This is a genomic window from Marivirga sp. (assembly GCF_051117495.1).
Lineage (GTDB): Bacteria > Bacteroidota > Bacteroidia > Cytophagales > Cyclobacteriaceae > Marivirga.
In genome coordinates this window covers 57,672-115,342 of record NZ_JBNPEF010000005.1, presented here as the reverse complement: position 1 = coordinate 115,342, position 57,671 = coordinate 57,672, and the positions used below count along the sequence as shown (strand labels likewise).

At 34.7% G+C, this 57,671-nt stretch carries 51 protein-coding genes and 1 tRNA gene (1 of these 52 only partly in view); 26 read left to right on the top strand and 26 right to left on the bottom strand.

Going from position 1 to position 57,671, the window contains the following annotated elements; genetic code table 11:
• The 3 genes in view from ACFE0M_RS04120 to ACFE0M_RS04110 are tightly spaced (at most 11 nt apart) and all read left to right on the top strand, a layout consistent with a single transcriptional unit that may run on beyond the window.
• A protein-coding gene (locus ACFE0M_RS04120; protein WP_434544476.1) for a phosphosulfolactate synthase crosses the window boundary here: on the top strand, positions 1 to 40 show its final stretch. 734 nt of this gene lie to the left of the window's left edge; only the last 40 of its 774 coding nucleotides appear in the window; its start codon lies beyond the left edge, outside the window; the stop codon is at positions 38 to 40.
• 11 nt (positions 41 to 51) lie between these two features.
• On the top strand, positions 52 to 999 hold the full coding sequence (locus ACFE0M_RS04115; RefSeq protein WP_434544475.1) for a DUF368 domain-containing protein: 948 nt from the start codon (positions 52 to 54) through the stop codon (positions 997 to 999).
• Positions 996 to 1,730: a shikimate dehydrogenase family protein gene (locus ACFE0M_RS04110; RefSeq protein ID WP_434544474.1), complete on the top strand. Its 735-nt coding sequence runs from the start codon at positions 996 to 998 to the stop codon at positions 1,728 to 1,730. Before ACFE0M_RS04115 ends, ACFE0M_RS04110 begins: the two co-directional genes overlap by 4 nt.
• 205 nt (positions 1,731 to 1,935) lie before the next feature.
• On the opposite strand, the gene pyrF is transcribed toward ACFE0M_RS04110, so the two are convergent.
• The 6 genes from pyrF to ACFE0M_RS04080 form a co-directional block, all read right to left on the bottom strand.
• Positions 1,936 to 2,751 (bottom strand): orotidine-5'-phosphate decarboxylase, encoded by an 816-nt coding sequence (pyrF, locus tag ACFE0M_RS04105; RefSeq protein ID WP_434544473.1) that lies wholly within the window; start codon positions 2,749 to 2,751, stop codon positions 1,936 to 1,938.
• A gap of 162 nt (positions 2,752 to 2,913) precedes the next feature.
• Positions 2,914 to 3,528, bottom strand: coding sequence for a LolA family protein (locus ACFE0M_RS04100; RefSeq protein ID WP_434544472.1), 615 nt, complete (start codon positions 3,526 to 3,528; stop codon positions 2,914 to 2,916).
• 40 nt (positions 3,529 to 3,568) lie between these two features.
• Complete coding sequence (locus tag ACFE0M_RS04095; protein WP_434544471.1) at positions 3,569 to 6,034, bottom strand: DNA translocase FtsK 4TM domain-containing protein; 2,466 nt, start codon at positions 6,032 to 6,034, stop codon at positions 3,569 to 3,571.
• A gap of 395 nt (positions 6,035 to 6,429) precedes the next feature.
• Positions 6,430 to 6,505: transfer RNA gene (locus ACFE0M_RS04090), tRNA-His, on the bottom strand.
• A gap of 123 nt (positions 6,506 to 6,628) precedes the next feature.
• Positions 6,629 to 7,102: a regulatory protein RecX gene (locus ACFE0M_RS04085; RefSeq protein WP_434544470.1), complete on the bottom strand. Its 474-nt coding sequence runs from the start codon at positions 7,100 to 7,102 to the stop codon at positions 6,629 to 6,631.
• Positions 7,103 to 7,315: 213 nt separating this feature from the next.
• Positions 7,316 to 8,464, bottom strand: coding sequence for an aminotransferase class V-fold PLP-dependent enzyme (locus ACFE0M_RS04080; RefSeq protein ID WP_434544469.1), 1,149 nt, complete (start codon positions 8,462 to 8,464; stop codon positions 7,316 to 7,318).
• 110 nt (positions 8,465 to 8,574) lie between these two features.
• On the opposite strand from ACFE0M_RS04080, the gene ACFE0M_RS04075 reads away from it, so the two are divergent.
• Positions 8,575 to 8,946, top strand: a complete 372-nt coding sequence (locus tag ACFE0M_RS04075; RefSeq protein WP_434544467.1) for a nuclear transport factor 2 family protein — start codon at positions 8,575 to 8,577, stop codon at positions 8,944 to 8,946.
• 3 nt (positions 8,947 to 8,949) lie between these two features.
• Here the strand turns inward: ACFE0M_RS04075 and ACFE0M_RS04070 are convergent, their stop codons facing one another.
• Positions 8,950 to 10,578, bottom strand: coding sequence for a carbon starvation CstA family protein (locus ACFE0M_RS04070; protein WP_434544466.1), 1,629 nt, complete (start codon positions 10,576 to 10,578; stop codon positions 8,950 to 8,952).
• A gap of 111 nt (positions 10,579 to 10,689) precedes the next feature.
• Here ACFE0M_RS04070 and guaB point away from each other — a divergent pair, with 111 nt between their 5' ends.
• The 7 genes from guaB to ACFE0M_RS04035 all read left to right on the top strand — a co-directional run bounded on the left by guaB (position 10,690) and on the right by ACFE0M_RS04035 (position 20,098).
• The gene (gene guaB, locus ACFE0M_RS04065; protein WP_434544465.1) at positions 10,690 to 12,162 is read left to right on the top strand and encodes an IMP dehydrogenase; all 1,473 of its coding nucleotides are present in this window, start codon (positions 10,690 to 10,692) and stop codon (positions 12,160 to 12,162) included.
• A gap of 119 nt (positions 12,163 to 12,281) precedes the next feature.
• Complete coding sequence (locus ACFE0M_RS04060) at positions 12,282 to 13,073, top strand: hypothetical protein (protein WP_434544464.1); 792 nt, start codon at positions 12,282 to 12,284, stop codon at positions 13,071 to 13,073.
• 134 nt (positions 13,074 to 13,207) lie between these two features.
• Entirely contained in the window at positions 13,208 to 14,416 is a 1,209-nt protein-coding gene (locus ACFE0M_RS04055) for a hypothetical protein (protein ID WP_434544463.1), read from the top strand.
• A gap of 190 nt (positions 14,417 to 14,606) precedes the next feature.
• Entirely contained in the window at positions 14,607 to 15,539 is a 933-nt protein-coding gene (locus ACFE0M_RS04050) for a hypothetical protein (protein WP_434544462.1), read from the top strand.
• Between the two features lie 166 nt (positions 15,540 to 15,705).
• Positions 15,706 to 16,053, top strand: coding sequence for a nuclear transport factor 2 family protein (locus tag ACFE0M_RS04045; RefSeq protein ID WP_434544461.1), 348 nt, complete (start codon positions 15,706 to 15,708; stop codon positions 16,051 to 16,053).
• Between the two features lie 454 nt (positions 16,054 to 16,507).
• Complete coding sequence (locus ACFE0M_RS04040) at positions 16,508 to 18,550, top strand: M3 family metallopeptidase (protein ID WP_434544460.1); 2,043 nt, start codon at positions 16,508 to 16,510, stop codon at positions 18,548 to 18,550.
• 315 nt (positions 18,551 to 18,865) lie between these two features.
• Positions 18,866 to 20,098, top strand: a complete 1,233-nt coding sequence (locus ACFE0M_RS04035; RefSeq protein ID WP_434544459.1) for a phospholipase D-like domain-containing protein — start codon at positions 18,866 to 18,868, stop codon at positions 20,096 to 20,098.
• Here the strand turns inward: ACFE0M_RS04035 and ACFE0M_RS04030 are convergent.
• From ACFE0M_RS04030 to ACFE0M_RS04015, 4 genes are all read right to left on the bottom strand, one after another.
• The gene (locus ACFE0M_RS04030) at positions 20,042 to 22,501 is read right to left on the bottom strand and encodes an Eco57I restriction-modification methylase domain-containing protein (protein ID WP_434544458.1); all 2,460 of its coding nucleotides are present in this window, start codon (positions 22,499 to 22,501) and stop codon (positions 20,042 to 20,044) included. The two genes, ACFE0M_RS04035 and ACFE0M_RS04030, sit on opposite strands and share 57 nt — an antisense overlap.
• Entirely contained in the window at positions 22,494 to 25,124 is a 2,631-nt protein-coding gene (locus ACFE0M_RS04025) for an Eco57I restriction-modification methylase domain-containing protein (protein WP_434544457.1), read from the bottom strand. The genes ACFE0M_RS04030 and ACFE0M_RS04025 overlap by 8 nt, the downstream gene beginning before the upstream one ends.
• A gap of 8 nt (positions 25,125 to 25,132) precedes the next feature.
• Complete coding sequence (locus ACFE0M_RS04020; protein ID WP_434544456.1) at positions 25,133 to 25,444, bottom strand: helix-turn-helix domain-containing protein; 312 nt, start codon at positions 25,442 to 25,444, stop codon at positions 25,133 to 25,135.
• 350 nt (positions 25,445 to 25,794) lie between these two features.
• Positions 25,795 to 27,564 (bottom strand): adenylyl cyclase, encoded by a 1,770-nt coding sequence (locus ACFE0M_RS04015; protein WP_434544455.1) that lies wholly within the window; start codon positions 27,562 to 27,564, stop codon positions 25,795 to 25,797.
• A 230-nt stretch (positions 27,565 to 27,794) separates the two neighbouring features.
• Between ACFE0M_RS04015 and ACFE0M_RS04010 the strand changes: the two genes are divergently transcribed.
• The 8 genes from ACFE0M_RS04010 to ACFE0M_RS03975 all read left to right on the top strand — a co-directional run bounded on the left by ACFE0M_RS04010 (position 27,795) and on the right by ACFE0M_RS03975 (position 32,556).
• The gene (locus tag ACFE0M_RS04010) at positions 27,795 to 28,055 is read left to right on the top strand and encodes a UPF0175 family protein (protein ID WP_434544454.1); all 261 of its coding nucleotides are present in this window, start codon (positions 27,795 to 27,797) and stop codon (positions 28,053 to 28,055) included.
• 221 nt (positions 28,056 to 28,276) lie between these two features.
• Entirely contained in the window at positions 28,277 to 28,555 is a 279-nt protein-coding gene (locus tag ACFE0M_RS04005) for a DUF3368 domain-containing protein (RefSeq protein ID WP_434544453.1), read from the top strand.
• 71 nt (positions 28,556 to 28,626) lie between these two features.
• Positions 28,627 to 29,058: a DoxX-like family protein gene (locus ACFE0M_RS04000; RefSeq protein ID WP_434544567.1), complete on the top strand. Its 432-nt coding sequence runs from the start codon at positions 28,627 to 28,629 to the stop codon at positions 29,056 to 29,058.
• Entirely contained in the window at positions 29,055 to 29,789 is a 735-nt protein-coding gene (locus ACFE0M_RS03995; protein WP_434544452.1) for a DUF2071 domain-containing protein, read from the top strand. Before ACFE0M_RS04000 ends, ACFE0M_RS03995 begins: the two co-directional genes overlap by 4 nt.
• Positions 29,780 to 30,532 (top strand): class I SAM-dependent methyltransferase, encoded by a 753-nt coding sequence (locus ACFE0M_RS03990; protein WP_434544451.1) that lies wholly within the window; start codon positions 29,780 to 29,782, stop codon positions 30,530 to 30,532. The genes ACFE0M_RS03995 and ACFE0M_RS03990 overlap by 10 nt, the downstream gene beginning before the upstream one ends.
• A gap of 9 nt (positions 30,533 to 30,541) precedes the next feature.
• Positions 30,542 to 30,937 (top strand): hypothetical protein, encoded by a 396-nt coding sequence (locus tag ACFE0M_RS03985; protein ID WP_434544450.1) that lies wholly within the window; start codon positions 30,542 to 30,544, stop codon positions 30,935 to 30,937.
• A gap of 139 nt (positions 30,938 to 31,076) precedes the next feature.
• The gene (locus ACFE0M_RS03980) at positions 31,077 to 32,117 is read left to right on the top strand and encodes a hypothetical protein (RefSeq protein WP_434544449.1); all 1,041 of its coding nucleotides are present in this window, start codon (positions 31,077 to 31,079) and stop codon (positions 32,115 to 32,117) included.
• Positions 32,118 to 32,133: 16 nt separating this feature from the next.
• Entirely contained in the window at positions 32,134 to 32,556 is a 423-nt protein-coding gene (locus tag ACFE0M_RS03975; RefSeq protein ID WP_434544448.1) for a hypothetical protein, read from the top strand.
• 16 nt (positions 32,557 to 32,572) lie between these two features.
• Here ACFE0M_RS03975 and ACFE0M_RS03970 read toward each other — a convergent pair whose 3' ends face one another.
• Positions 32,573 to 33,706 (bottom strand): NAD(P)/FAD-dependent oxidoreductase, encoded by a 1,134-nt coding sequence (locus tag ACFE0M_RS03970; RefSeq protein ID WP_434544447.1) that lies wholly within the window; start codon positions 33,704 to 33,706, stop codon positions 32,573 to 32,575.
• A gap of 150 nt (positions 33,707 to 33,856) precedes the next feature.
• On the opposite strand from ACFE0M_RS03970, the gene ACFE0M_RS03965 reads away from it, so the two are divergent.
• Genes ACFE0M_RS03965 through ACFE0M_RS03955 form a run of 3 tightly spaced genes read left to right on the top strand, consistent with a single transcriptional unit; the run spans position 33,857 to position 40,259 of the window.
• Positions 33,857 to 36,295: an efflux RND transporter permease subunit gene (locus tag ACFE0M_RS03965; protein WP_434544446.1), complete on the top strand. Its 2,439-nt coding sequence runs from the start codon at positions 33,857 to 33,859 to the stop codon at positions 36,293 to 36,295.
• Positions 36,296 to 36,297: 2 nt separating this feature from the next.
• The gene (gene ileS, locus ACFE0M_RS03960; RefSeq protein WP_434544445.1) at positions 36,298 to 39,660 is read left to right on the top strand and encodes an isoleucine--tRNA ligase; all 3,363 of its coding nucleotides are present in this window, start codon (positions 36,298 to 36,300) and stop codon (positions 39,658 to 39,660) included.
• A 2-nt stretch (positions 39,661 to 39,662) separates the two neighbouring features.
• A complete protein-coding gene (locus tag ACFE0M_RS03955; protein ID WP_434544444.1) occupies positions 39,663 to 40,259 on the top strand; it encodes a lipoprotein signal peptidase in 597 nt (198 codons plus the stop codon).
• Between the two features lie 81 nt (positions 40,260 to 40,340).
• Here the strand turns inward: ACFE0M_RS03955 and ACFE0M_RS03950 are convergent, their stop codons facing one another.
• The 6 genes from ACFE0M_RS03950 to ACFE0M_RS03925 all read right to left on the bottom strand — a co-directional run bounded on the left by ACFE0M_RS03950 (position 40,341) and on the right by ACFE0M_RS03925 (position 46,897).
• Positions 40,341 to 41,021, bottom strand: a complete 681-nt coding sequence (locus ACFE0M_RS03950) for a tetratricopeptide repeat protein (RefSeq protein ID WP_434544443.1) — start codon at positions 41,019 to 41,021, stop codon at positions 40,341 to 40,343.
• Between the two features lie 216 nt (positions 41,022 to 41,237).
• Positions 41,238 to 42,467, bottom strand: a complete 1,230-nt coding sequence (locus ACFE0M_RS03945) for a PDZ domain-containing protein (RefSeq protein WP_434544442.1) — start codon at positions 42,465 to 42,467, stop codon at positions 41,238 to 41,240.
• 155 nt (positions 42,468 to 42,622) lie between these two features.
• Complete coding sequence (locus ACFE0M_RS03940; RefSeq protein WP_434544441.1) at positions 42,623 to 43,174, bottom strand: hypothetical protein; 552 nt, start codon at positions 43,172 to 43,174, stop codon at positions 42,623 to 42,625.
• 122 nt (positions 43,175 to 43,296) lie between these two features.
• Positions 43,297 to 44,049, bottom strand: coding sequence for a zinc-dependent peptidase (locus ACFE0M_RS03935; protein WP_434544440.1), 753 nt, complete (start codon positions 44,047 to 44,049; stop codon positions 43,297 to 43,299).
• Between the two features lie 63 nt (positions 44,050 to 44,112).
• Complete coding sequence (locus ACFE0M_RS03930) at positions 44,113 to 45,900, bottom strand: glycoside hydrolase family 15 protein (protein ID WP_434544439.1); 1,788 nt, start codon at positions 45,898 to 45,900, stop codon at positions 44,113 to 44,115.
• 70 nt (positions 45,901 to 45,970) lie between these two features.
• Positions 45,971 to 46,897 (bottom strand): M20/M25/M40 family metallo-hydrolase, encoded by a 927-nt coding sequence (locus tag ACFE0M_RS03925; protein ID WP_434544438.1) that lies wholly within the window; start codon positions 46,895 to 46,897, stop codon positions 45,971 to 45,973.
• Between the two features lie 120 nt (positions 46,898 to 47,017).
• Here ACFE0M_RS03925 and ACFE0M_RS03920 point away from each other — a divergent pair, with 120 nt between their 5' ends.
• From ACFE0M_RS03920 to ACFE0M_RS03910, 3 genes are all read left to right on the top strand, one after another.
• The gene (locus ACFE0M_RS03920) at positions 47,018 to 48,022 is read left to right on the top strand and encodes a hypothetical protein (protein WP_434544437.1); all 1,005 of its coding nucleotides are present in this window, start codon (positions 47,018 to 47,020) and stop codon (positions 48,020 to 48,022) included.
• A gap of 91 nt (positions 48,023 to 48,113) precedes the next feature.
• A complete protein-coding gene (locus tag ACFE0M_RS03915) occupies positions 48,114 to 48,836 on the top strand; it encodes an SIMPL domain-containing protein (RefSeq protein ID WP_434544436.1) in 723 nt (240 codons plus the stop codon).
• Positions 48,837 to 48,890: 54 nt separating this feature from the next.
• Positions 48,891 to 49,352, top strand: a complete 462-nt coding sequence (locus ACFE0M_RS03910) for a MaoC family dehydratase (protein ID WP_434544435.1) — start codon at positions 48,891 to 48,893, stop codon at positions 49,350 to 49,352.
• 5 nt (positions 49,353 to 49,357) lie between these two features.
• Here ACFE0M_RS03910 and ACFE0M_RS03905 read toward each other — a convergent pair whose 3' ends face one another.
• Positions 49,358 to 49,492 (bottom strand): hypothetical protein, encoded by a 135-nt coding sequence (locus tag ACFE0M_RS03905; RefSeq protein ID WP_434544434.1) that lies wholly within the window; start codon positions 49,490 to 49,492, stop codon positions 49,358 to 49,360.
• 364 nt (positions 49,493 to 49,856) lie between these two features.
• On the opposite strand from ACFE0M_RS03905, the gene ACFE0M_RS03900 reads away from it, so the two are divergent.
• Complete coding sequence (locus tag ACFE0M_RS03900) at positions 49,857 to 50,852, top strand: M28 family peptidase (RefSeq protein ID WP_434544433.1); 996 nt, start codon at positions 49,857 to 49,859, stop codon at positions 50,850 to 50,852.
• Between the two features lie 101 nt (positions 50,853 to 50,953).
• Here the strand turns inward: ACFE0M_RS03900 and ACFE0M_RS03895 are convergent, their stop codons facing one another.
• The 7 genes from ACFE0M_RS03895 to ACFE0M_RS03865 all read right to left on the bottom strand — a co-directional run bounded on the left by ACFE0M_RS03895 (position 50,954) and on the right by ACFE0M_RS03865 (position 57,625).
• On the bottom strand, positions 50,954 to 51,808 hold the full coding sequence (locus ACFE0M_RS03895) for a geranylgeranylglycerol-phosphate geranylgeranyltransferase (RefSeq protein WP_434544432.1): 855 nt from the start codon (positions 51,806 to 51,808) through the stop codon (positions 50,954 to 50,956).
• A 237-nt stretch (positions 51,809 to 52,045) separates the two neighbouring features.
• Positions 52,046 to 52,831, bottom strand: coding sequence for a Rossmann-like and DUF2520 domain-containing protein (locus tag ACFE0M_RS03890; RefSeq protein ID WP_434544431.1), 786 nt, complete (start codon positions 52,829 to 52,831; stop codon positions 52,046 to 52,048).
• Positions 52,828 to 55,359 (bottom strand): cytochrome c biogenesis protein CcsA, encoded by a 2,532-nt coding sequence (gene ccsA, locus ACFE0M_RS03885; protein ID WP_434544430.1) that lies wholly within the window; start codon positions 55,357 to 55,359, stop codon positions 52,828 to 52,830. Before ccsA (ACFE0M_RS03885) ends, ACFE0M_RS03890 begins: the two co-directional genes overlap by 4 nt.
• 16 nt (positions 55,360 to 55,375) lie before the next feature.
• Positions 55,376 to 55,777, bottom strand: a complete 402-nt coding sequence (locus tag ACFE0M_RS03880; protein WP_434544429.1) for a cytochrome c maturation protein CcmE domain-containing protein — start codon at positions 55,775 to 55,777, stop codon at positions 55,376 to 55,378.
• Positions 55,778 to 55,827: 50 nt separating this feature from the next.
• Complete coding sequence (locus ACFE0M_RS03875) at positions 55,828 to 56,082, bottom strand: CcmD family protein (protein WP_434544428.1); 255 nt, start codon at positions 56,080 to 56,082, stop codon at positions 55,828 to 55,830.
• Positions 56,069 to 56,734 carry a cytochrome c biogenesis protein CcsA gene (ccsA, locus tag ACFE0M_RS03870; protein WP_434544427.1) on the bottom strand — a complete coding sequence of 222 codons (666 nt, stop codon included), beginning with the start codon at positions 56,732 to 56,734 and terminating at the stop codon, positions 56,069 to 56,071. The genes ACFE0M_RS03875 and ccsA (ACFE0M_RS03870) overlap by 14 nt, the downstream gene beginning before the upstream one ends.
• 225 nt (positions 56,735 to 56,959) lie before the next feature.
• Complete coding sequence (locus tag ACFE0M_RS03865; RefSeq protein ID WP_434544426.1) at positions 56,960 to 57,625, bottom strand: heme exporter protein CcmB; 666 nt, start codon at positions 57,623 to 57,625, stop codon at positions 56,960 to 56,962.
• Positions 57,626 to 57,671: the final 46 nt, after the last annotated feature.

Below are 57,671 nucleotides of genomic sequence, written 5' to 3'. Positions count from 1 at the left end.
TACTTTCCATCATTTTTTAAATAATAAAGATTTACTTTAAAAACAGATTTAATGCGGTCGATTAAAGAATATTTTGTTTTGCTACTAAAAGGCATTGCAATGGGTAGTGCAGATGTAGTGCCCGGTGTTTCTGGAGGCACTATTGCCTTTATAACAGGGATTTATGACGAATTGCTAAATAGCATCAAATCAGTTGATGCCACAGCATTTAGATTATTATTTCAATTAAAATTCAAGGAATTTTGGAGCCATATAAATGGCTCTTTTCTTATTACACTAGTGATGGGAATAGCCATAAGTATCATCAGTTTAGCAAAGTTGATTAGCTTTCTGTTGAGTACTTATCCCGTTTTAGTCTGGTCATTTTTCTTTGGATTAATCATTATATCTGCCGTTTTAGTGGCCAGGGATATTGAAAAGAAGGATTGGAAAGCCATAATTGCCGGATTTGCTGGAATTGCAATTGCCTATTTTATTACTTCCGCATCACCGGCTCAAACTCCAGAGGCCTGGTGGTTTTTATTAATTTCAGGTGCAATAGCAATTTGCGCCATGATTTTACCGGGGATTTCGGGAGCTTTTATCCTTCTGATCTTGGGGAAATATAAATACATTATTGAAGCGGTTGAAACAGTAGATATTGGCACATTGGCAATTTTCGCTATTGGCTGTATCATCGGATTATTAAGTTTTGCCAGATTGATATCTTGGTTTTTGAGAAACTTTCAGTCCATAACAGTTGCTGTATTGGCTGGCTTTATGGTTGGCTCCTTAAATAAAGTTTGGCCATGGAAGGTGGTGGATACATTTCGCATAAATAGCAAAGGGGAACAAGTGCCTTTATTCGATCATAATGTTTTGCCCCAAGTATTTCTAAATGAAACTGGACAAGATCCGCAACTGATGGAAGCACTTTTGATGGCTAGTTTGGGGATTTTCATCGTAGTGGCTATAGAGAAAATTGCTTCCATGCTGAATGTGAAAAAAGCAAGTGAATGAAAACTTACGGATTAATCGGTTACCCGCTTGAACATTCCTTTTCTGGTAAGTATTTTGCTGAAAAATTCAAAAAGGAAAATATTCAGAATTGTGAGTATCGATTATTTCCAATTGAAAATATTCAGGACTTTGAAAATTTAAAACAGCAGAATATTGCTGGATTAAATGTTACAATTCCCTATAAAGAACAAATTATTCCATATTTAGATGAATTGGATGAACATGCTAAAGCCATTGGGGCTGTAAATGTGATTCAATTCAATAATGGCAAAAGCAAGGGCTTTAATTCTGATTACTATGGATTTAAAGATTCCCTTTTAAGTTTCTTACCCACAGAATTTAACTCAAAAGCATTGATTTTAGGTACAGGTGGCGCATCCAAAGCCATCAAAAAAGTACTGATCGATTTATCAATTCCATTTAAAGTAGCTTCCAGAAAAGAAGGTTTTGATTTCACTTATGATGAATTAAACTCAAAACCTGAAGTTCTTTCTGACTACCATTTAATCATTAATACCACCCCTTTGGGCACCTACCCAAAAGTGGAAGAAAAGCCTGATTTACCATATCAAGCTTTGACAGAAAATCATTTTTTATATGACTTAGTTTACAATCCTTCTGAAACCGCTTTTATGAAAGCAGGATCAGCAAAAGGGGCAAAGACTATCAATGGATTGGAAATGTTGGTAGGTCAGGCTGAGAAGTCTTGGGAGATATGGAATAGAAAATGACTTCTTAAGACTTCAGAAATGCAGTCCCTCTCTTGTCCAAGCGTCTCGCTTGGATCAATAATTAGCTAAGAGTACAAATAATTACAGTCATAAGAAAAATCTTAGCGAGACGCTAAGACTAGGGGAAGTTTTATATTGAATCATGTCAAGGAACTTGTAAAATCTGTGAAGTAATCCTATTTATATGATTTGGTAAACTAATATTTTAGCTAAATCTATTCAAATAGCTCTTCATCTCTTCTTGAATTTTTTTGGCTTTTTCACCGGCTACATGAGCAAAATCTTCACCCGAAGAAGCATAAATAATCCCTCTAGAAGAATTTACTAACAATCCTCCATTTTCATTCAATCCATATTTTGAAAGCTCTTCTAAATCACCACCTTGAGCTCCCACACCTGGCACAAGTAAAAAGTGGTTGGGAACTGATTTCCGAATCTCCTGAAATTCTTTGGAACGAGTGGCTCCTACTACATACATCAAGTTTTCTTCGGTCCCCCATTTTTGAGATACCTGCAATACTTTTTGATAGACTTTCTCACCTGATTTTAATTCTTCAAACTGAAAATCCCTTCCGCCTTCATTAGAAGTTAAAGCTAACAATATCACCCATTTATCTTCAAACTCTAAGAATGGCTCTACCGAATCGCTACCCATATAGGGTGCCACAGTAATGGAGTCAAAATTCATTTGCTCAAAAAATGCCTTTGCATACATTTTGGAAGTATTGCCAATATCACCTCTTTTAGCATCTGCTATGGTAAAAACATCTTTTGGTAGGTATTCTATGGTTTTCTGTAAGCTTTCCCAACCTTTTAGACCCATAGCCTCATAAAAAGCAATATTGGGTTTGTATGCCACAGCATAATCAATAGTAGCATCAATAATCTGCTTATTGAATTCAAAGATTGGGTCTTTTTCCTTCAATAAATGCTGTGGAATTTTATTGATATCCGTATCCAAACCCACACAAAGATAGCTTGATTTGGATTTGATTTGATGGGAAAGTTCTTGGTAGTTCATGGTTTAAAAAAGGATAGCAAATAAAATCGACCGATTTTTACGAGTTAAATCCCGGTCGGTGTGCCACCGACCATGGAGACAGTTTTCCCCGGTCGGTGGCACACCGACCATTCTGATCTCTGTATAAACCTGTCGGGTTTCAAATTAATTTTAACTACTTTATTATCTAAAATCCAAAACTTCAATATCAGGATAATCCGATGGATTGAATACAAAATCATCAGCAGTTAAAGTATCATCCACTTTAAAGTTGGTAACTTCATAATTAAAGATATTACCCGCCCTATCAAAAATCGTCCATTTATCAAGCAAGTTGGTTTTCTTATCTATTTTCAACCTGATTTTATAAAAAGACTCATCTTTATCTTCTGGAACTAAATCAATTACATGATATTGTGCATTGCCTTCTCCCGCCATGTATAAATATTTATAGCCTTCTTGATAAGCTTTATAAATTTTGCTTGGGTTCATCTCTCCAGCTTCCTGATCGTAATCATTAATGGTGACCTCATTGGCGTCTCTTAAGTAAGTCCAAACCGTTTCATTGTTATTTACTATTAATTGACCAGCCACATCTGCTTTAAATTTATCACCACTCACCACAATTTCGCCTTTGAAAGTGTCCGTTATATCTTCCATTTTATTTTCAAGCGTTTGTGTGAAAGTCGCTGTGAAACCTGGTATGTTGCTATACTTAGCACTCATTTTATCCAAAATTTCTTTGGCCTTTGGGTCATTTTGTGCAAATGCTGAGATGCTATAAATTAATAGCATCATGATTATTGTGATTTTTCTCATCTCTTATCTTTTCTTTTTCTTAATGATTGTTATCGATATTGTTCAATAATTGTTCCAAACTATATTCGTCAGGAATTAATACTTCTCTAGCCTTGCTTCCTTCGAAAGCACCGACCACACCCGCAGCTTCCAATTGGTCAATTAATCTGCCTGCTCTATTATAACCCAATTTTAATTTCCTTTGAATCAAGGAAGTACTCCCTTGTTGATGCAAAACAATCAATTTGGCCGCTTCATCAAATAAAGCATCCCTTTCTGATAAATCCACCTCTCCTACTTTGCTATCATCATCATCTCCTGCAAATTCCGGTAATTGATAGGCTTGCTCATATCCTCTTTGGTTACCAATAAACTCCACCACTTCATCAATCTCAGGTGTGTCAATAAACGGGCATTGTAAACGGATCAAATCAGATCCTTGTGAAAGCAACATATCTCCCATGCCAACTAATTGCTCAGACCCACCGGTATCCAAAATGGTTCGGGAATCTATTTTTGAGGTTACCCTGAAGGATAATCGAGCAGGGAAGTTGGCTTTTATAATACCTGTAATTACATTAACAGATGGACGCTGAGTAGCTATAATTAAATGAATTCCAATAGCCCTGGCCAATTGAGCAAGTCTTGCAATAGGGGTTTCCACCTCTTTACCCGCAGTCATCATCAAATCGGCCAGCTCATCTATCACCAATACTATATAAGGTAAGAATCTATGCCCTTTTTCAGGATTTAATTTTCTATTGACAAATTTGGTGTTGTATTCCTTTAAATTTCTACAACCTGCATCCTTTAATAAATCATAGCGATTATCCATTTCGATACAAAGTGAGTTTAAAGTGTTGACCACTTTTTTAGTATCGGTAATAATAGGCTCTTCAGTTCCAGGCAAGGTTGCTAAAAAGTGTCTTTCCAGCTTATTAAAAAGGGTTAATTCCACTTTTTTAGGATCTACCAAAACAAATTTCAATTGTGAAGGATGCTTTTTATAGATCAAAGAGGCCAGCATTACATTTAGGCCGACTGATTTACCTTGTCCGGTTGCACCTGCCATCAATAAGTGTGGCATTTTGGCTAAATCCGCTATAAAGACGTCATTACTTATGGTTTTCCCCATGATGATGGGTAATTCCTTATCGCTCTTGAGGAATTTATCCGTTGCCAATACCGATTTCATGCTGACCATCTCTCGGTTTTTGTTCGGCACTTCAATACCAATCGTTCCTTTACCAGGTATTGGGGCAATAATCCTAATTCCTAAAGCCGCTAAACTTAAAGCAATATCATCTTCCAAATTCTTGATTTTGGAAATTTTGACCCCAGCTTCGGGAACTATCTCGTAAAGTGTTACTGTAGGGCCAATAGTAGCTTTAATACTTTGGATTTTGATTTTGAAATTTGTCAAGGTTTCCAAAATCTTATCCTTATTGGCTTCAAGTTCTTCTTGAGTAACTTTTACTTTACCCGAATCATGATCGGCCAAAAGATCTAAAGTCGGGTATTTATAAGAGGACAAATCTAAAGTCGGGTCATAGTTTTCTACCTTTTTGCCGAGCTTTTCATCAAACGAGGATTCCTCCACCTCAATCTCTTGCTTTTCTTCTTCTATTGGAGGCTCTTCTTGAATCACTTTATTTTCGAGCGTATTCTCTACCTCCATGGTAAGCTCTTCCTGAGGTGGTGCTTTTTTAGGTTTTTGATCTGAAACCGTCCAAGTGCTGGAGTCATCAAAGGATTCTTCAGTTACTTCTTCCTCAATTTCTTCCTTTGCTGTCAAATCTTCCTCCATTTCATCATTTGATTTTTCTTCAGAAAAACTCACTTTCTCCTCTTTTAATTCATCTGTTTCATCCGCTTTGGATTGAAATGAAAGCAGGGAAGTCACATTGAAATAAAAAATCGTGAAAATTAATAAAGAAAGAATTAAAACCAGATAGGTTCCCCAACCAAAAAGACTATTAAAAAGGACGGCTAATTCATATCCAATTCCTCCACACAAAAAGGAGAAGGCTGTGATTTTCCCTGATTCAAATACCATAAAGCCTAAAAGTAAACTGAACCAGAATAAGAAAAACAGCATGAAAGTAAATGCACTCTTAATAGAGAAAATTACTTTATTGAAGGTGATGCGATAACCCGCTAAAAATAAAAAAGGAGGGATTAGAAAAGCAGCTAATCCAAACCATTTGAAAATAAAGTAATAGGCGGATTGTGCTCCAAGAAGCCCAAGCCAATTATCCATTTCAGCCCCGGAAGCCTTAACTCCCGTATCAGAAACAGATTGTAAAACGCTCATATCGGCTTTGCCTGTGAATAAATAGGAAACAAAGGCAGTAAATAAAAAAATAGAGGCTGTTAAAAGAAAAAAACCGAAAGCAAGATGCAGTCTTCTATCCTTCAAGAACCCAAATTCAAAATTGAGCTTTTTTGATTTCTTTTCTTCAGTTCCCTTTTTAAAAGTATTGGATTTATAAGTGTTCTTTGCCATAAATAATGCTTCCTAAGCATACGTAAAAATGCATAAATTCAATTTAACCGCAAAATACAAATCTTCATTTAGAATTATTGCTATTAGTGGGGAATAATCAAAGCCCCCTTTTTAATTTCCTCCTAATGGGGAAAATGCATGTATTATCCTTTGCATTTTAATTTGACTTAAGTGTTAATGGAAATGGTGATAAAACCTATTTTTTTCTAGTGATTTAAATCGCACTTTGGTTTAAACGTCTCGCTTAGACTTTCAATATAAGATCGGGATTAAATTTTGTCAACTGATTCGATCTCTATCGAATTTGTCAATTGTCTATTTAAAAGAAAGAATTGAGAAAATGAGATTTAAGAAAAAATAGCTCAAATCTATACAGACTTGAGCTATTTCATAAAGGGTGGAAGATGGGACTCGAACCCACGACCTCCTGAACCACAATCAGGCGTTCTAACCAACTGAACTACAACCACCATTTTGAGCTCACAAAGGTAAGAAGGAAATATGAATTCAGAAAAGCAAATGATGAAAATTATTTTGACTCAAATGATGAAAATATGCTAAGCAAAAAGCTAAAACTCGTTTTTACTCTCCTCTCTATTCAGTCAATTTATTAACCTCGGCCCATACTAAATCTGCCTCAAAGCCTTTCTGCAATAGATATCGCACCGCCTTTTGCTTTTTTACATATAAATTAGGGTCTTTAATGGTTCTCCATTTTTTTTCTAAAAGATTTACAATGGTGTTCTGATAATCTTCTTCATCTATTTCTTTCATTCCTTTTTTAATACAGTAATCAGAAATTTTCTTTTGCTCTAAACCTTGCTTAATCTTAATTCTCCCCCATTTCTTTAGATTAAAATGGCCCCGTACATAGCTTTGTGCAAAACGCTCTTCATTAATAAAATCTTCTGAAATCAACCAGGCAATTACTTCCTCAACTTCATCTCCATATAAACCCCATTCGTATAGTTTATCCCTTACTTGTTGTTGGCTTCTTTCTTGCAAAGAACAATACTTAGCCCCTCTGGCTTTTCCTTCCTTAACGGTATAGATGAGTTGTTTTGCCATAAATTTAACTTTCGCTTAATAATTGATAAGCTTTTACAAATTTTGAAATTATAGGATGAATTATTTTAAGACCTTAGATCAATTCCTTTAAAACTGAATTCGACTATAAATCCTCATATCTTCAAAGCGTCATTTCGAAAATTATCAGAAATCTAAATATGCATTTTGAAGAAGTTACTTCTATTAATAAAACTCAGTTTTTAAAATGTAAAACTAAAAATGCTCAGCCAGAATCTCCAATAAGGCATTGATGTTTTGAGAATCATTGTAAACATGAGGGGAGATTCTAATCACATTTCCTCTAGCAGATAAATGGATATCATGTGCCTTCAAGTCATCCATAAGATTAGATAAATTCACATTTTCCGGAACGAATAAACCGTATAAATGAGCACTTACGAATTCATCATCATCTTTTTCAATATTTTTTTCTTCCAAATAGCTTCTTAAAGGCCTAAGTAAATCAAAACAATATGTTTGAATATTATGGGGACCCCATTTAAGAATTTGTTCTAGTGCTGATTTAATCATAGGCAAAGCAATAAAATTACTAAATTCACCTACATTATAGCGCATTGCACCTCCAGCAAAATCTTCAGGATAGGCGGTGAGTTTGCTAAAATCATGTCCATCCTTTCTGGTCATCCAAGAATATTCAATGGGTTCACCCTCATTAAATTTCTCACTGTAATAAGCTAATCCCGTGGAATATGGACCTAAAAGCCATTTGTAAGAGGCACAAATCAGTGCATCAATCTTGAATTTTTCAACATCCATAGGCAAAGCTCCAACTGATTGCGTCCCATCTACTATAAAATAAGTGTTGGTAGCACGACATTTTTCACCTATTGCTTGTAAATCAAATTTCAATCCTTCCATCCAATGAATGGAGGACATCACTACAACTGCTGTTTCCTCATTAATGCTAGATATAATTTTCTCCGTCCAAGCCTGCGTTCTCCCTTTTATAATTCTGGGTGGCTTTATTACTTTCAAATCAGCATTATGCTCTTTACAAAATTTTCTTAGAGTTAAATGATCACTTGGAAATTCTTCATTTACGGTAATGGCATGCTGACCATTTTTTACGGCCACATTCCGAATAGCATTCATCAAACCGTAAGAGGCAGAAGGGATGAAGGCAATTTGTTGTGCTGAAGCATTAATTAATTCCCCAAACAGGTTTTTAACCTCCTCTGCAGGCTCAAAAAAATCATTTTCCTTGATAGAAGTAGGGTTGGTTTTTCGTTTTACCCCATCAATTCCAGCTTGTTCAACTGCTTTCAAATTAGGAGACATATAAGCCCCATTCAGATAATGAATCTCATCCGGAAGGTCAAAAAGTTGTTTTTGGTTTTGCATATTGAAAGTTACAAAAAAAGAAAAGAGTTAGCATTAGTACGTAGAATTTTGAGATGAATTTTTAATTTGGATAATTAATCAGTCTAACTTTATTAAATAATTACGCAATTATGTATTCTGAAAAACAAATAGCCCTATCATTTTTAAAAATGGTTGCATCTGGACAAGCTGAGGAAGCATTTAAAAATTATGTATCAGAAGATTTCAAACATCATAATCCCTACTTCAAAGGAGATGCGAAATCTTTGAAGAATGCCATGTTAGAAGATTCAGAAAACAATCCTAAAAAAGAACTTAAAATTTTACGCTCTTTAGCCGATGACGAATTTATAGCTGTGCATTCTCACGTAAAACAAAATCCCATAGATGCAGGCTTCGTTTTGGTTCACTTTTTCAAATTTAAAAATCAAGAAATTATTGAACTATGGGATTTAGGTCAGGAAATTCCAGATGAAATCATAAATGAAAACGGGATGCTATAATATCTAGACCTTTAATACCTCATCTTCTTTTTTCAAACACCTCTTAGCTAAGATTAATAATACAATAGCCAATACAAATAATAATCCGGCAATTATGGAAATACTGTAAATCCCCTTTTCGAAATTCTGAAAGGCCAATACAAATAATGAGCTAAGCGTCACTACAAACATGAAAAACATCGGGATTAATAAAAAGCCAGCTTTCTTGCCTGATTTTATCATCCAAACCGCGACAGCTAATAATGCTAAAGCTGCCAGCAATTGATTGGCAGATCCGAAAATTGGCCAAAGAGTTGTGAATTCTCCGGATAGTAAGAAAAGTGAAGATAAAATCACCACAACAGTGGTTGATAAAAATCTATTTTGAGTTATGCTCCGAACTTTTTGATTTTCAGTTTCCTCAAAAAATTCTTGAAAAGTAAATCTCGCTAAACGAGTGCAAGTATCCAAAGTAGTTAAGGCAAATGCAGAAATAGTAAGTGCCACAAAATTTATGGCCAGGCCTTCTTCTATTCCTAAAGAAGAAATTACAAAACCCATTCCATCGGCAAACATATTGACAGGACCATCCACGGATAAACTATTTGCGTAATCCGCCCTGCTAATGACCATAACAGCACAAACAGAAATAATGGCCAAAAATGATTCAATCAACATTCCGCCATAGCCCACTACTTTTGCATCGGTTTCTTTATTAATTTGCTTGGAAGTAGTGCCCGATGCCACTAAAGAATGAAAACCACTAATGGCTCCACAGGCTACCGTAATAAATAACACAGGAAATAAATAACCGATATCCTCACTCTTGAAAATAATATTGTTATCCATTTTCACCTCTGGGTTAGCCACAAAAACACCAACTAAAGCCAGAAGAATTAAGCCATAAAGCAAAAAACTACTTAAATAATCTCTGGGTTGAAGCAAAACAGACATGGGCGTAACCGAGGCCACAAAAGCATAAGCCAATAATAATCCTACCCAGAAAACATAATTTAATTCAAATGGGATACTATTTCCTAGAATCACAAAATAATACATCAAAAATACCCCTATAATGGAAATCCAAAGGAAAGCAGACTTTTTGTGGGCTAATTTTTTATTGAAAAAACCAAAAACAACTGCTAGCAAAATAAACAAAGCAGAGGTTGAAGCTACTCCAGGATTTTTCACAAAAGTTTTGGCAATGATATCTGCAAAAACAGCTATGATAAGGATTAAGGTTGAAAAACTAAAAATTAAAAAAAGTCTTTTGCCACTTCTACCAATATATTGATTAATGATAACGCCTATGGATTTACCTTTATGGCGCAAAGAAGCAACCATGCTACCCACATCATGCACAGCACCAATAAAAATTCCGCCCACTAAAATCCAAATCACCGCAGGAATCCATCCAAAGGTAACGGCTATAATGGGACCAACTATGGGCCCGGCACCAGCTATGGATGCAAAATGATGACCCAAAACTACTAGCTTATTCGATGGCACATAATCCACACCATCTGCATGAGCATGAGCAGGAGTGGGTTTATCATTTTTAATATCAAATTTTTTAGTGATAAACCGACCATAAGTGAAATATGCACTTATTAAAACAATAGCAGATAAAAGCAGTAGCAGTGGTAAACTCATATAGATATTATTTATTGACTCTTAACAAAATAATATTAGTAACAAATTTTAAATAATGAAAGTATGTTCGTACTTTTGCCCTGCAAATAATCACAGCTAATTATTTGCATTATGAGCTTAGACACATCCAAATTCGTTTACGAGGCTTTAACATACGATGACGTATTATTGCTTCCTGGATATTCAGAAGTATTACCGCGAGAAACTGACACTTCCACAAAATTAACTAGAAATATAACGCTTAACATTCCTTTGGTTTCCTCTGCTATGGATACCGTAACGGAACATCATTTAGCTATTGCCATTGCATTAGAAGGTGGTCTTGGATTTATTCATAAAAACATGACCATTGAGCAACAAGCCATGGAAGTTAGAAAAGTGAAGCGTTCCCAAAGTGGGATGATTTTAGATCCTATTACTTTACATATAGAAAGCACAGTAGGAGATGCCCTTAAAATCATGAGGGAAAATAAAATCGGTGGAATTCCGGTTGTAGATTCCAACAAGAAATTATTAGGTATAGTAACCAATCGTGATTTAAGATTCCAGAAAGACAGCAAAGTATCAGTAGAAAAAGTAATGACCAGCGGAAAGCTGATTACTGCTGAAGAAGGAATTAATTTAGAAGGCGCTGAAGAAGTATTGCAAGAACATAAAATCGAAAAACTGCCGATCATTAATAAGTCGGGGATTTTGATGGGATTGATTACTTATAAAGATATTCTAAAGAAAAGAGATAAACCCAATGCCTGCAAAGATGAATTCGGAAGACTAAGAGTAGGCGCTGCCGTTGGAGTGACAGGAGACATTGAAGAGAGAATAGATGCCTTAGTGAAGGCCGGAGTGGACGTGGTAACAATTGATACTGCCCACGGACATAGCAAAGGAGTGATTGATACCGCAGCCCGAATCAAAAAGGCTTATCCTGATTTGGAATTGATAGTAGGAAATATTGCCACGCCAGAAGCGGCCAAAGCTTTGGTGGAAGCAGGAGCTGATGCGGTAAAAGTGGGTGTTGGCCCAGGAAGTATTTGTACCACCAGAGTGGTAGCCGGAGTAGGTGCACCACAATTATCAGCCGTTTATGAAACTTATAAAGCCATAAAAGATACTGGAGTTCCGATTATTGCCGATGGCGGTATTCGTTTTTCAGGAGATATCGTGAAAGCTTTAGCTGGTGGAGCTGATAGCGTAATGATTGGTTCGCTTTTAGCAGGAACTGAAGAAGCACCAGGCGAAATGATTTTATTCGAAGGAAGAAAATTCAAATCTTACCGAGGCATGGGTTCTGTAGAAGCCATGAATATGGGAAGTAAAGACCGTTACTTCCAGGATGCCGAAGATGATATCAAAAAATTGGTTCCTGAAGGCATTACAGGTAGAGTTCCTTTTAAAGGATTGGTTTCGGAAGTATTGCACCAAATGATAGGCGGACTAAAAGCTGGTATGGGATATTGCGGAGCAGGAAACCTTGAGCAATTGAAAGAAGCGAAATTCGTAAAAATCACTGCTGCCGGTGTTGCTGAAAGTCATCCACATGATGTGCATGTAACGAGAGAAGCTCCGAATTATAGTAGAAAATAGAGATTAGATTTTAGAACTTAGAGTTTAGACTTAAGAATAGATAAAATAGCGTTGGGAAACTGACGCTATTTTTTTATGCTAATACCAACTATTTTATAAAGAAGTGTGTCACTTAATATATGAAAAGAGCACTGTTTTTCGTGTTATTAGCATCTTCTATAATTGCTTGCGAAAATGAAGATTTATTAGAATCAAACCCCATTGATTCCAACATACAAATTACACCAACTGAATTTTTTAACGAAAACTCGCTTCGATTAGGGCTTTCATGCAAAACAGAAAAAATTTATCCATGTATTAATTATCCAATTTTAACGGAAGTTACTGTAGTTGAGAATTTAGTAAGTGTAAATTTTATAAGAGTACCAGAAATAGATCTTTGTTTGACTGCTCTTGGTCCAGCAACCACAACAATTGATCTAAGCGATATTTCAAATGGAGACTATGAGCTGGAGCTAAATAATGGTAGGTTGAAAAATACAGGGAGTTTAAGAATCACAAATTCTGAAATAGCATTAGAGGTTGACTCGGAAAAAGGAATTGAAATAATAAGGGAAACTACTAAAAGATTACCAAATAATACTTATTGGGGAACAGTCGGTTATCATACTGAAAACACTATTGATCAAGTCAATGAATTCTTGAATATATTGAAAGCTAAAAATGGAGTTGCCAATTTTAATAATCAAATCCCAGGAGAATATTCATTTTTTGAGATAAATGAAGAAGGAGAAATCATTCCAACTGAAAACTCTGGCTATCACTTTGTTAAATATTTCATTTTTCAATATGATGGAGAGAATAAAGAAACTTTCAAAGATGAAATAGATTTATTATCAACATCTTACTCTGAAGATATGATAATTAAATTTGAAAATTATGAAGGGGATAGAATTTATAACTGGGATTAATTTATAGTCAATAGGATATAATGATAGCGTTGGGAAACTGACGCTACTTTTTTTGGATTATTTTATATAACTAATTTTTTGGTTAGATTGTGCATTATTTTTCTATAGAGTTGTAGCGAATTTTTGACAATATTATGAAACAAACAATCACTTTTTTAACAAGCATTATTTTACTTGTTTCTTGTTCAGAAAGAGAAATCCAACAAATTGATTTTTCCACAGATTATAAATTTACTTCTGAAATAGAGGAGCAAATATTAAATGATACCAGTCCATCGAGATATCAAAGATCAGCCTCAGACTTTGCTAAAAAAGGCGATTATAAAAATGCCTTAATTCATTGGGATATGGGGATGCCTACCCAAGACAGGAATTACACAAAAACAGAAATTGATTCTATCAATTCAAAATATTCTATTGTAAATGCAGCGGATTATATTATTCAAGAAGCACAAAAAAATCAGGTGGTAATGATAAATGAAGCGCATCATAATTCTATGCACAGAGCTTTTACAAAATCATTACTTCAAAGACTATTCGATAATGGATATAAAAATTTGGGTTTAGAAGCTTTAAACAATAGAGTGGATTTAGATTCAGTACTTACTAGTCGTGGATATCCTATTCAAAAAACAGGTTACTATATACAAGATCCGCAATTTGGAAACTTGGTAAGAGATGCATTAGAAATTGGATATAATTTGTTCGCTTATGAGAATATGGAAAAAGGAGGAGGAAAACCGAGAGAAATTGAGCAAGCCAAGTACATTCAGAAAGAAATAGAATCAAAACCAAACGAAAAATTTCTAATTCATTGTGGCTTTGCCCATCTGATGGAGGGGAATTATAGCGGATGGGAAAAAGCGATGGCAGGAAGATTGACTGAATATACCGGGATCAATCCATTAACCATCAATCAAGTTGAGTATAGTGAAAGAAGTAAAGCAAAATTTAACCACCCTCTTTTGAAGGCATTTAATATAAAAGAATCATCCGTTTTGATCGATGATGATAATCATCCATTAAAGTATGAACGCAGAGATGCGTGGGCTGACATTGCTGTTTTGCATCCGAATACTAAATATGTTAACAACAGACCTAATTGGTTATTTGAAAATGGAAATCAGAATGCTTCATTAGAATTGAGGGATATTCCGATTGAGTTTCCAGTTTTGGTTTTGGCTTACAAAAAAGGAGAAGATATAAATGAGGCCGTGCCCATCGATATTGTGGAAGTAGAAAATAATACAGACAAATGCCATCTTGCTTTAAAAAAAGGAGAATATGAAATTGTGGTGACTAGTAAAGTAAAGTCCTACATATTTGAGAAAACTGTTAAGTAATCAGTGTTGCTTTGAGATTCTGAATAAATATAATCTACCTTAGTCTCTTTTTCCTACCTTTATACCAGTCAAATGATTTTCAATTTTGTAAGGTATTAAGGTAAATGTGATGAATGGAATTTTAAATATTAACAGAAATCTAATTGTTTTTGGAAGCCTAATAATTCTTTTTGGAATTTTAATTTTTATAATGAATTCTCCCATTATTCAAGGTAATCAAGCCTTGAGTATGGGAATTTCTGTAGACTTAGTATTGACTGTTCCGCTTATTTATTTTCTACTTATCCGCAAAACAAAAATTCCTAATACCACAGTAATCCCAGTTATTGTTATTGGGCTTATATTGGGATTTTACTTCTTGCCAAAAGAAAGCCAAACATATCTAGTATTATTCAAAACTTGGGCTTTACCCGTAATCGAAGTTTCAGCACTGTTTTTTGTAATTATTAAAATTCTTAGTGCTGTTAAGACTTACAAAGAATTAAAAGGTGTTTCCCCCGATTTTTTTACTACTTTGAAAAACACCTGTTACCAAATTCTTCCTAAAAGACTTGCAATTCCCTTTACAACCGAGATAGCAGTAATCTATTATGGATTCATTAATTGGAGAAGCCGACCACTTCAGGAAAATGAATTTACTTACCATAAGAACAGTGGAACCCCGGCTTTATTTGGTGCAACTATTTTGATTATTGCAGTAGAAACATTTGCGATTCACTTTTTACTCGCTCAATGGAATAATGTTTTTGCTTGGGTTTTGACAGCATTAAGCATTTATATGGCTATTCAAGTTTTAGGGTTTGCCAAATCACTTTCTAAAAGACCAATTTCTATCAATCAAAATAGTCTAAGTTTAAAATATGGGATCTTGAACGAAGTTGAGATTTCATTTTCAGATATAGCAAAAATAGAGCGATCAAGTAAACCATTGGATAAGAATGAATTTACGAAAATGCTTTGTCCCTTAGGGGAACTTGAAAGTCATAATATGATAATTCATTTGAAAAATGAGAACGAATTGATTGGTCTTTATGGAATGAAAAAGAAATTTAAAGTGATTGGCTTATTCGTAGATCAACCTCAAGATTTTAAGGAAGCAATTGAAAAAGCATTAGAAAAATGAGCAGAATTTAAAAGGATAATCTTGGGAATTTAGAAAGGGTAAATAATAAAACCCTAAACTTATTAGCATCTATTTATGACCCATTAAAAAGGTTATTATGAAAACTACAATCCTGGAAAAATTTTAGCATTACTTTTCACCAATAGATTTCAATAACATTTCTATTTTGAATGAAATCTATTCAGATGATATAGTTTTCAAAGACCCTGTTCACGAAATATATGGAATTGAAAACCTCAAAAAATACTTTAATAAACTGAATGAGAATCTGATAGACGGCTCATTTAATTTTACTAATGAATCCATAGTGGATAACAGATTCTTTTTGTCTTGGGAAATGAATCTAAAATTAAAAAGACCGAAAAAGAATGTGAAAGCATCGGGCATATCGGTGCTGATAATAGAGGAAAAAATTGTTAGCCAAAGAGACTACTTTGATGCTGGGGAGCTCTTCTATGAAAACATTCCTGTTTTGGGAGGAATAATCCGAAGCATAAAAAAGAAATTAGCGTAGAGATAAATTTTAACCTTTATAAGGTAAGTCAGATGAGGTACTCCCCCCTTCGCCCCCCTCAAGGGGGGAGTCGCACGGAACTTCTTTCGTTTTTTAATTTGATAATAACTTTTAATCTTTGGTAACATTTGATTGCAATAACATGAGTGTTACTACAATATTAAAATAGAACTAACCCGACCAATTCCGAGGAACTCGGAAAAGCGGGTGGGAGGAAAGTTTAGCGGGCCAGCGAGGCCTTGAGGGTGGAAGCATTAAACTTTCTTGATTTTTTCTATCTTTTTTATCAAGAAAAAAGATTAAAAAGAAAACTCAAGGTATAAATGGTAATCATAAAGCACAAATGAATATAAGAGATTAATAAAAGGCTTTTTCATTTTATTAATCTTCTCACCCCCCAATTCCGTAATAAACAACTTAAGTTTGCAAACAATATTTAAAAATCAAATTTTCCATGGATAACCCATTACTAAAAGACTTTAACACCCCATTTCAAACACCGCCATTTGATAAAATAAAATCCGAGCATTTTATGCCGGCCATAGAAGCAGCCATTAAACAAGCCAAGCAAGAAATTGACGATATCACTTCTCAAAGTACAGCGCCTACTTTCGAAAACACCTTGGAAGCAATGGAATTTGCAGGAGAAAAATTAAGCTCGGTTTCTTCGATTTTATTCAACCTGAACAGTGCTGAAACCAATAAAAAAATTCAAGAAGTAGCCAGAGAGGCTTCTCCAATATTATCTGAATTTGGCAATGACATTTGGCAAAATGCAGATTTATTTGAGCGTGTAAAAGCAGTTTATAATCAAAAAGATCAGCTAGAACTTGACAATGAGCAAGAAATGCTGTTGACCAAAACCTACAAATCCTTTATTCGAAATGGAGCAGATTTGAATGAAAAAGACAAAGCCCGCTTTAAGGAAATTACCAAAAAGCTTTCCCAACTCAGCCTTACTTTTGGTGAAAATGTTTTGGCCGAGACCAATGATTACGAATTGGTAATTTCAGATGAAAAAGACTTGAGCGGATTGCCTGATTCTGCCATTCGACAAGCTGCGAATACAGCCAAGGCAAAAGGCAAAGAAGGAAAATGGGTTTTCATCTTGCAAGCACCAAGCTTTGTTCCATTTATGGAAAATGCAGATAATCGTTCATTGAGGGAAGAGCTTTATAGAGCCTTTATGTCCAAAGCCAATAAAAATGATGAGCGAGATAATAAAGCCATTATTCAGGAAATCGTCAATCTTCGAAGTGAGAAAGTCAGTCTTTTAGGCTATGATACTTATGCAGATTATGTGTTGGAAGAAAGAATGGCAGAAAGTAAGGATAAAGTGCAAGCTTTTTTGGATGATCTGTTACAACAAGCCTTACCAAAAGCAAAGGAAGAGGTAGCCGAAATAAAAGCATTTGTAAAAGAACTAGGCGATGATATTGACTTGCAGCGTTGGGATTGGGGCTATTACTCTGAAAAATTGAAAAAGAAAAAATATGCCATTGACTATGAATTGCTAAGACCTTATTTCAAATTGGAAAATGTGTTGGATGGGGTATTCCAATCGGCTGAAAAGTTATATGATATTCATTTTAAAGAAGTCAACAATATTCAAGTTTACCATGAAGATGTAACCACTTATGAAGTTAGCACCACTTCAGGTGAACATGTTGCCATTTTCTATGCCGATTTCCATCCGAGAGAAGGAAAAAGAGGAGGCGCCTGGATGACGACTTATCGGGATCAATATCGAAAAAATGGAGAAGAATTCAGACCCTTGGTTTCCAATGTCTGCAATTTCACCCCATCTTCACCGGGCAATCCGAGCCTGTTGACATTCAATGAAGTCACCACTTTGTTTCATGAATTTGGGCATGCGCTGCACGCCATGTTAGGAAACAGCCGCTACGGCAGCTTGTCTGGAGCCAATGTGTATTGGGATTTCGTGGAATTGCCTTCCCAGATATTTGAAAACTGGTGTTATGAAAAAGAATGCCTCGATTTATTTGCTAAGCATTATGATACAGGCGAAAAAATTCCGCAGGAATATGTGGAAAAAATAAAAGCCAGCAGTACTTATCATGAAGCCTATGCCACCGTAAGGCAAGTTAGTTTAGCACTTTTGGACATGGCATATTTCAGTTTAAACAGAGATGAAGCTGAAAATATTGAAGATGTAGCCGACTTTGAAGAAAAAGCCATGGCACCAACTAAATTATTCCCGAAAGTGGAAGGCACATTAATGAGCACTCAATTCGGTCATATATTTTCTGGTGGTTATGCCTCAGGTTATTACAGCTACAAATGGGCAGAAGTTTTGGATGCAGACGCCTTCTCCTTATTCAAAGAAAAAGGCATTTTCAATAAGGAAGTCGCACAATCTTTTAAAGACAACATCCTTTCCAAAGGAGGAAGCGAACACCCAATGGAACTATACAAAAGATTCAGAGGAAGAGAACCAAAAATTGAGGCTTTGCTGGAAAGGGCAGGGTTGAAATAAAATCTTTTGGTCAAGTTGATTTAACTTAAACGTTTCAGGAATTTTCTGGGGCGCTTTTTTTATGTGGAATTTTAAGGCTTATCGAAAAGGTTCGGGTTTACTAAGGTTTTAATTTTGAAGTTTTTATATTTGATAATAAAATGTATCAGTAATGTTGATGGCCAAAGGTCGTATGCTATGCTGAAAAGCCAACCGCACAATAGCACATTTGGTTTTTGCCGACACGCCAGCAGAACTAAAAAACCAAAAGAGCTATTTTTTTGCCAAGGTTAACTGACTATATTAGATTTAATGTGAATGATATAACAAAACTAAATGGAATTAAGATTTATCGGACAAGGTTTAGACCCTACAATTGACTCCACCGCAGGAAATTTAATTATTGATTCATTGATTGATGAACAATTTAATTCTTTCAATGCGTTTGTTGCATTCGTTAGCATTGGTGGCATTAACAATATTATTGATCAGCTAACCGCTTTCAAAGCAAGAGGTGGAGCAATTCGTTTATATTTAGGAGTTGACTTAAACGGAACTTCTAAAGAAGCTTTGGAGAAACTAATTGAACTTGAAGTTGAGACATACATTGTTTTCTCTCCGAACAATATTATTTATCATCCAAAAATATACGCTTTTGAAGGAGATACTTTTTCCAGAGCAGTTGTAGGTTCTTCCAATTTGACAGAAAGAGGACTTTTCCAAAGTATTGAATCTTCAGTTTACGTCAATTTTAATAATGAAGATGATGAAATGGGAATTGAATTTTTGGCTAATATTTATGAGCACTACAACAAGATAATAAATAACGATCACCCAAGTTGCCAAAGACTTACTTCTGAAGTTTTGGAAATTCTTGTCAACAGCAAAATCGTTTTGCCTGAAACAGTTAATAGAGCCAAGTTCAATAAAATTAATCGAGAGTTTGGCGAAAAAGATTCTGCTGCTTATGATGCGTTGTTAAAAAGTTTTAGAAAACTAAAACCAAAAAGACCACCAAGAGGATATAAAAAAGTTGCTTCCAAAGAGGAAATAATTGTTGAGGAAAACAAAGAACTAAATGTTGTAAACGAAACTACTGAATTACCCGAAGGCTCAATGTGGATTGAAACAGGGAAAATGACAGGTGGTTCAAAAAATCAACTCGATATGTCTAAGAAGGGAAAGCGTAAAGGAGGGCTTCTTCAAGGAAGTGTAGTCTATTTCGGCTTAGACCCTGACGATGTTAGTGCTTCAAAGAATATTGATATTCATTTAGGAGGTAAGGTCTATAAAGAAAATCCTGTTTTTTATACCCCAGGAAACAGCAATTGGAGAATACAATTGAAAGGAGTAACAGATGACGATGAAAAACTAACCACCATTTCAAGAATGCAATTAGGACAAGATGGAGGTTTTGTAAACAAAATACTTTTGTTTACTAGGATTGATGACACAAACTACAAAATTGAAATACTTGATGCAGACGACAGAGATATGCTAATTGAAAACTCTTCAATTTGGGGAAAGATGGGAAATGTGACTACTGGCAGGGCCTATGGGTTCATTTAGTTGTATCGCCTCTAATTCAATTTTAAACCAATTCAAATCTTCTTTTGAATATTGCTTACTGAATTCAGTAAGCACCAGTTCAACTTCTGAATCAGTTAATTTGTATAGAGCCATAAAAAGCAAATCAATTTTTCTAACAGTTTCAAATTTGCTTTCGGTTCTGATTTCAATTTGCAATTCCAAATTCTCAAAGAGAGTATTTAAACGAACATCATTTTTTAAAAGGGAAAACACAAGCAACGAAATATGATGTTTAATGGTGGCCTCGACACCTTTAAATTCTATTTTGCTTTCGGCTTGCTCTATGTTCGGAACAGGCATTTGGTTTATTACTGACTGAGTTAAATCAATCCCACTCAATTTTTTCTTCAAGATAAAATCAAACACCACCGAATTAAAAAGCCCTGACAAATACAGTAAGTCATTTTGGTTTGTAGTTAAAAACTGAACCGATTGTGATGCAGGGATAAAAGGTAAAACGGTAGCAATGCAAGTTCTTGTGTTAGTTGCAGAAGTTAAACTTCTCCAAACTAACATAAATTTCTCGTTGTGATTTTTGGAAAGCTGTTGCCACTTTTCAGCATTGATAAAAAATCTTGATTCAGGAAAATAATCTGTAATCATTTTTTTTGATTCATCAATATTCACCGAAGATGATTTATTACCGTATCTCAATTCATCCTCTACTCCGTTGAATCCTGAAAACTTCCCATCAAATTGGTTGAAGAATTTCCCCTCATAAATCGGGACATTATCTTTTGCCTTTTTCTTTGTGATAAACTCTGCATGACTTGTTAAGTGAACAATTCTTCCAAATCTCACATTCTCATAAACATTTTTGAAAAATGGAAAGTCATAAGAAACTCTTAAAAGAAAATCCGCTTCTCTTTTGTTTGAGAAGTTTGGAAGCATTCCAGTAAATGGATTTAGTACCTTCAATCTTTCGTATGACAATTCAATTTCTGGTTTGGCTTTTTCAATTTCTGAAACTTCTCTGAGGTTCATTGAAACATGAAATCTTTTACTGTTAGAATTGCCTAACAGTAAAAAGCAAAACCGTTCTCTGCTATCAATATTGAAAATCTTTTTACGATTAATAAAATCATAAATAGCAACAACATAATTTTCCTTTGTCAAATACTTAAAAAGATTTTGATTCACTTGACTTGATACGATGGCACTTTTTAAAACCAAACCGACAACACCTCTTTTCGTTTTCAACTTCACAGCAGCATTTGTAAACAAAGCATAAGTGTTCAATTCGCCATTGTTTGACAAAGTAAAAAAGGGGTTTTTCTTTAAATCCGATTTAGCTTTTTCGATTTCTAGTTTGAACTTTTTTGAATATTCAGCTAATTGAATATTGTTCAATTCTGTTTCTGCAATTTCATTTGTTCGGCTTGACTTGAAATGATTTTTAGCAACTGTATTTGAATAGAGAGCATAAAACTTTTTTTCTTCAAACCTTATTTTCTCCCAAGGTGGATTTCCTAGGATAACATCATAATTTTTCAGTTTGTTTTTGCTTAAACTGAGTTGCTCATGGTAAATAAATCCGCTTGAAAAAACTTCAACCTTTTTAGATTCATCTCTTGTAAAATCGGACTGCAATAAAAAGTTTGCATGAATGAATTTTTCATTCAATGATTTGTAGAGTGACGGATTCTTAATCTTCAAAAGTAAATTCAGCTTTGCGACTTCCAAAGCCAAGTAATCCACATCAAAGGCAGAAATATTTAAAGCAATTGCCTTCAGCAATTCCAATTTACTTTCTTCCTCAATTTTCCACCTCTCAAACAAGTTTTGAAAGTAGTCAATGACTGCAATAATGAAATTGCCACCACCACAAGAGAAGTCAGCAAAACTTATTGAAGTGATTTCATTCAGAAATTCTTTGTCAACATTTCCGAAATTCGATTCAAAAAAAGTATCAATAGTTTTTTCAGTAACTGACTTTGCAAAGTTTGCAGGTGTGTAATAACTGCCTAACTTGTTTCTATAATTTTTTGCAGTTGAAATTTCCGTTCCTTTATTTTCATTTCCAGTTTCAATTCCCAACAGCGTTTCATAAAGCGTAGACACATCAATTGATTCAACACCTATCAAATTGCAAAGGTTTTCATCAATCAATTTCGTTAATCTTTCATCTGCATTATCAATTATTGATGAAAGTAAATTTTCATCAGCAAATAAATTTTTAAGCCAGTGATTTGTTGAAGAAACAATTTTGCAATGTTCTCTATTGGAATTATTCTTCAAGAAAATTATTGAAGCGGTAAAAACCGCTTTTACTTTAAATCTTTCCCTATTGAGTTCAATAGGGTCTATGTTTTGCTGATTTGCAAAACACTTTGAAAGATGTTCTTTCAAAATATAGCCGTATATATCTAATGCCTTATCCATTATGAAATTGTCCGACAGTTAAAGATTCACTGGAATAAGTAACCAATGGTCTGTTAAAGAAGCTACTTTTATGATGTTTTTGAAGAATTGAAATAATTCGTTCAGTCAAATCAATTTGTCTATTCAGGAACATATATTTTTCCCTTATTGATTCAATCAATTTTAATAAATCAAAAACTTCAAATTTGTAAACTGAAATTTGCTTTATCCCCAACTCATTCAAAATAATCTTGTGAAGTAAGTCATTAAAATACTTTGCTTTTGTGCTTTTAAATTGCGAAACATTCTTTTTGATATAATCAAAAATCGGTTTAGGGTTCACATCAAGTTTGTAGGATAAATCTTCAAAAATACTTTCGCTACCAACCGAATAACCATTAATTGCTCTGCTTGTTGACGAGCAATTCAAATCAATACTTCCAGAGAGAAGCAAATCCAATTGCTCTGAATTTACGCTCAAAGATTTTTTCTTGTTAAAGAAAGGAGATTCACCAACAACACTTTTCACTTCCTGCAATTCTTTTGAATTGAAGTTGTAATGCTTTCTGATTTCAAGTTCAATTTTTGATTCCAAGAAAAGCCGTTGATAATCGCTTTCAATATCTTCAATGATTAACTTTTCAAGAAACGAATCAATATTTTTTATTTTAAAATAATTAAAGTGTTGAAACTCAAAGTTTGGTAATTTTTTTTGTAGATATTTTTCTTTTAAGTCCAAACATTTTTTGCTTTTCTCGGCAATAAATTTTGAATCTAAAATATTTGGTACGACAGGAATTTTGGAAATGTAACCCGCGCTGATTGTGAATTTTGGATTAATTAGTTTCAATAGGAAGGTTGCAATCTTTGAATTCAAGAATGCAAGGTGAGCATACTTATCCCCTTTTAAAACCTGAATACCTGGGCCTGATGCAATGAAAACTTGATTCTCTTTCAGCATTCTAACATTCAATCCCAAAGTTCCAGTATCACTGTAAACAAGTTGAGTTGAATGAATCTTATCAATGTTTCTTAATGCACTTCCCTTATTTGCTTTTATAATTTCCGCTTTTTCTCCCCAATGAACTTTGTAATAATTCAAGCCAGCCCATTTGCTGAAACCCCCGCCTTTACTAACCAATTTCCAGTTAGGACTTCCATTAACTTCCCAAGCAAATTTGACAAACTCCTTGTTGTTTCCAGTTGAAGTTCCCTGCATTGGATTTGCAAACTCTGAATAGAGTTGAAGCCCTTGAATGTTTTCAAACCGATGTTCTAATTGATAGTTGAATTCAAGATGACTGTTTTTTAAAAACTGATTTTGGTTTAGCTCAAAAGTCAGTTCAGCAGAAATATTTTTTTGTGTTACTAAACTTTTTTTCTCTGCAATATTTTTGAACTTCAAATTGTAAAACCTTGTAGATTTTATTTCAGAGTATCCGATAACACACAACGCAACATTTGTTTTCTCACCATTAATATCTTCAAAAGCATTGCTTCCTAAATCAATACACTCTTTCAAAGTTTGATTTGCTAAAAATATTTTTCTGAAATCTTTGAGTGAGGACAAATACATCCAGTTGTTTTGTGACACAACTCCGAAAACATCTTTGTCATTCATCAACTGAATGGTTCTTTGGATAAAAGACACACACAAATCTCCTTTGCTTTCAGGATAGTTTGCAAGCAAATAATTTTTAAGTGAAGTATCCATATCCCGTTTGCCCATGAATGGAGGGTTAGTAACGAAAACTTTAATCTTTTTCTCTTTATTGAGTTTCTTCAATTGAGTTTTGAAAGTTGTTCTGCCAATTACGTTTGAAGTAACCTGAGGATTCAAGAAACCTAATTTGTCATTTGCAACTCCTCCGAAAATTTTAATCTGAGTTGATTTTTTTGGAACTGCATAACCGCAAGCTTTTACAAACAAAGACAATGAAGCAATTTTAGATAGGTTTGAATCCAAATCATAACCGACAATTGAACTATTCAAAATCGTATCAATAATCTTTTGGTTTGACCAATTCGGTTTGGATATTTTGTAAAGTTCATAAAGGCGTTCAAAAGAATAATTCAAGAAATTACCGCCACCAGAAGCGGAATCAATCACAACTACTTTTTGAATATTGCTTTTATCAAAGCCTGACAATGATTCATTCACTAAATATTTCACCATGTATTTATCAGTAAAAAACTGGGTGGTAAAAAGTAAATCCGAATCTTCAATTTTGGAGTTATTTTTCCCAATTCTCTTTAAAGCAAGTTTTTCCAAATCCTTTTTCAAAAATTGATACGACCAAGAAATTATATCATCAACATCATCATCAGTTTTTTCAAAAACAATTTTCAGTTTTTCAAACACAGAAAAAAGCAACGCTTTATTAAGTTGAGATTCTGTTGAAAGAAATATTTTAATCAATTCAGGAAATCTTTGTTTGACAAGTTGAATCTCTGTTTCGAACTCAGAATGAAAATTTGTAAAAGAGATTTTAACTTTGTCAGTTTGACTTTGCTTCTTTCTCAATGTAAAAGTTGCAATCAGGACAGAAAAAAAGATGCTCAAGTTCTGCACAGGAATTTTCTTCTCCATAGGACTTAAACTTCCAATGAAATATGCAATTAAACTTTTGATTTTCTGCTTCACAATTATTTCTATTTATTATTTTTAGCGTAATTAGTTAATTGTTCATTAACAAGTTGTATCGCATCATAAGTAGTTTCGTTTGCACCATACTCTTTTAAAATTTTTTCAGCAGTATGTTTGACTCTTAACTCTTCCTCTGGCACACCGTAGTATACGGAAAGTTTTTTTAATTGCTCTGATGTGGGCAATCGCTCCCCTCGTTCTATTTTACTTAATAAAGGAGAGTCAATATCGGTTCCGACAGCAACTTGATGTAGAGTTTCTTTACGCTCATTTCTTAATTCTCTAAAAAACTTTCCAATTGAAATTTCTGCATTCATATTAGGTTATACAAAATAAGACTTGTCAAACTTTGTCAAAAGTACTAAATAATTTCTCGCATTTCCAAAAGATATTTTACATGCATCAGAATCATACTCATAGGCAAGTCGCTCTAACTAGCCATAGCAGCCAAATCTTGACATGGAATATAAGGAGTATGACTGTCAATGCACGGCCAAAAAAAAGCATGGTACATAAAATTTATGAGTAATAGGGTAAAGTGGTAATATCAAGGATTTTACCTTTACAAACACTAATACTGCTAATCCAAAAACTTACAAAAGACAACTAAAGTCAATCCTCGAAAATACATTTATCACTACAACACATTAATAAAGAAAACCCCATACTATTCCTTCCCTTCAAACCCATCATAAAGTTTTAGTTCACCCACTTCGGTGGATTCGCCCAATCCATTAATCGAATGATTGATGCCTCCATTGAGTCCTGCGAATATTGAGATATGTGTAATTACTATGCCTGAATTATCAGGGACTTCCATGGCATTTTCTAACCTGACATTATTGGAGACCGTTGGCTCGCCCCTAAAAAAACTATAAATACCCAAGCCATAGGCATTGTGATTTTCAACACTATCCGCAACTTTATAAGAAGCATAGCCGGCCTTTCCATTATCATTCCAAACCTCTAAGCTGGGTGGCGAATAGGGAATTTCAGATTGGTAAAAATAAGTGCGTCCGTATTCTCCTTTCCAGAGCGTTTGATAGCCTTGGAAGTGCTCATTAAACAATCCGTAGATTGTTACGTGATCCCCATTTACAACAAGCCCGTGCTTATTTTGTCCGTCCATCCATTCAGTTCCCGTACCGTGATCGGCTCTCCATAACCAAAAATGATCGCCAATTACATAATTGCTATTAATAGTTAAAGTAGTTTCGGCTTGACCCACTACCGCACCGCCAACTCGGCAATAGATATCGTGAAGAGAAATGGGATTATCAGAATAATCCTCATTAGAATCCTCTGTTCCAATTTGAATCAGGCTTGGAGATAGCTCGGGTCCTGCATCCACCATAAAACCAGCTAATTTTACTCCGGGAATATCATGAGTAGCCACCGCAATTTCTCCATTTTGAGGAATGAGTGTGGGTAATCCAAGCCCAAGGATTACAGTATTAGGCTTTGTGATGGTTAAGGTTTCATCTAGTTCGTAGATTCCTGGTGTAAACAGAATATGCTTGCCATCAGCTAAGGCTTGATTAATAGAAGTGGAATTGTCTTTATCGGGAAAAGCGATATGAAATTCAGCTATGGGTATTAACTCACCTTTCTCATCACGATTTAGCCAAGAAGGACCAGAAGTTTCTCGAAGGATTTCAGGAACAAATACAGCATAATCGCCCGATTCAGTATAAGTCAAAAACGGTTTTTCACGAATTACTGGTGTTTTGTCAATTACGGTTGTGGGCTGAGTAGGCCATGTATCATTCGGAGCGCCTTCCACCCCAACAAACACCCTGTTCCAGTTTCCACCTTCCCAAGAACCAATGCTTGAATTTCTTGTCATCCACTGCTGTCCGGTTGTTAAACCAGCCCTGCCTTCTACAACTGAATTAGCAAGGACACCACCACTTGCCCAACTTCCTTTGTCAAAATTAATATCACCCGCAACATGCATTCTTCGGTAAGGAGCGGCTTGTGAAACCGCCCAATAAATCATTTCGCCATCTTTCGGGACTACTTTGAAATTCTCTGCTCCACGCCAAAACATAGTGGTCACCTTATTGTCATTTATAGATGAGGTGGATTGTACCGCTCCATTTATGGTAACATCCTCAGGATATCTTCCTAAACCTAGCGCCTGAACATAATAATCGACTGTCACCTCTAAATCATAGGTTCCTGGTTTGAATAATAGGGCATATCGCTCAGAGCCAAACTCGTTATATTTCTGCTGTTCGTGTAATGCCTCAAGTGTTATCTTAATACTATCCAAATCCATAGAATCGTCAAAAAGGAGAACATTTTCACCAAATATGGAGGTATATGGAGAGGTATTTAAATCATTAGAATCTTGGGTTGAATCGAAACATCCAGTAGCTATACTTAATAACAGTATAGAGAAAAGGGTGTAGAGGAAATAGCGGATAGAAAGCATGCTTTAGTAATTTAAATTGGGTTAATTGCAGGTAAATATACAACTAAAGTACCATTAAATTGACTTGTTTGCAAAGTGCTAAACCTTGTTCTAAGACATGAAGAAATAGTTGCAAGTATTTTGGGTGACGAAAATTCCAGATTGTTTACCGTTTTAATTTTGAAGCAAAAATCCCCATAATTGAATTAAACTTTACAGGAAAACGTTAAATTTGAAAAAAGGCAGATAAAATGAGTACTCAAACAATTTCCATAGATTTCCCCAATGATATTTTTTTGGCTTTAAATGAGTCAGAAACTGATTTGAAAAATAGAATTAAATTAACCTTGGCTGTAGAATTATATAAATCACAAAAGTTGACTATTGGAAAAGCAGCTCAGCTTTCCGGAATGACACGCCTAAATTTTGAAATGGAGCTTTCTAAAAATAAAATATCAATTTCAAATTTGACTGAAGAAGATGTTTTAGGCGATATTGAAAAATTAAAATAATGAATAACGGACTTGTCATTGCCGATGCTGGACCTATTTTTTCATTAGCAATTGTTGATAAATTGGAACTTTTGAATTAACTCTTTAATGAAATAAAAATATCAAAAGCGGTCTGGGATGAAATAACTCTTGACAAAAGCACTGAGTTTTATAATAAAGTATCACTCTTTTTTAAAGATAAAGTCAGCCATATTAAAGGTTTTAATGAACTGACATTTGTTATGGATTATGGGGAATCCGAATCTGTAATTCTATATAAAGAACTTAATGCTGATTTCTTGCTAATAGATGATAAAAAGGCTAGAAATATTGCTGAAAACTTTGATATAAATTGTATTGGGACTTTAGGGGTTTTGTCAGTTGCAAAAGATAAAGGCTTAATAAAAGAATTAAGACCATTATTTTTAAGCTTTCTTGATAATAACAGATATTATTCAGTCAAACTATTGAATAAAATTCTACAAAGACATAATGAAGACAAAATAAAACTAAAAGCATAAATTCATATACTAGTGGTAACATCTTTACAGAACCGAAAGTATTTTTATACAGGTAAGTTTTAAAAGTAAAGATTTGTAATTTTCAACTTATACCAAATATACCTGCAATTAAACTTCAAAACCTCCATAAAACCCTAAGCTTCCTAATAGCTACAGTCTGGCTAATAAATGGACTTGTTTGCAAAGTACTTAACCTTGTTCCAAGGCATGAACAAATAGTTGCAAGAATTTTGGGAGATGAAAATTCAAGATTGTTTACCGTTTTAATAGGGTTTTCTGAAATAATAATGGCAATTTGGGTTTTAACAAAATTCAAATCGAAATTGAACGCCATTGCTCAAATGACCATCGTAGCAAGCATGAATATCTTGGAATTTATACTAGTTCCCGAGCTTCTACTTTGGGGTAGGTTTAATATAATTTTCGCTTTTCTATTTATTGGGCTTGTTTATTATAACGAATTCGTGCTGAATAAGAAACTAAATCCCCAGACGACATCATGAACTTTCTAAAAAACCATCCTTTTGCAGTTGAAACCTATTTCGAAAACTCTATTGTGTTGTCTTATGCTATTGCCAAAGAAGAATTGCAAGGCTTGATTCCTGAATGCTTAGAGCTGGATACTTTTGATGACAAATGGGCTTTTGTTGCGGTGGCAATGGTAAACACCAAGAGCTTAAGAACTAAAGGGCTTCCTAAATTTTTGGGCAATGATTTTTTTCTAATTGGCTTTCGAGTATTCGTGCGCTATACCGATAAAAGAGGAAAGCGATTAAGGGGATTATATATTTTGAAGTCTGAAACCAATAAAAGGAAGATGGCTTTCTTTGGTAATATTTTTACACATTACAATTATACCACTACCGATATCAGCTATAAAAAGGAAAAGAATCTTCTAACTATTCAATCTGAAAAATCCGCTTTAGATGTTGCGGTTAATTCCGCCAATGATGATATTAAATTACCTGCAAACTCACCTTTTAAAGATTGGAAAGAGGCTAGACGATTTGCGGGACCATTGCCCTTTACTTTTACTTATAATGCTGAGAAAAAAGAAGTATTAATTATTGAAGGTGTCAGACAAAATTGGAAACCCGAACCGCTTGAAATTCAAAAAGCAGAAGTAGGTTTTATTAAGGAAAAAAGCTTTAAAAATATACATCTTGCCAATGCTTTTGTAGTGAGCAATATTCCCTATTACTGGAAAAAAGGAAAAGTAGAGAAATGGAAATAAAAAGACGAAAATTTCAGGGTGTTCTCAATATTTTAAGCTTTAACAGACATTTTTATGTAATAGGATTAATGGTTTTAGTTTTTACTATTACGGCTCTGCTGCTTTTTAAAGTCCCGGATTTTTGGATTTGGATAGTGGTGGCTGCTTTTCTTTATGGACTTATTATGCCATTGGTTGTTTCTGCATATGTTTATGATTTTTCAGGTTATTACGATTTTAATTGGTTAAAGAAACTTCATTTACCTGACCAAAAACCAAAGCAAATAGTCAACATCAATGCAGGTTTTGATGAAACGAGCTTTATACTCAAAAACAATTTCCCAGGAGCCTCTTTAAAAGTTTTTGATTTCTATAATGCAAAACAACATACCGAACCAGCAATAGTAAGAGCCAGAAAAGTCAGCATGGTATATCCTGATACACTTCAAATAAAGTCAAACGAAATTCCTTTAGATGATCAATCTGCAGATCTGATTTTTTTACTGTCTGCGGCTCATGAAATTCGCACCCATCAAGTAAAAGTAATCTTTTTGAAGGAATGCCACAGAATATGCAAGCCAAACGGAAAAGTAATTACTGTGGAGCATTTAAGAGATTTCCCTAACTTTTTTGCCTTTACCATTGGATTCACCCATTTCTTTTCAAGGATAGCCTGGAAAAAAGCATTTCAAGAAGCAGGCTTTTCTTCCTTGGAAGAAAAGAAATTCACCCCATTCATGTCTATCTTTACTTGTCATCCTTAAAGCTATGCGATGGAAATTCATTTTCAGATAATCGGGATTTTATTAATAGGTTTGGCTTTTGTCCACCTAATCTTTCCAAAATACTTCAAATGGAAAGAAGATTTAAAACCATTGACTTTAATAAACAGACAAATGATGACGGTTCATACCTTTTTCATTGCACTTATTGTTTTCTTAATGGGCTTGCTTTGTCTGACTTCATCTTCAGATCTAGTAGAAACTAAACTAGGTAAAACTATTTCGCTAGGGCTTGCCATATTTTGGAGCTTAAGGCTCTTAACTCAGTTTTTCGGCTATTCTGCCAAATTATGGAAAGGAAAAACTTTTGAAACTGTAGTTCATATCTTCTTTAGCGGATTATGGATTTATATGAGTTTAATTTTCTGGATAAATTATTTGAATTAATTTTTATCTAACAAGTTTTTAGTAGTTTCAAAGAATAATAAGATTTTTAATATTAAGCATAGTTAATAAAGTGAAATTAGCATTAATACCCTTTTTATTTTTTTTAAATTTTTATTCCTTCTGCAAAAACAACGAACGATTGCGGGAACATGGCAAATTGACTTGGGAAGACTTTCAATCAGAATCTGTAGATTTCAATCAGAATGATTCGGAATTAAGTTATCATATCAGTTATTCCACCACTAGGGAAAAAACTGGAGACACTATTTTACTGAAATTCCAAACCAAAAACTTTATAATACCAAAGAATTCTTGGGTTAAAGAAAACAAAAAGAATGACCAATTATTGAAATATAATCAAGTCCTATTTGACATTATAGAAATCTATAGAAGAGAATTACAATATGATCTAAATAGAATAGGCAATATTTATCTAGCAGATAAAATCTTTAGCCAATTTAATGAAAAGTTGAATGCTGAAATAAGATTATTTCAAAGGCAAACAAAATTAGGAAGTGAGTATTCAAAATTAGATGAATGGAGTTTGAAAATTGATGAGGAATTAAAAGACTTAGAATTAGAAGCTATACCTGAGATTACGGATAAAAATTTCGGTATTGGTTTAAATATAGGATTTGGAACGGGATTATTTTCAGGAATTATTCGAAACCATATCACACCAAACTTTAACATTGGTTACGGATTTGATTTTGCCTATAAAAAATTCAGCCTTTTATTAAATGCTTCTTTAGCAAGCAATAAGATTAAAGATGAATTTAGTGAATATGATCTTATTTGGGAATCTAATTTGAAAACCAATACAGCCATTTTGGATGCTAGTTTAGGATATTCCTTTATTGATAATTCAAAACATAAAGTAACATCATTTGCCGGCATTGGAGTATTTGAAGTGGCCGTTTCCGAAAATGAAGGGGATAATTATTCAAATCATAGAATCGCTAGTACCAGTTTGGTTTATGGGATAAATTACGATTTTAAATTTCTTAAAGCAATTAGACTAACGCCTGCCCCGTTTTTCAATGGTTATAGAGAAAGGGCAGAGCATAGTTTAAGAGTAAGGCTCTATTTTGTACATCCAACTTTTGAAAATTTGAGAGGAACTTCCTTCAATTTGACAGTGGGCTACTCCCTTTTTTCAAGAATCATTAAATTAGATTGATTAGATAAACATGATTATGAAAAACTTTATTTTTTTAGGTCTTAGCATAATTCTATTTTCTTGTGCCACACAAAAAAAGATGGTGAAAACAGAGCTCAAGGATAACCAAACTTTCTTATTGAAAGAAATCTCCGAAGACCCATCCTATGGATATACAAAAAGAAACCCAATTGAAGTCGGTGGAGTAGATAAAAAAGAAGGCCCTGTGAATGAAAGAAGGTTTTTAAATGCTCTGGCGGAGCCAAATGGTGAAAAAATTACTTATTTTAGAGCGGGAAGTTGTTGTTCATTTAAAAGTAAAAACGGATTTATGGGTATGGGTCTGCTTGATAATTACAGAGTTAGTTGGATAGGTTCGAAAGATACGGTTTCAATTTACATAAATATGTATGATTATGGAGAATTAAAAGCGCCAAGTGGATTCACAATCATAGATTGATTTAATAAAACCTTCTTCAAAAAACCTCCCCATGCGTCTGTTTTATTAGATTTTTAGCCAAAGAAGGAAAAATTTTAACAAGACCTACTGACAAGCCAGACCGAAATTGATGGCCGAAAAGGTTTTGGGTTTTTCGACCGACCCATAATCTCTTTGAAAAATGTTTAAGCCAGATTTCCGAATATTGGACTTCCACTTCTGATCTGTTTTTTAATTTTCCTTTATAAAAATCAATAATGGCCTCACTTGCTAAAAAACCACTATGAATTGCCATGGCCATTCCATTGCCACAAAGCGGGGTAATCAATCCGGCCGTGTCACCCGCCATTAACATATGGTTTTCTACTGAGGCTTTTTGCTCAAATGAAATTTCATTGATGACCTCGGGTCTTTCAAAAAGCATGTCCGAATTTTCAAAAATATCTTTTAGAATAGGATTTTGAAATAATATCGCCTTTTCCATTTCAGCTATATAACCATACTGTTTTAAGTTTTCCCTTCTACTCAAATAGCATATGTTGACTGTATCATCCTCCACATGGCTCACTCCGCAATAGCCCCCTTGGAAGTTGTAAAGCCCAATAACATCTTTTGGGAAATCAACTTTTACATGATATTTCACTCCCAAGAATGGGGATTTCTTTTTGATAAAATCCCGGTCAAATGCTTTATCAAGTTTCGACCTTTTCCCATAGGCATTGATGACAAATTCAGAATTAAGCTGTTCACCATTTTTCAGGCTAACATTAAATTCATCTTCAAAAAATGAAATATCACTTACCTCAGATTTGGTTTTGACCTCCACCCCTGCTTCCAAAGCTTTTTGATACAAAAAGTCATCTAATTGAAAACGGCTAATCCCAAATCCGCCCAAAGGCAAATCAACTTCTGCGATATTCCCTTTGATGTCCGATAAAATAAATCTATTGAGTTCAGACGGCTTCAAATGTTGTGGAAATAGATTCATTTTTTCCAGAAAAGGCTTTACCTCATTGGAAATATATTCTCCACATACTCGATGAAAAGGGTATTCCTTTTTCTCAACCAACAAAGTATTGACTCCCGACCTTTGCAAACAAATAGAGGAGATCAAACCTGCCAAGCCTCCCCCCACCACTATTACCTGAAACTTATTTTTATCCAAAATCACAATTTTATATAACCCTTAAACACTCTCTTCGTCAAGGAGTTTTATAATCTAAATTAAAAATTCATAAAAATACTACATTTAAGCTGAAAAGCATGGTTTTTAAAGTGCCTCGACTGGAAAAATCATTACCTTTGTGGCTTGTTTAAAAATATGTGGACACAACTAGCGCATAACGTAATAAAATATCGACTGCCTTTGATTATCATTTTGGCATTGGTTACCATCTTCATGGGATACCGTGCCCGAAATGTTGAGCTGGATTATGACCTGGCAAAATTGGTTCCTGAAGCCGATGAAGACTATAAAGCATTAAAAGAATTTGAAAGAAAATTTGGGGTGGATGACAATATCCTTGCATTGGGAATAAAAGACAGTGCACTTTATACCCCAGAAAACTTTGCCCGGCTTCAGTATCTCTCAAAAGCTTTAAAAGATATTAAAGGTGTAAACAACATCCTATCCATTGCGAATTTTCAAAAACTCCAAAAAAATACGGAGGAGCGGAAATTTGAAATGCAACCGATGGTGAATAAGTTGCCGAAAGATCAGGCCACTTTAGATAGTCTTTTGCAGGAGATTAAAGACCAAAAATTCTTTTCATCGCAACTACTCAATACCGAAAATGGCGCTACAGCTATAATCCTCACGCTGGACGAGAAAATATTCAACTCTCCTGAACGGCAAACTTTGATGGGAGACATCATTCAATTGGGGGACGCATTTGAGGAAAAGACAGGCATTGAATTGCATTATGCAGGTTTGCCATTTGTGCGCTCCACCATGATGAGCAAAGTCCGCCAAGAAATAATTCAATTATTGGTATTGTCAGTAATTGTGACAGCCTTGATTCTGTTAGCTTTTTTCCGCTCTTGGGATGCAGTGCTTTTTCCTTTATTGGTGATTTTTTCCGTGGTGATTTGGTCTGTCGGAACATTAGATTTATTGGGGTACAAAATTACAATCCTGACCAGTTTAATCCCGACTATAATAGTCGTCATTGGGATACCCAACAGCATTTATCTGCTCAACAAATATCATCAGGAATTTGAGGAGCATGGCAATAAAATCAAGGCCATTAGTACGATTACCCGAAAAATCGGGATAGTGACTTTAATCACCAATTTCACTACTGCCGTTGGATTTTTGGTATTGACATTTACGGAAATAAAACTACTGGAAGAATTCGGGATAGTCGCAGGCATAAATATATTCGCCACATTCATAGTAAGCATCATTTTGATACCTGCGGTTTTTTCCTATTTGCCAGAGCCGGGTAAAAAGCAATTGAAGCACATGAACTTCAAAATGACAGATTTTGCATTGAATTGGCTCAATAAATCTGTACACTATCATAGAACCATTATTTATTTTGTGACCGTGGTAGTGGTGGTTTTTGCTTTTATTGGAGGTTTTCAGCTAAACTCCATCAGTTACATGGTAGATGATCTTCCTAAGGATGGTAAAACCATTAAGGATTTACGCTTTTTTGAAGAGAATTTCAGCGGCATTATGCCCATGGAAATTATCATTGACACCAAGAAAAAACGTGGAGTAGTACAAAGAAATACCTTAAGAAAAGTCAATCAATTCGAGGAATTTCTAGACAGTATCCCAGCTATTAGCCAACCTATTTCTATTGTGGATATGGTAAAAGCAACAAGGCAGGCTTACTATAATGGCAACCCTACTTTCTATGATTTACCTACTTCTCGAGATTATAATTTTATCATGCGATATCTTCAGCAAGATGAAGACAATATTTCCGTCATGAGTAATTTCACCAATGAAGAATTGTCGGAAATGAGGATTTCACTCAAGATTGCAGATATAGGTTCCGATAAAATGAATACGCTTGTGGAAGAATCCATAAAACCTAGGATGAATGAAATCTTTGAAGGAGAAGATTTTGATATTCACATCACAGGAACGACCCCAATTTTCATAAAGGGAAATCAATATTTGGTAGAAAATTTAAGAACCAGCCTTTTCATAGCATTTGGTATTATCGCTATTGTAATGGGCATCTTATTTCAAAATTTAAGAATGATCATCATATCCCTAATCCCTAATGTAATTCCTTTATTGATTACAGGTGGTTTAATGGGCTATTTGGGCGTTCCTTTAAAACCAAGTACTGTATTAGTATTTAGTATTGCTTTTGGAATATCCGTAGATGATACCATCCACTTCTTAGCAAAATATAGGCAGGAATTGTTTACCAATAATTTCTTTGTGCCCTTGGCGGTAACAAAAACCTTAAAGGAAACGGGTAAAAGTATGATTTATACATCTGTTGTACTTTTTGCCGGCTTTATTATTTTTGTGACTTCAAGTTTCGGGGGTACCGTGGCTTTAGGAGCATTGACTTCCACCACCTTGCTGGTGGCCATGCTCACCAATTTACTGGTTTTACCTTCTCTTTTGCTTACTTTCGATGATGGTAAAAGAAGAAAAGGAAGTCATCCTCTAATTGAGCAGTATGATGATGAATTCTATTTAGAGGCCGATGATGAAGAAATCAATTTAAAAAGAATTAAAAAAGCAGAACCTAAAGTTCCTTATAAGCCTGAGGAACAGAAAAATTCATAAAAATGGGTCAATACAAAGAATACAAAAATTTAAATTATGCCGAACTGGCAGATGAAGTCTTAGAATTTTGGAATAAAAACGACATTTTTCAAAAATCGATGACATCCCGTGAAGGGAAACCCACTTTTACTTTTTATGAAGGACCACCATCCGCAAATGGTACTCCTGGCATTCACCATGTGATGGCCCGTGCCGTCAAGGATATTTTTTGTCGATATAAAACCTTAAAAGGATTTCAGGTAAAAAGAAAAGGCGGATGGGATACTCATGGATTGCCTGTTGAATTGCAGGTTGAAAAGGAACTGGGCATCACAAAAGAAGATATCGGCAAAAAGATCTCCGTAGCTGAATATAATGACAGATGCCGAAAAGCCGTCATGAAATTTAAAGGAGAGTGGGATGATTTAACCCGAAAAATGGGCTATTGGGTAGATTTGGATGATCCATATATCACTTTCGATCGCAAATATATGGAAACGCTATGGCATTTGCTGAAGAAATTTTACGATAAAGATTTATTGTATAAAGGCTATACGGTACAGCCTTATTCCCCTGCAGCAGGAACTGGCTTAAGTTCACACGAATTGAATCAACCAGGATGCTATAGAGATGTTAAAGACACATCCGTTACGGCTCAATTTAAAGTCAAAAAAGACGAAAAATCCGCTTTCCTTTTTGAAAATGAAGAGGAAGATGTTCGCTTTATCGCCTGGACTACCACTCCTTGGACATTGCCTTCCAACTGTGCATTAGCTGTTGGGGAAAAAATCGACTATGTGAAAGTAAAAACTTTCAATCAATATACTTTTGAGCCAGTTTCCGTAGTAATGGCAAAAGATTTGGTCAACAGTCATTTTAAAGCTAAAGCCAAAGACCTCAAGCTGGAGGATTATAAAGAAGGCGACAAATTAGTTCCTTTTGAGGTGGCCCAAACATTCAAAGGAAAGGACATAGTGGAAACTCGCTATGAACAATTGATGCCTTATGTCACTTCTGAGGAATTGGAACAAAATGCATTCCGAGTAATTCCTGGGGATTTCGTTACAACAGAAGACGGTACTGGAATTGTACATACGGCCTCTGTTTTTGGTGCCGATGACTTTAAAGTAGCCCAGCAAAATAATGTTCCGGCTGTTTTGGTAAAAGATGATCAGGGCAAAGAAATGCCTTTGGTGGATAAGCAGGGTAAATTTGTAAAGGAAGTAACAGATTTTGCCGGAAAATACGTGAAGGAAGAATACTATGATGATGCTATTCGTAACGATCCTGACTTCAAGCCTACAGATGTTCTGATTGCCATCAAATTAAAAGAAGATAATAAAGCTTTTAAAGTAGAAAAATACGAGCACTCCTACCCTCATTGTTGGAGAACAGATAAGCCTATTTTATACTACCCATTGGATTCTTGGTTTATTAAAACCACTGCCATGAAAGACCGATTGGTGGAATTGAATAAAACCATCAACTGGAAACCAGCCTCAACGGGTGAAGGCCGTTTTGGTAACTGGTTGGAGAACTTGGTGGATTGGAATTTAAGCCGATCAAGATACTGGGGAACTCCATTGCCAATTTGGGTAACAGAAGATAGAAAAGAGCAAATATGCATAGGCTCTATGGATGAATTGAGAGCCGAAGTGAAAAAATCTGTCCAATCAGGTTTTATGCAAGAAGAGCTGGCTGAAGATTTTGATTTGCACCGTCCTTATGTAGATGATGTTATTTTAACAAGCCCATCTGGTCAGAAAATGTTCCGTGAGCCTGATTTGATTGATGTTTGGTTTGATTCAGGGGCAATGCCTTATGCACAATGGCATTATCCATTTGAAAATAATGAGACTTTCGATAAAAACTACCCTGCTGATTTTATAGCTGAGGGAGTGGATCAAACCCGTGGTTGGTTCTTTACATTGCATGCTATTTCTGGTATGTTGTTCGATTCGGTGGCTTACAAGAATGTAATCGCCAATGGATTAGTATTGGATAAAGATGGAAACAAAATGTCAAAGCGATTAGGCAATGCCATCAATCCTTTTGAAACCATAAAGAAATACGGACCTGATGCCACACGTTGGTATATGATCGCCAATGCAAATCCTTGGGACAATTTAAAATTCAATTTACAGGGTGTGGAAGAAGTGCAAAGAAAGTTCTTCGGAACGCTTCAAAACACTTATAATTTCTTTGCGCTTTATGCAAATTTGGATGGGTTTACTTTTGAGGGTGAAAGCATCCCACTAGAAAAACGAACAGAAAGTGACCGTTGGATTTTATCCAAATTAAATTCATTGAAGAAAGCTGTAGATGATGCTTATGATGATTATGAGCCTACTCGTGCTGCTCGCTTAATCCAGGATTTTGTTCAGGATGATGTGAGTAACTGGTATGTGCGTTTAAACCGTAAGCGTTTCTGGAAAGGCGAATATAATGAAGACAAAAAAGCTGCTTATCAATCACTTTACGAGTGCTTGGAAAGTGTTGCTATTTTAAGCGCCCCTATTGCCCCATTTTATATGGATAATTTATTCCAAAGCTTGAATAAAGTGAGCGGTAGAATGTCGCAGGAATCTGTTCATTTGGTGGATTTCCCTCAAGCAAATGAAAATGTCATCAATAAGGATTTGGAGGAGCGAATGTATTTAGCACAGCATATCAGTTCATTAACTCATTCTATTCGTAAAGCACAAAAAATAAAAGTAAGGCAACCACTTCATAAAATTTTAGTGCCTGTTTTAAACGATAAAACACGTAAGCAAATTGAAGCAGTAGAAGATTTGATTATCTCCGAGGTGAATGTAAAATCAATTGAGTATATAGATGACGCTTCAGGTGTTTTAGTGAAGAATGTAAAGCCTAACTTCCGAAAACTAGGACAGCATTTTGGCCCAAAAATGAAGGCGGTTACCCAAATCATCAATCAGTGGGGACAGGAAGAAATTGCTCAAATAGAGCAGGAAAATGCTTTTGAAATTGAGGTGGATGGAGAAAAACATACATTGACTTTGGAAGATGTAGATATTACTTCTCAAGATATCCCGGGCTGGTCGGTAGCTTCCGAAGCTGGCATAACTGTTGCTTTGGATATCAGCATGGATGATGATTTGAGAAGAGAAGGATTTGCCAGAGACTTGGTGAACCGTATTCAAAACTTAAGAAAAGATAAAGGCTTGGAAGTACAGGATAAGATTGCTGTTGCTGTAAAACAAGGAAATGAATTAGTGGACACTGCCATTTTGCAAAACAAAGATTACATTTGTTCCGAAACTCAGGCAGTTTCATTAGATTTGGCTGAAAATTTAACCGAAACCACGGAATTAGAGATAGACGATTTGAAAATTGAATTGTCCTTAGTGGTGAAAAACCAATAATAGTGAAATACACAAAATATTTTTTACTGACATTCTTTTTAATAGCCCTAGACCAAGTAGTTAAACTTTGGGTACATTTTAATATGGAAATGGGCATAGCCGGACAAATTGAAGTCTTTGGCGAATGGTTTAAATTGTATTATACGCTTAATCCAGGCATGGCCTTTGGTATGCAATTTGGCTCTGAATACGGTAAATTAGGGTTAACATTATTCCGATTGGTGGCCATGTTTTTCATAGCTTACTATCTTTATAAATTGGCAAAAGATAAAACGCACCCTGGTGTATTATGGAGTATGGCTGCGGTTTTAGCAGGAGCCATAGGAAATTTAATCGACAGTATGTTTTATGGCGTTTGGTTGGATAACGCCCCTTATAATGCCATTTCTCCGTGGTTTCACGGACAGGTAGTGGATATGTTTTATATCGACATCTGGGAAGGCAGAGTCGCAGACTGGGTACCACTTTGGGGCGGAGATTATATTTCTTTGTGGCCAATTTTCAATGTGGCCGATGCAGCGATTTTCTGTGGTGTGGCCGTAATTCTAATATTCCAGAAAAAGTTTTTTAAGGCGGTTAAGAAAGAATTAGCTGATTAATCGCTACAATTCCCATAAACAAAACAAAAATAGCAGCTTCTAGAAACTGCTATTTTTACTTTCAATAAATCTTGTTGACCCCTACTCAGTAAACTTCTCCAATTGTTTGATGCATTTCTTCTGAGCTTTGATAATGTCCTTGTAAATGTTTTTATCCTGTTCAGAAGGATCAGTTTCTTCATAAGCGTTTACGGCCTTCAAATAAAACATTTTAGCATTAAGGGCTTGCTCCATCATCATATTTACTTCCGCAAGAATATATAAATCTTGGTAGCTTGGCTTGTCCATTTGCTCAACTAGGCCTACTATTTTCAATAAAGAAGTTTCAGCTTTTACCCTATGCTTATCTGCAAATTTAATCGGCAAATCAAAGTCCTTAAAAAGAAGCATATGAGTCGTGGCCTTGCTTTTCAAACAAAGTAGGTTTTCAGGATCTATTTCAAGTGCCTTATTAAAATTTCTCACTGCTTCTTGCTCTTTTCCTTTTACAAATTGAAGCGCTACCCCTTTATAATAATATCCGTCTGATTTTTCAGGAGATAACTTAATTAAGGCATCCGCATAATTAGATAATCGATCAAAGTCTTTGGTTCTTTCCAATACTTGACATGCTAATAGATTAAGCTCTAAGTTTTTAGGGTCTTCTTCTAGTGCTGGAATGATTTTATTGAGTGAGGGCTTCACTTTGCCCGAATAATATAATGCTTTAAGTGTCTCGTATGTACTGTTATTTCCCTCTTGCTTGTTCTCCGCTGTAGCCATTATGATATTTACTTAATATTAATCAACCTTTGAATTAAGGCGATATTCGATTTCTGAAATACAAAGTTACGAAACCTTAGGCTTATCAAAAGAAAATAAGGAACTCTATTCTGAATTCATCTGGGAATAAAATGTTATTGTTGGATTAATTCAAAATCAATCATCAATTTTTACTTTACTCTCTAAAAAGAAATAGATTCAAAAGTTTAAATCTACTTATTTTCTAAATATAGGTTCTTTAATGATTTGAACATTGCTAATTGTATCATGACGTTTTACCTCCACCAAAATAGTATCTATACCAGAAATAGTGTGCAACATGTCACAATACTCATCTTCATTGAACACACTTAAGCCATTTACTGCTAAAATTTCATCTCCTAGTGATAAATTTAATTTAGATGCAGGTGTGCCTTCTGTTAATGAACTGATCTGTATCCTTTTATCCTGCTTAACAAAACGTGTTCCCATTCCAGCAGTTTTACCAATGAAATTCTGAACAGAATCATAAGGCTCAAGTAAAAGTAAATCATCTTTCCAGCTAATGGTAGTTTTGTAGTTTTTGAGAAACCCTAGACCTAATAAATTTAAACTATTATATTCTGCGCTAATTGGGAAATTATTGATACTATGACCCGAACCCACAAAACTGAGTGTATCAATCAAGTAAAGCCTTCCTTCAAATTTTTCATCTACAGCATCGCCTAAACCAGAAGCACCACTACCATAAAACCTCTTTGAATCAAATGATAATGAATCTGCAAGAATATAATCTTCATCGATACTTAAGTTTGAGTTACTGCCTAAATCAACCAACGTGCTTATTTTTTGGCCTCGGTCAGATAATTTCAAAGGCAATCTCAATTGGTGTCCAAAAGAGTTTTCTGAAAGTTTAAATTTCAAAACATCTTGATTTTTGAAATCCCTTTTAATTTCATCTGAAACTATGATGATTTTATTCTCAAAATCAATTTTCCAAACTAAATGGCGCATTATCCCCGTACCTATTAAACCATAAGCCTCAAAACAATCCGCATTGTAATCAACCGATTTTAAATGGATATTTTCAAAGCTTAAATTTCCCAATTGAAGCTTGTTGAGCTTTTTTATTCCTGACCAGAAAAAGTTTCCACTAGCTCCTATTCCAAATGAAAAACCATTATTCTCTAGTTCAATATCTGAATCTTCCTTATTAAAGATTATGTTACTTGCCCCGCTATCTAGAATAAAAGGATATGTTGCCGTATCGTCTTCTAGGCTTACATCTATTAAAATATGCCCTGAATTTGAATAGTAAAAAGGAATTGTATCATTATGATTTTCATTCACTATATCAGCATATCCTAACTTTTCAAAATTAGAATACATCAAGTAGATAAATGAAATAAATAGAAGTAGCAAGACTGCGAATGAAATCGCAAAAATTTTAAGGCCTTTTTTTATCATTTTTTACTAAAATCTTGTAATTATGGTTCGTTTTGAAAGGATGTTTAAAGTGAAAACAGTTTAATCAAACTTTGATTAAAACTATTCATACAGATGAAATAAACAAAGTATTAAGTAATGAATTCTCGTAAATAATAATAGCTGAGCCTATCGCTTTAAAAACTATAACCAACACTTACCCCAGCCAGGAAATGGAAGTCTGAACTAATTCTCCTTCCAAAAGTGGGTTTTGGAACTATCTCCCTAAATAGATAAGTTTCCAAAACGGGTGTCAAAGCTACTCTAAATAAAAAGCGACTATTCGGTTTTTGGTATCGGTATCCTAATCTAGCCGAGATAAATGCATCCCAAAACCATTTTACTGCCTCATTATCTTCATTCCTTAGAGCTTCCCTAATTAAAACCATACCTAATCCAGCCTCAAAGTGATGAGATGAATTGAAATTATAAATTTGATTTATACCAACAGGCATCCAAAAATCTCTAAAGCCAACGGAAGCTGGATAGTAAGCTACCCCTATTTGTCCTGCTGTTTTATGTTTTCCTTTATCAACTAAGATACGTTCATAATTAAATGAATAAATAAGCCCATGTCCTCCTAATTCTAATTGAAGGCTGTTTTTATGTAAAAAATTAGATGATTCTTGCGCCACAGAATTAAAGAAGGGTGCAATTACGAATAATATTAATATTAATGTCCTTTTCACAGATTAGTCGGTTAATACTAATTCTTAACGCTTAAGCTATTGGATATAGTATTCAGAATGGTTCTAGACCAAACCCTATAATCAATTTTAACCTAGCTTTACTATTCATTCTGTTTGATTATTTAACTTTTCATTAGCAATTTCAGCGGGTCTTGCTTCAATAATTTAGTAGTCTTTTCATACAAAACCGGACTATAAGCTTTTAAGGCTTTTGGTCTTTCAAAAAAGTTCTCAAGCAGAACTGCAAAAAACTCATGATGATCAATAGCAGCCGCAGATCTAAAAATCGAAGTGTCTCCTTCTTTTATTTTAAACATTTCAAATTCAGCTAAATCATAATATTTCTTCCAAAGTTTAGAATCTATAAAACCATATTCGTGATTGGAAATCCTGTTTTCAAGATGGATGGCATGGGCTAATTCATGTATGCCTAAATTTACGCCATCCGACTCATTTGCTATGCCCTCTACCAGGTTCTTCCATGACAGGACTATAATCCCAAAACGAGGATTTACCTCACCCTTATGATATTGATTGTTTATAGTTGAATAATAATTATCAGGGTAAATTAGAATTTTTTTAAAATGTGATAAATAAACGCGAGGAAGCCCAAAAGTTATTTGAACAGACAAAGCAGCCACTACAACTTTCATTTCATCGGTGACTTCCTCCATCCCTCTAGAAACGAACTTTTTAGCACTTATGAACTGACTCACACGCCAAATAAACTTTTTCTGATGCTTCAATTTGAGTTGTCTAAAATATGGGGAATATTTTTTCAGCTTCCTTACTTGCTCCTGATTCAATCGACCAAGCCCGAAAATACCGAAATAGTTTAATGTTACTTTAATTACATCCCTAACCGCCTTCAACATAAGAAGAACGATCAATAATGGGAATAATAAGGCAATTACTAAAAAAATATTATCAACCAAAACTTAAGGCAAAAAATCAGGTTTATCCAACTTATTATTGATTCTGTAGGCGGCATTTACCAAACCAACATGGCTATAGGCTTGAGGGAAATTTCCCCACATAGAACCGTCTGAAGATTTCACATCCTCACTTAGTAAGCCCACATGATTTGAATAGCCCACTAGTTCCTCAAATGCTTCCATGGCTTCTTCTGTTCTGCCCACGCAAGCAAGTGCTTCCACATACCAAAAAGCACAAATCAAAAAAGTAGTCTCCGGCTCTCCGAAATCATCCGCATGTTTATATCGATAGAATAATCCCTTCCCAACTTTCAAATCTTCTTCCAAAGCTTTTAAATGATCTTTGGCTTTTTGACTATCATGGGGCATATAGTTCATCATAATGAGCTGCAAGGTGCTTGCATCCATTCTATCTACGCCTTCTGCTTGTGCATAAGCCTTTCTGTTGGGTGCATAACATTTTTCTAAATGGGCTGCCGCCTGTTTTAATAAGTTTTCAGCTTTTCTTCCCAACTCTATCTCCCCAATTTCTTTGGCTATTTTCATGGCAGCGTGACTCCCTGCCCATTGAAAAAGATGGGTGTAAGCATGCTTTTGCTTTAAATTTCTGAATTCCCATAAACCAGCATCTGCTTCATCCATAGTGAATTCAATCTTTTCCAAAATCGTTTTTAATAGGTAGGCAGACTGAGATTTTTCCATATTCGCAAATCGCTTATCCGTGTACAGTGGAAGAATTGCCAATAATATCTGTCCATAAACATCATTTTGAATATGTGTATAGGCATCATTACCTACTCTTACTGGTTGATTTCCCATATATCCAGGCAAATCCAATTCTTTTTCAATTATGGTACTTTCACCTACTAGATTATAAAGTGGTTGGACTCTTTCTTTTCCTCTCATTGGGATATTGGTGAGATATAAGAAATAATTCTCCATCTCTTCAAAGTGCCCAATATTATTGAAAGCCGTTAATGTGTAGTATGTATCCCGCATCCAGCAGTATCGATAATCCCAGTTTCGGGTGCTACCTGGTGACTCGGGCAATGACATGGTAGGGGAAGCAATAATTCCACCTGTGTCCTCATATTGATGGATTTTTAAAGCCAATGAAGAACGAATTACTTCTTCTTGATAATGTTGACCAATACTGGTGGATTTCACCCAATTTTGCCAATAAAAAATAGTTTTATTTATGAAATTTTCTGCTGTCTCTTGCAATTCTGCCTCTAAAGGCGCGCCATAGGTCATGACCATATAGCGTGTCTTGGTCAGCACAAACGGACTGCTGTCCATCACCATATTGATGGGGATATTGGTAGTTAACCTTAAAGTTTCAGGTAAGCCAAAATATCGAATATGACTGCTTCCCCTTTCTCTGGTCAGTTTTTTCTGTCCGTAATTTCCAACTGGATTACAAACTACCCTCAATTGTGGCAAGCCTCTTAAAGGCTCGATTTTTCTGATCAACATTTGAGGTCGATAATAGCGGTCAAACTGCCGAAACCGTGGAGCACAATCAACTATTTTATATGCATATTCATCTGTTTCCACTATTGTTTCCAATACATTTGTATTGGGGATATATGCTTGGGTTACTTTATAATTTTCTGAAGTGGGCTTAATGGAAAATTCTCCTCCTTTTTCCCCTCCAATCAAACTGCCAAAAATAAATGAACTGTCAAATCGGGGCATGCACATCCATTTAATGTCTGTATCTTTTCCGATAAGTGCCAAATAAGCACAATTGCCAATCATTCCAAGGTTGTAGGTATGTCTCTCTTGCATATTCTTGATTTCTTAAAGTCCGTAATTTTTAAAATTATTATGAAGGAAAAAAGTATAATGCCTCAAAACATTATTTACCATAAACAATCTCGCCCAAATTAGCATCGAAAATCTCAATTGCCTCTTTAATCAGACGAATGGCTTCTAAATAAAAATTGGGGTTGATTTTATCCGCAGTATCCGTTATTTTATGGTAATCTGGATGATCATCAACTCCAAAATAAATAAAGGGTATTTCCGCTTGATGGAAAGGGGCATGATCAGAGGCATTTACCCAATAAGGTTTCTTTTTCGGATTATCCCTGCCGAACAAAAGTTCAATGCTTTTATCCTTTGATGCTTCATTAAGCAAAGGTTTTAAATAGGGGGTAAAATAGGTACCTACGGCATATAATTCATTCTTATCGCCACGGCTTACCATATCCAAATTAACATTCATCTTAATTTTACTGGTATCTACCACTACCGATTGCATAAAATGTTTTGCTCCTTGCAACCCCATTTCTTCTGCATCAAAAAAGGCAAAAAGTAAATTATTTTCGGGCTGATTTTCTCTGAAATATTCTGCTAAGGCTAGAAGAGAGGCAACACCACTAGCATTATCATCAGCGCCATTAAATATTTTCGTACTGTCCTCCATACCTACATGGTCATAATGTGCGGAAATCACAATAAAGTTTTTGCCAGTAAACCCTTCAATGAAGCCTAAAATATTGACTGCAGGAATACTATCTTTTCCAAATGTAAATGGCTGTAGATAATCTTGGACATAAGCGGAGACCCCAACTTTTTGGAGTCTTTTTATGATATATTCTCTGGCTATTTCGTTACCTAAGGTATTTGTTTTTCTACCTTGTAATGAATCTGATGACAGAAAAAACAAATCATTCATCACCTTTGTAGAATCAGGAAAAACAGCAATTGAATCCTTTTGTGCAAAGCCTTGCTGAGCAAATATAAGGAATAGAAAAAAAAGGTAATATTTCAATGACTTCATTAGGATCGGGGGTTCGTTATATTCTTGAATTTACAGAGATAAAGAATAAATTTATAGATAATGACGTTAAGATTCAGCCAATTATTCAAAAATCTTTAATTTTCCAGCGAATTAAAATTTATGCGACACTATATATTCTCTATTTTATTGATTTTTGTTAGCCTTGACGGCTTTTCTCAGGAAGCTTTTCCCTTTTTAAACAAGAGCACTCAATTGCCAGAAGACTTACTTAGCAGAAGAGCCGCAGTTTTTATGAATGTAAATTCCTTAAATTGGGAGCAAGAAGCGCAAAAAATTCATAATAGTTTTATTGAAATTGGAGTAGATGCAGTAGCCTATTATGCTTTGTCTGATATCATGTCCGGAGAAGATGCTACTACCGCATTCTATTCAGATATAACGCAAAGGAGTATTGAAAATATGCTGATAGTGCACCAGTCGGATAATGGTTTTGAGCTTTACGCTACTAAAATACCTGAAGAAGGAGGTTTCTTTCAAGAAGGTATGAACGCTTTTTATATAGAAGCGCCTTCTTTGAAAGAATTAGGTTCCAAATTACAGACTTTAGTGAACAGATCAGATTTGGAAAGAGAGAATTTCCTCATTATTGATGTTCCTGAAACTTTCAAAAGAACCAATGTTATCAAATCGAGAAGGGTAGCAAATTTCAATCCTGATATAAGAATAGATAAACTGGCGGTGCCAAAATTTGAATCAAATATTATGCTGGACGTAGATATTGATAAAGCCAATGCCGAATTGGATTCAATTATGAGTGAGCATTACCCATTTAAATATGGCTTGGTAGAGCCCAACATGACCCCAGAAGAAATGATCAGTGAAGGATATTTAATGGTACTGAAGAAATTGCAAAATAATGGTGAAAGTCTTAGGAGAATGTTGGGCTATAATCTTTCAGAAGAGGAAACCCTTTTGATATCGGAAAGAAAAGGGGAAAATGCAAAAGTGATGAAGTATGGAATTGAAGAGCATGTCCATAAATATTATGTTCAACAACTTTATACCAAAGATATTTATTTGGGCAATTCCTGGGATGCCGGCAAAACATGGCAAGAAGCACTCATCAATCATGTGGAGAACCTAAAAGCTAAATTGAAGAGGTAATTCTCTAATTGAATTAGGGAATGAAAAAAAATTATAAAAGGGCATGGGTTTTGATCATACTGTTTTACATAAAAATTTAATGTTATTGGATATGAAAAAGTTTAATGTATTTATTTTAGTCTTTTTTTTGATTGCTATTTCAACAAAATCACAAGCCCAAGAAAAATCATCTGATAAAAGTCAAAGAACTATCTCTGTTAGTGGAGTAGCAGAAAAAGAAATCCTTCCTGATATTATTTATTTCAGTATTTCATTAAAAGAGTATCAATTAAAAACCGGCAGCAAATTCGATATGAATGAATTGGAAAACCAACTGGTGAATGCTGTTACAAAATCAGGTATTGATAAGGAAAATCTTACTGTTGAGAATGTCTATGGTTATAATTACAGCTGGAACAAAAAGAATGAAAACAAGGATTTCATGGCAAGAAAACAGTTTCAGCTTAAACTAGCTGATGCAAAAAAATTAAATGTAATTCTTTCCAAAATTGATCCCAAAGCAATTGAATATGTTAGGGTAAGCCAATATACCCATTCAAGACTGCAAGAACTCAATCAGGAATTGCAAGTTGAGGCAGTAAAAAATGCCAAGGTAAAAGCAGAGGCATTATTAAAACCGCTTGATGAGAAAGTTGGAAGGGTATTGGAACTGAATGAAAATCAACAGAATTTTCAACCAATCTACTACAAATCATATCAAAATAACAGAATAATGTCAGCATCAGCAGATGAAAGTGCTACTATGGAGTCAGATTTAGATTTTAAGAACATCAAATTGAAAGCAGAAGTACATATTGTGTTTTCTATTGAATAATTTATAAATAAGCTTATATATTGCATGCTATTAATTAAAGATTCATAAAATATTATGCAACCAATTGAAATCAGCAGTTTCGAGGAATTTAAAGCTTATGAAGGAAAAGAATTAGGCGTATCAGATTGGCATACAATTGACCAAAAACAAGTTAATCAATTTGCGGATGCCACACTTGACCATCAATGGATTCATTTAGATGAGGAAAGAGCAGCCAAAAGCCCTTTTGGTGGCACTATAGCCCATGGCTATTTAACCTTGTCATTAGCACCATATTTATGGGAACAAATTGCCAATGTAACAAACCTCAAGATGATGATTAACTATGGAATTGAGAAAATGAAATTTAATCAAGCTGTGAAAGTTGGTTCAGCAGTAAGATTAAAAGCCAGATTAAATTCTATAGTAGATTTAAGAGGGGTGAGCAAAGCTCAAATTGACATCGTAATGGAAATAAAGGATGAGAAAAAACCAGCTTATAACGCATCCTTGATATTCTTATATCATTTCAACTAATTGAATTAGACAGTTGCTTCTATAGTACTGTCTTTTTCTACTTCCTCATAAGAATAAGTAGGACATGTTCTTTGTGCACAAGCAGAAGCAAATAGTATTAATCCTGATATTGCCGCAAATAATTTTATAGACTTTTTCATAATGGTTCTTCTTTAAAAATAAATGATATCACAAATTTAGGTTGATATTAATTGATAAAAAATACTGATTAGCTCATTTGTTACTTCCTTCTAATTATAAAGCCTACAAGAGTCTTTAATCGATAAACTATAGTTTTTTAACAATAAAGAGCAATATACTTCAGACCAATAATTTCATTGTTCTTTTTTTAGCTGTAAGTTTAATATTTTAACTGTAGCAACATGAATAAAGTTTACATTTGTGTACAAAATAATACATCAAACAGGATGTTATTTAATTGTTAATTGAGCTATATATTTATTTTTTAATGAAAATTTTAAACTCATTACTTTCATAATCTGTATTTTTGCAAAAATTCTTTATATGAAAAACATAATTTCATCCATATTTATTGTCTTCTTATTAATTTCTTGCGATTCTTCTAAAGAAAAAAAGGAAAATATTGTAAATGATACCGAAAAGAAAGATTTACAAGTCCCTAATTTTAGCGGTGGAAATGCCTATCAATTTGTGCAGACACAAGTGGATTTTGGCCCCAGAGTGCCTAACACGGAATCTCATGCTGAAACAGAAAAATATCTTATTAGTCAACTGGAAACTTTAGGTGCAAAAGTTAAAACTCAGAAATTTAAGGCGGATACATATGATGGTGAAGTGTGGAATTTAACCAATATCATTGGTTCCATTCAACCAGATCAAAAGAAACGTATTCTATTGGCAGCGCACTGGGATACCCGAAAAATAGCGGATAAAGATAATGAAAGGAAAGATGAACCAATTGATGGAGCAAATGATGGAGCAAGTGGTGTTGGGGTTATATTAGAAATTTTAAACGCTATACAAAAAGCAGAAAATAAGCCTAATGTAGGAATAGATGTGATATTTTTTGATGGAGAGGATAATGGAGAGCCACAAGGATTAGCTAGAAGAGACGCCTCCAAAACATGGTGGTGTTTAGGCTCACAATATTGGAGTAAAAACAAGCATATACCAGGCTATTCCGCATACTATGGCATTTTATTGGATATGGTGGGCGGAATCGATGCGCAGTTTCATAAAGAAGGTCATTCCATGAAATATGCACCTAGTATAGTAGATAAAGTATGGAATACAGCTGATCAAATTGGATATGGACGGTATTTCATTAATAATCAAGTAGCATCCATAACTGATGATCATTATTTTGTAAACGAAATTGGCAAAATCCCTATGATTGATATCATTGCACATGATCCTACTTCAATGGATTTCTTTCCTGATTTCCATCACACTCATAAAGACAATATGGACATTATCTCTCAGGAAACTTTAAAAGCTGTGGGTCAAACTTTATTGCAGGTCATTTATGAAGAGCAATGAAAATTATAAAATCTAGTTGTAGGAGATATAATGATGTTTAAGTTTAATGTTTATGATACCCTAGACATAGGAACGGCTTCGGGTTTTCAACTCATAGCTTTCTAAAAAAACAACATACTTAGTATCCCGCTCAGCATAATCACTTTGCAAAAATTACTTAAGAAATGATAATGTTTTATGGTATCGGCTAGGCGCAGTCTGTGGATAAAGTATATGACAAAAAGAGTTAGTCCAGAGAAATAGAAATACAAAATATCATTCTCTAAAAATTGGGTCATATAAAATATCAAAAAGTAAAATAGGGAAATTAAAACGTACAAAAGAAATTTTGTTTTGCGAATTCCCCAAATAATGGGCAATGTTTTACAGCCGAAATTAGCATCTCCTTGCCAATCCTCCATATCTTTTACTATTTCCCGGATAAGGCTTATAGCAAAAGCAAAAAGGGCATAAGTATGCACCAAAACAGGTTTTTGCCCAAAATATAAAGTGATAATTGAAATGGATAAACCAGTGAGTAAGGCTACAATAAAATTTCCTATAAAAGGAAGTCTTTTCAATTGATTGGAATACAGCCATAACATAAAAGCAGAGGCAAAATGAATAGCTCCTATTTTCCAATCCAAAAAAGCACCTATAATGATAGCGGTAAAATTCAAAAATGTATGCCAAAATAAAACGACTCTCCTTTTAATAACTTTACCAACAATTACTTTTTCCGGTTTATTGATATAATCAATTTTCACGTCATAATAATCATTGATAATATATCCCGCGGCCGCCAATAAAACCGTACTTAAACTCAGAAGGAAAAGCTCTAAGTTTAAAATATGAATTCCTTCTAATAAATAAAGTGCTGTAAGATATTGGGTAAAGACTATAATCAGCAAATTCTGGACACGAATCAGCTTTACAAAACCTGGAAATGAAAAGTTTTTAGGCAACTGTTGTGTCATTTTATATTTTAACTGATTTACAGTTTAAATTTCACCAATCAATTGCTATTGTCCTAATAGGGAAAGTTTTATTTTTTGAAAATTATTATGTGTTGAAAAAGTTTAGGTGAAAACAACTAAACGGGGGAGTGATGAGAAATACAGATGTTTTTTAATATTACCATCTTTTAGGTGTTTTCACCTACAAGAAGCTAAATCACACAGTTTCAGAATTAATTCTTTTTGTTGATTAAGCGATCAATGATTATCCAAAATATTCTGGCTAATCAATCTATATATTTCCTGCACATTCCCATCACTTTGCAACATCTCCATATGCTTATCCAAAGTTTCCAAATCTCCTCTTTTAGCGGGGCCAGTTTGAACAGATTGAGGAGAATGTTTAAGAGCCTTATCTATGGTTTCCAACACCAATGGATGCAGCAATGAAAAATTCAACTGAGCATTGTTCATGATTTTTTCAGATATACTCATCATGTGGTTAGTGAAATTGCAAGCAAATACTGCCGCCAAATGCATTTGTTTCCGTTGGGCTGTAGAAACTATCTGGATGTTTTTACTCAAGGATTTTGCGAGGTTATTCAATATTTTTAATGCCTCTTTATTTTCACTTTCTAATAAAAAAGGAACTCGCTCAAAATCAAGTTTTTTACTCTTTGAAAATGTCTGAAGTGGATAAAAAACTCCTGTTGCGGCCGCAGAAGAATATTCTAGAACATCCAGACCCTTGCTTCCAGAAGTATGCACCATTAAGCTCTGTTCAGGCAAAATAATTTCTTCTGCAATACTTTTGATGGCATCATCAGGTACTGCTAAAATGAAAATTTGCGATGGGCTGTCAGAGAAATCTAGATCAGACTTTACAACTGCATCATATAAATTACCTACCAGTTTTTTAGCTGATTTTCCGTTTGGAGTGTAAACTTCTTTTACAAAATGACCAACATTCTCAAGAGCAGGAGCCAAATGCCAAGCTACATTGCCTGCCCCTATGAAACTGATATGGTATGCTACATTTTTCACTCTAAGCCTTTACGCTTCATTTTATAAAACTCGGAATATCTCCTAAAAATGGCCATTCCAAATCCTATAGTCAACACAAAAGTACCTATCCATAGCAAATTAATGAATGGCATTTCAAGTGCTTTTAAAATGATATAATCTTTTTGAGTGGTTCTGACCGAAAGGGTAAAGGTATTGGATTCAGGCTTTATATTCTCGATATTAAGTTTTATTCCAATTTCCCTGTTCTCATCAGGGATTCTTCCTGCCATATTATCTCGAATCAAATAATAAGGATTTAAAATATAATCCTCACCATCTCCATAAACTTTGATGGTAGCCCTAACCGCTAAATCATTTCCTTTTAGTTTCTCACCTTCGATTTCATCAACTCTTTTTACATCTTCTAACACTGTTACAAAATCATTCAAGAAGAATTTTTCTCCAAAAGTGACATCCATTTCCTTGGCTTCAGACCATTCAATTTCTTGAGTTGGATCGGGAACTGAGGAAACATGAGTATATAAATCTTTGGTGAATTTCCTTCTGATATCAGGGGAAGAAATCAATCCGCCCATATCAGCATTAATTTGTGCCCTCGGAAAAAGAGAAAATTTTTCACCATCAGCATGAAGATAATCGACCTTATAATAGTGATTAGCTCCATAAACTTTTAAAGTATCACCTTTTTTCAAGCTTTCGTCCTCTCTTTTAATTTCCCTTTTGACGATTTTATCATTTTCATTTGGAGCATCTTCCAAATAGGAGGCCTTCACATATCCACCATCATAAGATTCATAAAATCGGCCTTTATAGGTTAGGGTATATTCACCCATCGTCTGCGGGTCATTAATGAACAGCGGAATGTTTTCCTGATTAAAATTATCTTCTACTTCTTCTGAATTGGTTAATAATAATCCAGTTTCATTCAATGATATAGTACTGGAGAAACCAGTTGAAAACAGTATGCCTAACAGCATCAGTCCTATGCCCATGTGGGCAATAGCACCACCTGAAAGTTTATAATTACTTTTTGCAATCTTAAAGAAGATTTTAGCATTAGCTGTAATGGTGTAAACAGATGCAATTACTAATAAAATATAAGGAATATTAGTCATTCCCGCTAACACAATAATTAAAGCTGAAATTGCCAATGTGATCAGAATTGGCATCAAAAGAGAATCCTTCACTTCCGATTTTTTCATTTTTTGCCACCAGAAGAACTGACCTGTTCCAGATAAAATAGCTAAACCTACAGCAAACCACAACTGCCATTTGGTATAAAATTCAACTTGGTCAGCCGGAGGAGCTAAATTCGAAATACCTCCAAATGACTGTATGATGGAATTATAAACTGGTATGGAAGTAGGCAATAGTATTTGAAAGCCCATTAAACAAAGCAAAGTAGCTCCCATAAAAATCCAGAATTCCCTCGAATAGGTAGAAACTTCTTTTTCAGTAGATGGAATATGTTTCCAGCGAACTACCGCTAAAACAATTGAGACAATTAAGAAACTTAATAAGTATAAAAGCAACTGACCTGAAAGTCCTAAATCAGTAAAAGAATGAACGGATGACTCTCCTAAAACCCCACTTCTTACCATAAAGGTGGCATATAATACCATCAAGAAAACAGAAAGCACCAAAATTATAGAAGCTTTGAGCGCAGTTTCACTTTTTTTATAGGTAATCATGGTGTGAATACTAGCCACTAAAACAAGCCAAGGCACCAAAGAAGCATTTTCCACCGGATCCCAATTCCAGAAACCTTCGAAGTTTAAGGTTTCGTAAGCCCAATAGCCTCCCATTAAAATTCCAACGCCTAAAATGGCAGCTGAAAACAAGGCCCAAGGTAAAGCTGGACGAACCCAGCCTTTAAAATCTTTTTTCCATAATCCGCCTATTGCATAAGCAAAAGGAATTAAGGTTGTAGCATAACCCAAGAATAATACTGGCGGGTGAATCACCATCCAATAGTTCTGCAATAATGGATTTAAGCCTGTTCCATCTTCAGGAACATAATTAGGATTGATATTGAAGATAGGCGCATCCATTGCGTCTCTCAATAAGATGAAAGGAGAACTCCCAATTTTCAAATCGCCTATAACCACTCCCAAAATCATAGAGGCAAGGAAAGCCTGCACCACTGAAAAACTCACCATTACAGATGGCGCCCATTTTTTATTGGTCAACAATATGATAAAACCTAAAAGGACATTCCAGAATGACCAAAGCAAGAAACTACCTTCCTGACCTTCCCAGAATGAGGAAATGATATATTCTACCGGAAGCACTTTAGAAGAGTGGCTCCAAGCATAGAAGTATTCATAGTAGTGATTAGAAATGATGGTAAAAAGCGTAATGACAATACCAAAAACCGCTAAGCCATGAATGATATAAGTAATTTGTCCGTTTTTCATCCAGCCTTTTTGCATTTCAGGCAAAGGGCTTTTTTCTGCTTTGTAAAAGTTAAATATGGAAATAAGGGCGGCTACAAAGCTTATAATAACAAAAAGGTGACCAATGTCACCTATTGTAGTATGTATCATATTTTATGAAATCAAATTAAATAACAGTTTCTTCTTGATATTTTGACGGGCACTTCATTAAAATTTTATCTGCAATGAAAGTCCCTTTTTGGAATGATCCAATCACCACCACTTGCTCTGAACGCTTAAAATCGGCAGGCATAGGTTCATTGTAAAATACTTGTTGCTCCATCCCATTTTCATCTACCATCATGAAAGTAAAAGAAAGTTTATCTTCCGAAGGATTTAAACCAACAATTTCTCCTTCAGCACTTTTCTTTAATTCACCCACCACGTGGATTTTTGTATTATTTCCATCCAATGCCATGTCGTGGGCATCTTTGAAAGTAACATAGGAACTGGCATCACCTGCAGTGGAAACAATCATCATAATAGCGGCTGCGATTACAATTATGCCAAAAATATAAGACTTCTTCATAACTAAAATTTATTCTCCGATAGGAACAAAGGTACTACCCAAAAAATTCTTTATTCCCTCTCTTTTAATGATTTTTCTAATTTTTTTACTTTTCGTTCGGTCATGATAGCATAAATCATAAATCCCGCAAAAAGTGTAACGATAATGGCGACCAAAACATATATTTTCCCATCTGCCCTCATGCTATCTGCCATTTCAATTTGAGTATTGGAATAGTCCTCTTCTGCTATCTCAGTCTTTTGCGCAGATAAGCCCAAACTCACCATAAGCACAGCAAAAACCAATACATACTTAATCTTCTTCATCAATTTTTGATTTTATAAATGATAATCTAATTCTTAATTCCGTTAGCCAAACGCCCAATAATGTCCAACCGATAACGGCAGGATAAAAAACCATTCTTAATCTTCCATCCAATTCATAGGCGTTGAAGCCTGGATTCCCTCCATTTCCTGGATGTAAAGAATCAGTCAGTCTTGGTAAAATGAATAATAATGGAATTAAGGTGGCGTAGGCAAAAATATTATAAACCGCTCCGATTTTAGCTTTTTGCTGTGGGTCGGTAATGGAATTTCGTAAAAGGATATAGGCAAAGTAAATCAGCATTCCAATGGCGGAAGCATTTTGCTTTGGGTCTCCGCTCCATGGTGCCCCCCAAGTATAATTGGCCCAAATCATGCCAGTAACTAAACCTAAAATCCCAAAAAGAATAGAGGTATTGACTAGCTCAATGGCATAGGTATCATATTTTAGATTTCCTGTCCTTAAATATCTAATGGAGAATATTACCGATGCAGTCAACATGATGACCATTCCAAACCACATCGGCACGTGAAAGTGCATGGCTCGAATGGTTTCATTTAAAATAGCCAATCTAGGAGCTTCTATCAATAATCCAGCAATCAGTGTGTAAAACACCAGCGCAACCCCTATAATTTTCCACCAAGTCTTTCTCATTTCATGTGTATATTATTTGTTTTTTATGGCCACATGGAATAGTCAAAGTTCAAAACCCCAGCTAGCCACCCTTAACAAATCTGCAATATTCATTTCGGTTGGCACACCTGGTTTATGACTATTTCATATATAGAATAATAATAAATTTCACAAACACTTACTTATTTGGTACTCATTTTCAAACAGAGATAAGTTCATCTCTTGTATTTGCCTAATAGGCTCTATTTAATTTCTCCAGATAAAAGGAAATAATATATATGCCGTAGTAATGACAATTGCATCTACGGATATTAAAGTAAACAGTTTGTCATTCATTAAGCTTATGTTAATCCCGTCTATAGCATTTTTAGAAAGCCTGACCGACATCAGTAAAATGGGCAATAAAATTGGAAAACTCAGCACCGCCATAAGCGCAGTACTATTATTGGCTTTGGAAACTATACCAGACACCAAAGTCAAAACCCCAGAAAAGCCAATAGATGCAAAAAGTATCGTTAAAAGGAAATAGACATAATTCACAACAGGATTACCTAAAATAATAGCATATACAGCAAAGCCAATTAGCGCTATTAAAACTGAAAGCAAGACATTGAAAATTAGCTTCCCGCTAAGTATGACCTGAGGTTTACAAATCGTATAATAATACAACATCCTTCCTTCCCCTTCTTGTAAAAAACTTTTTGCCACGGCATTGATATTGGCAAAAACAATAATGATCCAAAATAATGCGTTCCAAGTAGTGATTTCCATCTGTCCAGTTTTCAAATTAAAACTGAGATAGCAAATGAAAATGGTACTAACCAAATAAAGCAATATACCATTGAATGCCGTTTTATTACGCCATTCCAACTTCACCTCTTTTTGAAAAATGGATATTACTTGTTTAATCACTTTGCAAATTTAATAGATAAAGCTCAATAAGGCATGGTAAAAATGG

What these genes read in the sequence shown, in the direction of transcription:
- ACFE0M_RS04115 (WP_434544475.1), top strand. Translation starts at nt 52, where the DNA reads ATGCGGTCGATTAAAGAATATTTTGTTTTGCTACTAAAAGGCATTGCA.
- ACFE0M_RS03925 (WP_434544438.1), bottom strand. Translation starts at nt 46,897, where the DNA reads ATGAAGTCATTGAAATATTACCTTTTTTTTCTATTCCTTATATTTGCT.
- ACFE0M_RS03905 (WP_434544434.1), bottom strand. Translation starts at nt 49,492, where the DNA reads ATGAAAAAGTCTATAAAATTATTTGCGGCAATATCAGGATTAATACTA.
- ACFE0M_RS04110 (WP_434544474.1), top strand. Translation starts at nt 996, where the DNA reads ATGAAAACTTACGGATTAATCGGTTACCCGCTTGAACATTCCTTTTCT.
- ccsA (WP_434544427.1), bottom strand. Translation starts at nt 56,734, where the DNA reads ATGAGAAAGACTTGGTGGAAAATTATAGGGGTTGCGCTGGTGTTTTAC.
- ACFE0M_RS03880 (WP_434544429.1), bottom strand. Translation starts at nt 55,777, where the DNA reads ATGAAGAAGTCTTATATTTTTGGCATAATTGTAATCGCAGCCGCTATT.
- ACFE0M_RS03985 (WP_434544450.1), top strand. Translation starts at nt 30,542, where the DNA reads ATGGAAATTCATTTTCAGATAATCGGGATTTTATTAATAGGTTTGGCT.
- ACFE0M_RS03910 (WP_434544435.1), top strand. Translation starts at nt 48,891, where the DNA reads ATGCAACCAATTGAAATCAGCAGTTTCGAGGAATTTAAAGCTTATGAA.
- ACFE0M_RS03875 (WP_434544428.1), bottom strand. Translation starts at nt 56,082, where the DNA reads ATGAAGAAGATTAAGTATGTATTGGTTTTTGCTGTGCTTATGGTGAGT.
- ACFE0M_RS04005 (WP_434544453.1), top strand. Translation starts at nt 28,277, where the DNA reads ATGGATTATGGGGAATCCGAATCTGTAATTCTATATAAAGAACTTAAT.
- ACFE0M_RS04030 (WP_434544458.1), bottom strand. Translation starts at nt 22,501, where the DNA reads ATGGATAAGGCATTAGATATATACGGCTATATTTTGAAAGAACATCTT.
- ACFE0M_RS04050 (WP_434544462.1), top strand. Translation starts at nt 14,607, where the DNA reads ATGAATTCTCCCATTATTCAAGGTAATCAAGCCTTGAGTATGGGAATT.
- ACFE0M_RS04080 (WP_434544469.1), bottom strand. Translation starts at nt 8,464, where the DNA reads ATGCAAAACCAAAAACAACTTTTTGACCTTCCGGATGAGATTCATTAT.
- ACFE0M_RS04075 (WP_434544467.1), top strand. Translation starts at nt 8,575, where the DNA reads ATGTATTCTGAAAAACAAATAGCCCTATCATTTTTAAAAATGGTTGCA.
- ACFE0M_RS03975 (WP_434544448.1), top strand. Translation starts at nt 32,134, where the DNA reads ATGAAAAACTTTATTTTTTTAGGTCTTAGCATAATTCTATTTTCTTGT.
- ACFE0M_RS04060 (WP_434544464.1), top strand. Translation starts at nt 12,282, where the DNA reads ATGAAAAGAGCACTGTTTTTCGTGTTATTAGCATCTTCTATAATTGCT.
- ACFE0M_RS04015 (WP_434544455.1), bottom strand. Translation starts at nt 27,564, where the DNA reads ATGCTTTCTATCCGCTATTTCCTCTACACCCTTTTCTCTATACTGTTA.
- ACFE0M_RS03935 (WP_434544440.1), bottom strand. Translation starts at nt 44,049, where the DNA reads ATGTTGAAGGCGGTTAGGGATGTAATTAAAGTAACATTAAACTATTTC.
- ACFE0M_RS04020 (WP_434544456.1), bottom strand. Translation starts at nt 25,444, where the DNA reads ATGAATGCAGAAATTTCAATTGGAAAGTTTTTTAGAGAATTAAGAAAT.
- ACFE0M_RS03950 (WP_434544443.1), bottom strand. Translation starts at nt 41,021, where the DNA reads ATGGCTACAGCGGAGAACAAGCAAGAGGGAAATAACAGTACATACGAG.
- ACFE0M_RS04070 (WP_434544466.1), bottom strand. Translation starts at nt 10,578, where the DNA reads ATGAGTTTACCACTGCTACTGCTTTTATCTGCTATTGTTTTAATAAGT.
- ACFE0M_RS03990 (WP_434544451.1), top strand. Translation starts at nt 29,780, where the DNA reads ATGGAAATAAAAAGACGAAAATTTCAGGGTGTTCTCAATATTTTAAGC.
- ACFE0M_RS03965 (WP_434544446.1), top strand. Translation starts at nt 33,857, where the DNA reads ATGTGGACACAACTAGCGCATAACGTAATAAAATATCGACTGCCTTTG.
- pyrF (WP_434544473.1), bottom strand. Translation starts at nt 2,751, where the DNA reads ATGAACTACCAAGAACTTTCCCATCAAATCAAATCCAAATCAAGCTAT.
- ACFE0M_RS03945 (WP_434544442.1), bottom strand. Translation starts at nt 42,467, where the DNA reads ATGATAAAAAAAGGCCTTAAAATTTTTGCGATTTCATTCGCAGTCTTG.
- guaB (WP_434544465.1), top strand. Translation starts at nt 10,690, where the DNA reads ATGAGCTTAGACACATCCAAATTCGTTTACGAGGCTTTAACATACGAT.
- ACFE0M_RS04010 (WP_434544454.1), top strand. Translation starts at nt 27,795, where the DNA reads ATGAGTACTCAAACAATTTCCATAGATTTCCCCAATGATATTTTTTTG.
- ACFE0M_RS04055 (WP_434544463.1), top strand. Translation starts at nt 13,208, where the DNA reads ATGAAACAAACAATCACTTTTTTAACAAGCATTATTTTACTTGTTTCT.
- ACFE0M_RS03930 (WP_434544439.1), bottom strand. Translation starts at nt 45,900, where the DNA reads ATGCAAGAGAGACATACCTACAACCTTGGAATGATTGGCAATTGTGCT.
- ACFE0M_RS04035 (WP_434544459.1), top strand. Translation starts at nt 18,866, where the DNA reads ATGGAATTAAGATTTATCGGACAAGGTTTAGACCCTACAATTGACTCC.
- ACFE0M_RS03900 (WP_434544433.1), top strand. Translation starts at nt 49,857, where the DNA reads ATGAAAAACATAATTTCATCCATATTTATTGTCTTCTTATTAATTTCT.
- ACFE0M_RS04100 (WP_434544472.1), bottom strand. Translation starts at nt 3,528, where the DNA reads ATGATGCTATTAATTTATAGCATCTCAGCATTTGCACAAAATGACCCA.
- ACFE0M_RS04040 (WP_434544460.1), top strand. Translation starts at nt 16,508, where the DNA reads ATGGATAACCCATTACTAAAAGACTTTAACACCCCATTTCAAACACCG.
- ACFE0M_RS04085 (WP_434544470.1), bottom strand. Translation starts at nt 7,102, where the DNA reads ATGGCAAAACAACTCATCTATACCGTTAAGGAAGGAAAAGCCAGAGGG.
- ccsA (WP_434544430.1), bottom strand. Translation starts at nt 55,359, where the DNA reads ATGATACATACTACAATAGGTGACATTGGTCACCTTTTTGTTATTATA.
- ACFE0M_RS04095 (WP_434544471.1), bottom strand. Translation starts at nt 6,034, where the DNA reads ATGGCAAAGAACACTTATAAATCCAATACTTTTAAAAAGGGAACTGAA.
- ACFE0M_RS03895 (WP_434544432.1), bottom strand. Translation starts at nt 51,808, where the DNA reads ATGACACAACAGTTGCCTAAAAACTTTTCATTTCCAGGTTTTGTAAAG.
- ACFE0M_RS03920 (WP_434544437.1), top strand. Translation starts at nt 47,018, where the DNA reads ATGCGACACTATATATTCTCTATTTTATTGATTTTTGTTAGCCTTGAC.
- ACFE0M_RS03995 (WP_434544452.1), top strand. Translation starts at nt 29,055, where the DNA reads ATGAACTTTCTAAAAAACCATCCTTTTGCAGTTGAAACCTATTTCGAA.
- ileS (WP_434544445.1), top strand. Translation starts at nt 36,298, where the DNA reads ATGGGTCAATACAAAGAATACAAAAATTTAAATTATGCCGAACTGGCA.
- ACFE0M_RS03915 (WP_434544436.1), top strand. Translation starts at nt 48,114, where the DNA reads ATGAAAAAGTTTAATGTATTTATTTTAGTCTTTTTTTTGATTGCTATT.